This window comes from Janthinobacterium sp. GW458P (genome assembly GCF_002127585.1).
Taxonomy (GTDB): domain Bacteria; phylum Pseudomonadota; class Gammaproteobacteria; order Burkholderiales; family Burkholderiaceae_D; genus Janthinobacterium.
On record NZ_NEGZ01000010.1, the window covers coordinates 57,672 to 111,966 of the forward strand.

The 54,295-nt window shown below is 61.4% G+C and carries 49 protein-coding genes and 2 riboswitches (1 of these 51 running past the window's edge); of the genes, 14 read left to right on the forward strand and 35 right to left on the reverse strand.

Annotated elements, in window-relative coordinates; genetic code table 11:
- The 6 genes from CBW50_RS09020 to ppsA form a co-directional block, all read right to left on the reverse strand.
- Positions 1-537, reverse strand: partial view of an IS1595 family transposase gene (locus tag CBW50_RS09020; RefSeq protein ID WP_086145219.1) — the 5' portion only. The gene continues 432 nt to the left of window position 1, outside the view; the window shows 537 of its 969 coding nt (coding positions 1-537); the start codon lies at positions 535-537; the stop codon falls past the left edge of the window.
- Between the two features lie 340 nt (positions 538-877).
- Positions 878-1,186 carry an H-NS family nucleoid-associated regulatory protein gene (locus tag CBW50_RS09025; protein ID WP_076569808.1) on the reverse strand — a complete coding sequence of 103 codons (309 nt, stop codon included), beginning with the start codon at positions 1,184-1,186 and terminating at the stop codon, positions 878-880.
- Positions 1,187-1,813: 627 nt separating this feature from the next.
- Positions 1,814-2,758: an SPFH domain-containing protein gene (locus CBW50_RS09030; RefSeq protein ID WP_086145220.1), complete on the reverse strand. Its 945-nt coding sequence runs from the start codon at positions 2,756-2,758 to the stop codon at positions 1,814-1,816.
- 15 nt (positions 2,759-2,773) lie between these two features.
- Positions 2,774-3,190, reverse strand: a complete 417-nt coding sequence (locus CBW50_RS09035; protein WP_086145261.1) for an NfeD family protein — start codon at positions 3,188-3,190, stop codon at positions 2,774-2,776.
- Positions 3,191-3,504: 314 nt separating this feature from the next.
- Entirely contained in the window at positions 3,505-4,002 is a 498-nt protein-coding gene (locus CBW50_RS09040) for a Dps family protein (RefSeq protein ID WP_086145221.1), read from the reverse strand.
- A gap of 169 nt (positions 4,003-4,171) precedes the next feature.
- Positions 4,172-6,601: a phosphoenolpyruvate synthase gene (gene ppsA, locus CBW50_RS09045; protein ID WP_086145222.1), complete on the reverse strand. Its 2,430-nt coding sequence runs from the start codon at positions 6,599-6,601 to the stop codon at positions 4,172-4,174.
- Positions 6,602-6,753: 152 nt separating this feature from the next.
- On the opposite strand from ppsA, the gene CBW50_RS09050 reads away from it, so the two are divergent.
- Positions 6,754-7,602, forward strand: a complete 849-nt coding sequence (locus tag CBW50_RS09050) for a pyruvate, water dikinase regulatory protein (RefSeq protein WP_086145223.1) — start codon at positions 6,754-6,756, stop codon at positions 7,600-7,602.
- Between the two features lie 52 nt (positions 7,603-7,654).
- Here the strand turns inward: CBW50_RS09050 and CBW50_RS09055 are convergent, their stop codons facing one another.
- From CBW50_RS09055 to rpsB, 16 genes are all read right to left on the reverse strand, one after another.
- Positions 7,655-8,437: an RNA methyltransferase gene (locus CBW50_RS09055; RefSeq protein ID WP_086145224.1), complete on the reverse strand. Its 783-nt coding sequence runs from the start codon at positions 8,435-8,437 to the stop codon at positions 7,655-7,657.
- Positions 8,434-9,072 carry a ribonuclease HII gene (gene rnhB / locus CBW50_RS09060; RefSeq protein ID WP_086145225.1) on the reverse strand — a complete coding sequence of 213 codons (639 nt, stop codon included), beginning with the start codon at positions 9,070-9,072 and terminating at the stop codon, positions 8,434-8,436. The genes CBW50_RS09055 and rnhB overlap by 4 nt, the downstream gene beginning before the upstream one ends.
- A gap of 44 nt (positions 9,073-9,116) precedes the next feature.
- Entirely contained in the window at positions 9,117-10,292 is a 1,176-nt protein-coding gene (gene lpxB, locus CBW50_RS09065; RefSeq protein WP_086145226.1) for a lipid-A-disaccharide synthase, read from the reverse strand.
- Positions 10,276-11,067 carry an acyl-ACP--UDP-N-acetylglucosamine O-acyltransferase gene (lpxA, locus tag CBW50_RS09070; RefSeq protein ID WP_086145227.1) on the reverse strand — a complete coding sequence of 264 codons (792 nt, stop codon included), beginning with the start codon at positions 11,065-11,067 and terminating at the stop codon, positions 10,276-10,278. Before lpxA ends, lpxB begins: the two co-directional genes overlap by 17 nt.
- Positions 11,067-11,549 carry a 3-hydroxyacyl-ACP dehydratase FabZ gene (fabZ, locus tag CBW50_RS09075; protein ID WP_086145228.1) on the reverse strand — a complete coding sequence of 161 codons (483 nt, stop codon included), beginning with the start codon at positions 11,547-11,549 and terminating at the stop codon, positions 11,067-11,069. Before fabZ ends, lpxA begins: the two co-directional genes overlap by 1 nt.
- Complete coding sequence (lpxD, locus tag CBW50_RS09080; protein ID WP_086145229.1) at positions 11,546-12,601, reverse strand: UDP-3-O-(3-hydroxymyristoyl)glucosamine N-acyltransferase; 1,056 nt, start codon at positions 12,599-12,601, stop codon at positions 11,546-11,548. The genes fabZ and lpxD overlap by 4 nt, the downstream gene beginning before the upstream one ends.
- A gap of 151 nt (positions 12,602-12,752) precedes the next feature.
- On the reverse strand, positions 12,753-13,271 hold the full coding sequence (locus CBW50_RS09085; RefSeq protein ID WP_076569785.1) for an OmpH family outer membrane protein: 519 nt from the start codon (positions 13,269-13,271) through the stop codon (positions 12,753-12,755).
- A 51-nt stretch (positions 13,272-13,322) separates the two neighbouring features.
- Positions 13,323-15,659 carry an outer membrane protein assembly factor BamA gene (gene bamA / locus CBW50_RS09090; protein WP_086145230.1) on the reverse strand — a complete coding sequence of 779 codons (2,337 nt, stop codon included), beginning with the start codon at positions 15,657-15,659 and terminating at the stop codon, positions 13,323-13,325.
- 82 nt (positions 15,660-15,741) lie between these two features.
- Positions 15,742-17,103 (reverse strand): RIP metalloprotease RseP, encoded by a 1,362-nt coding sequence (gene rseP / locus CBW50_RS09095; RefSeq protein ID WP_086145231.1) that lies wholly within the window; start codon positions 17,101-17,103, stop codon positions 15,742-15,744.
- On the reverse strand, positions 17,100-18,284 hold the full coding sequence (gene ispC, locus CBW50_RS09100) for a 1-deoxy-D-xylulose-5-phosphate reductoisomerase (protein WP_086145232.1): 1,185 nt from the start codon (positions 18,282-18,284) through the stop codon (positions 17,100-17,102). The genes rseP and ispC overlap by 4 nt, the downstream gene beginning before the upstream one ends.
- A gap of 10 nt (positions 18,285-18,294) precedes the next feature.
- Positions 18,295-19,128, reverse strand: coding sequence for a phosphatidate cytidylyltransferase (locus CBW50_RS09105; protein ID WP_086145233.1), 834 nt, complete (start codon positions 19,126-19,128; stop codon positions 18,295-18,297).
- Positions 19,128-19,895 carry a polyprenyl diphosphate synthase gene (gene uppS / locus CBW50_RS09110; protein ID WP_086145234.1) on the reverse strand — a complete coding sequence of 256 codons (768 nt, stop codon included), beginning with the start codon at positions 19,893-19,895 and terminating at the stop codon, positions 19,128-19,130. Before uppS ends, CBW50_RS09105 begins: the two co-directional genes overlap by 1 nt.
- Positions 19,896-19,994: 99 nt before the next feature.
- Positions 19,995-20,555 carry a ribosome recycling factor gene (frr, locus tag CBW50_RS09115; protein WP_076569771.1) on the reverse strand — a complete coding sequence of 187 codons (561 nt, stop codon included), beginning with the start codon at positions 20,553-20,555 and terminating at the stop codon, positions 19,995-19,997.
- Between the two features lie 176 nt (positions 20,556-20,731).
- The gene (gene pyrH / locus CBW50_RS09120; RefSeq protein WP_076569768.1) at positions 20,732-21,448 is read right to left on the reverse strand and encodes a UMP kinase; all 717 of its coding nucleotides are present in this window, start codon (positions 21,446-21,448) and stop codon (positions 20,732-20,734) included.
- Between the two features lie 148 nt (positions 21,449-21,596).
- Positions 21,597-22,508 carry a translation elongation factor Ts gene (gene tsf, locus CBW50_RS09125; protein WP_086145235.1) on the reverse strand — a complete coding sequence of 304 codons (912 nt, stop codon included), beginning with the start codon at positions 22,506-22,508 and terminating at the stop codon, positions 21,597-21,599.
- A 158-nt stretch (positions 22,509-22,666) separates the two neighbouring features.
- A complete protein-coding gene (gene rpsB / locus CBW50_RS09130; RefSeq protein ID WP_086145236.1) occupies positions 22,667-23,419 on the reverse strand; it encodes a 30S ribosomal protein S2 in 753 nt (250 codons plus the stop codon).
- Between the two features lie 390 nt (positions 23,420-23,809).
- Here rpsB and map point away from each other — a divergent pair, with 390 nt between their 5' ends.
- From map to CBW50_RS09150, 4 genes are all read left to right on the forward strand, one after another.
- Positions 23,810-24,622, forward strand: a complete 813-nt coding sequence (map, locus tag CBW50_RS09135; RefSeq protein WP_086145262.1) for a type I methionyl aminopeptidase — start codon at positions 23,810-23,812, stop codon at positions 24,620-24,622.
- Positions 24,623-24,657: 35 nt separating this feature from the next.
- Complete coding sequence (locus tag CBW50_RS09140) at positions 24,658-27,225, forward strand: [protein-PII] uridylyltransferase (RefSeq protein WP_086145237.1); 2,568 nt, start codon at positions 24,658-24,660, stop codon at positions 27,223-27,225.
- A gap of 47 nt (positions 27,226-27,272) precedes the next feature.
- The gene (locus CBW50_RS09145) at positions 27,273-28,022 is read left to right on the forward strand and encodes a pseudouridine synthase (protein ID WP_086145238.1); all 750 of its coding nucleotides are present in this window, start codon (positions 27,273-27,275) and stop codon (positions 28,020-28,022) included.
- A gap of 130 nt (positions 28,023-28,152) precedes the next feature.
- Positions 28,153-28,917, forward strand: a complete 765-nt coding sequence (locus CBW50_RS09150; protein WP_086145239.1) for a PilZ domain-containing protein — start codon at positions 28,153-28,155, stop codon at positions 28,915-28,917.
- A 135-nt stretch (positions 28,918-29,052) separates the two neighbouring features.
- On the opposite strand, the gene def is transcribed toward CBW50_RS09150, so the two are convergent.
- The 7 genes from def to CBW50_RS09185 form a co-directional block, all read right to left on the reverse strand.
- Positions 29,053-29,589 carry a peptide deformylase gene (gene def, locus CBW50_RS09155; RefSeq protein ID WP_086145240.1) on the reverse strand — a complete coding sequence of 179 codons (537 nt, stop codon included), beginning with the start codon at positions 29,587-29,589 and terminating at the stop codon, positions 29,053-29,055.
- Complete coding sequence (gene galU / locus CBW50_RS09160; protein WP_086145241.1) at positions 29,586-30,479, reverse strand: UTP--glucose-1-phosphate uridylyltransferase GalU; 894 nt, start codon at positions 30,477-30,479, stop codon at positions 29,586-29,588. The genes def and galU overlap by 4 nt, the downstream gene beginning before the upstream one ends.
- Before the next feature lie 25 nt (positions 30,480-30,504).
- Positions 30,505-32,856 carry an NAD-dependent DNA ligase LigA gene (gene ligA / locus CBW50_RS09165; protein WP_086145242.1) on the reverse strand — a complete coding sequence of 784 codons (2,352 nt, stop codon included), beginning with the start codon at positions 32,854-32,856 and terminating at the stop codon, positions 30,505-30,507.
- A 14-nt stretch (positions 32,857-32,870) separates the two neighbouring features.
- A complete protein-coding gene (locus tag CBW50_RS09170) occupies positions 32,871-34,046 on the reverse strand; it encodes a cell division protein ZipA C-terminal FtsZ-binding domain-containing protein (RefSeq protein ID WP_086145243.1) in 1,176 nt (391 codons plus the stop codon).
- Positions 34,043-37,570 carry a chromosome segregation protein SMC gene (gene smc / locus CBW50_RS09175; protein ID WP_086145244.1) on the reverse strand — a complete coding sequence of 1,176 codons (3,528 nt, stop codon included), beginning with the start codon at positions 37,568-37,570 and terminating at the stop codon, positions 34,043-34,045. The genes CBW50_RS09170 and smc overlap by 4 nt, the downstream gene beginning before the upstream one ends.
- A gap of 190 nt (positions 37,571-37,760) precedes the next feature.
- Positions 37,761-38,396, reverse strand: coding sequence for a phosphatase PAP2 family protein (locus CBW50_RS09180; protein ID WP_226935578.1), 636 nt, complete (start codon positions 38,394-38,396; stop codon positions 37,761-37,763).
- A gap of 162 nt (positions 38,397-38,558) precedes the next feature.
- Positions 38,559-39,131, reverse strand: coding sequence for an ATP-dependent Clp protease proteolytic subunit (locus CBW50_RS09185; RefSeq protein WP_226935576.1), 573 nt, complete (start codon positions 39,129-39,131; stop codon positions 38,559-38,561).
- Between the two features lie 169 nt (positions 39,132-39,300).
- Positions 39,301-39,387: riboswitch (glycine riboswitch) on the forward strand.
- 28 nt (positions 39,388-39,415) lie between these two features.
- Positions 39,416-39,522, forward strand: a riboswitch (glycine riboswitch).
- 73 nt (positions 39,523-39,595) lie between these two features.
- Between CBW50_RS09185 and gcvT the strand changes: the two genes are divergently transcribed.
- From gcvT to gcvP, 3 genes are all read left to right on the forward strand, one after another.
- Positions 39,596-40,717: a glycine cleavage system aminomethyltransferase GcvT gene (gene gcvT, locus CBW50_RS09190; RefSeq protein WP_086145247.1), complete on the forward strand. Its 1,122-nt coding sequence runs from the start codon at positions 39,596-39,598 to the stop codon at positions 40,715-40,717.
- Between the two features lie 71 nt (positions 40,718-40,788).
- Positions 40,789-41,169 carry a glycine cleavage system protein GcvH gene (gene gcvH, locus CBW50_RS09195; RefSeq protein ID WP_086145248.1) on the forward strand — a complete coding sequence of 127 codons (381 nt, stop codon included), beginning with the start codon at positions 40,789-40,791 and terminating at the stop codon, positions 41,167-41,169.
- Positions 41,170-41,287: 118 nt separating this feature from the next.
- Entirely contained in the window at positions 41,288-44,188 is a 2,901-nt protein-coding gene (gcvP, locus tag CBW50_RS09200) for an aminomethyl-transferring glycine dehydrogenase (protein WP_086145249.1), read from the forward strand.
- A 244-nt stretch (positions 44,189-44,432) separates the two neighbouring features.
- Here gcvP and CBW50_RS29315 read toward each other — a convergent pair whose 3' ends face one another.
- Positions 44,433-44,591, reverse strand: coding sequence for a hypothetical protein (locus CBW50_RS29315; protein WP_157792492.1), 159 nt, complete (start codon positions 44,589-44,591; stop codon positions 44,433-44,435).
- Between the two features lie 163 nt (positions 44,592-44,754).
- Between CBW50_RS29315 and CBW50_RS09205 the strand changes: the two genes are divergently transcribed.
- Both CBW50_RS09205 and CBW50_RS09210 read left to right on the forward strand, forming a co-directional pair.
- The gene (locus tag CBW50_RS09205; RefSeq protein WP_086145250.1) at positions 44,755-45,972 is read left to right on the forward strand and encodes a Bcr/CflA family efflux MFS transporter; all 1,218 of its coding nucleotides are present in this window, start codon (positions 44,755-44,757) and stop codon (positions 45,970-45,972) included.
- 22 nt (positions 45,973-45,994) lie between these two features.
- Entirely contained in the window at positions 45,995-46,597 is a 603-nt protein-coding gene (locus CBW50_RS09210) for a TetR/AcrR family transcriptional regulator (RefSeq protein ID WP_086145251.1), read from the forward strand.
- A gap of 691 nt (positions 46,598-47,288) precedes the next feature.
- Here CBW50_RS09210 and CBW50_RS09215 read toward each other — a convergent pair.
- Both CBW50_RS09215 and CBW50_RS09220 read right to left on the reverse strand, forming a co-directional pair.
- Complete coding sequence (locus tag CBW50_RS09215) at positions 47,289-47,645, reverse strand: hypothetical protein (protein WP_139842452.1); 357 nt, start codon at positions 47,643-47,645, stop codon at positions 47,289-47,291.
- A gap of 301 nt (positions 47,646-47,946) precedes the next feature.
- Positions 47,947-48,231, reverse strand: a complete 285-nt coding sequence (locus CBW50_RS09220; protein ID WP_086145253.1) for a hypothetical protein — start codon at positions 48,229-48,231, stop codon at positions 47,947-47,949.
- 136 nt (positions 48,232-48,367) lie between these two features.
- On the opposite strand from CBW50_RS09220, the gene CBW50_RS30315 reads away from it, so the two are divergent.
- Positions 48,368-48,511 carry an EspF repeat-containing protein gene (locus CBW50_RS30315; RefSeq protein WP_367301823.1) on the forward strand — a complete coding sequence of 48 codons (144 nt, stop codon included), beginning with the start codon at positions 48,368-48,370 and terminating at the stop codon, positions 48,509-48,511.
- Between the two features lie 112 nt (positions 48,512-48,623).
- On the opposite strand, the gene CBW50_RS28755 is transcribed toward CBW50_RS30315, so the two are convergent.
- Positions 48,624-48,977 carry a hypothetical protein gene (locus CBW50_RS28755; protein WP_139842453.1) on the reverse strand — a complete coding sequence of 118 codons (354 nt, stop codon included), beginning with the start codon at positions 48,975-48,977 and terminating at the stop codon, positions 48,624-48,626.
- A gap of 554 nt (positions 48,978-49,531) precedes the next feature.
- Here CBW50_RS28755 and mgtA point away from each other — a divergent pair.
- Genes mgtA through CBW50_RS09235 form a run of 3 tightly spaced genes read left to right on the forward strand, consistent with a single transcriptional unit; the run spans position 49,532 to position 53,142 of the window.
- A complete protein-coding gene (gene mgtA / locus CBW50_RS09225; protein ID WP_086145254.1) occupies positions 49,532-52,216 on the forward strand; it encodes a magnesium-translocating P-type ATPase in 2,685 nt (894 codons plus the stop codon).
- A gap of 36 nt (positions 52,217-52,252) precedes the next feature.
- The gene (locus tag CBW50_RS09230) at positions 52,253-52,594 is read left to right on the forward strand and encodes a DUF6677 family protein (protein WP_086145255.1); all 342 of its coding nucleotides are present in this window, start codon (positions 52,253-52,255) and stop codon (positions 52,592-52,594) included.
- Positions 52,591-53,142 (forward strand): ribonuclease HI family protein, encoded by a 552-nt coding sequence (locus CBW50_RS09235; protein ID WP_086145256.1) that lies wholly within the window; start codon positions 52,591-52,593, stop codon positions 53,140-53,142. The genes CBW50_RS09230 and CBW50_RS09235 overlap by 4 nt, the downstream gene beginning before the upstream one ends.
- Before the next feature lie 40 nt (positions 53,143-53,182).
- Here the strand turns inward: CBW50_RS09235 and CBW50_RS30170 are convergent, their stop codons facing one another.
- Positions 53,183-53,431 carry a hypothetical protein gene (locus tag CBW50_RS30170; protein WP_172404719.1) on the reverse strand — a complete coding sequence of 83 codons (249 nt, stop codon included), beginning with the start codon at positions 53,429-53,431 and terminating at the stop codon, positions 53,183-53,185.
- A partial coding sequence (locus CBW50_RS09245; RefSeq protein WP_253251915.1) for a methyl-accepting chemotaxis protein occupies positions 53,383-54,295 on the reverse strand: 913 nt, incomplete at its 5' end. The genes CBW50_RS30170 and CBW50_RS09245, both read right to left, overlap by 49 nt.

Below are 54,295 nucleotides of genomic sequence, written 5' to 3' on the forward strand. Positions count from 1 at the left end.
ACCACGCTGGCGGGCACGGCCGCCACGGCGACGGGCCGGACGTGCCAGATACCGCGCGCCCTTTTCCGATTCCAGCACGTACAGCTCATCGGCCTCGACGATGCCGTGCAGACGATGCGGCCGGTCCGTTTTTGCCAACGATAAAAACCGGTGGTGCCAGCGGAAGGCGGTATTGCGGTGCACACCCAGTTGGCTGGCTGCCCGGCGCACGGAATCGGATGCAAGCAGGCAATCGGCGTAATCGAGCCACCGCGATTTATGGCGCAGGCGGGCCAGCGGCGTGCCGGTTAGCGCATTGAATGTGCGCCCGCACGGCACGCAGCGGTAGCGCTGCAATCCGTGTGCGTGGCCATGGCGGTGAGCATGGCAGCTGTTGCAATCCGGACAGTGCAGACGCTGCCGGGCCACGCTTTCGACCAGTGCCACGGCGGCGTCCTGCCGGGCGGCCCCGCGCAGCAGGACGATGCCCTCCAGGCGCTGGCGACGGTTCAGTGCGGCGAACTGGGCGATGAAGATTTTCCACTGGGCTGGCTGCATGGAAGGCTCCCGTTTGGCTGAGATAGACAGTCAGACAACCGGGCCAGAGAAAAAATCCGGGACTTCCCATACTTAATGGGGACAGAGCCCCACTATTTTGCCGATTGCAGACAGCAAGCGGAAAATCCACAAACAGTGCGATGAAAACGAAACAGAGAAGGGAAAAGAAAAAACAGGAGAAAGGCTGGTATTGTTGAAAATACCACAAAATAAACAGCAGATGAATCAGGCTGACCGCAAGGGCAAAGAGCCATAAACCAAGAAAGTTCCGGATGCTTGCATGCTGCCTTGTACTACACCTGTACTACCACACAGGACAAGCATCCGAATGAACGGTGAATTACACCTTCAGCAGATCACGCGACTTGCCCGAATCGGTCCACTCTTTGACCCATTTCGGCTGACGGCCACGGCCAGTCCATTGCTGTGTCGGATCATCGGGATTGCGATAGCGCACAGCGACGGTACCGGTTTTAGCGCGTATGCCTGTACCAACCAGATCTTTTACGGAAACACCGACGCTCTGAGCGATTGCGAGGATTTGTTCACGGGCTTTGGACAGGTCATCTTGCTCGCGCTTTTTCATTTGCTTCTTGATGTCGTCCTGCAGCGTACGCAGTTCGGACAGGGATAAGCTGGACAGATCCATGATATTTCCTTTGTGTGAGTTGAAAAATATAACTGAACAGTTAAATTCTATCCAATTGTAACGCGGCTGAGGCAATTTTTCTTGAGATTTGAATGTTTTTTTGCACTTCTTTTATCAAAAAACCCAGTTTCACATGGCCATGGGCCGGTACAGTCCCCAAAAAACGCTGCAACTGCCGCGACGGCAAGCCCGCCAGCAGGGACCAGGAGAAGATTCAATTTGGCGCCCTGTGTCATTTATTTTGCAGCACTTTTTGTTTCATTGCAATTTATTGCCATAATAATGGCAATTCACGAAAAGCATGGGAGCAATACCATCCTTCCCTTTTCTCGGTAATTCATTGAAATCGAATGTCTATCAGCACACATTCAGCTCATCACATGCCGCCGCATGTACATCGGCGCCTACTATAATCGAAAACATAAACCAGTGCTGCACGCCAGGCATAATATGCAAACATGCGGAGCATACCACGGCATAAAATAACGAAACCTGTATATGTCAAATGAGCCGCATTTTCCGACACGCTCCGCTGCCTATCGCACCATACAAATGCAAACCGCCCGCTATCGGGCGGGCGGCACTTGCTGCGTCACTTACTACTGAATAACTAGTCAGGTCTGGCCCTCAGGGAATGGCCACCCCGCTTTTCGGCTTCTGGCTTTTCACCACCTGCATCGCCGTCGCAATCAAGCCGCTCATATCGCCCAGATTGGCCGGCACGATAATCGAATTATTCGTTTTAGCCAATTGTGCAAATGCACCAACATACTGCTCGGCAACCTTCAGATTAACGGCATCTTCACCGCCCGGCTCGCGAATCGCCGCCCCTACCTGGCGCAACGCTTCGGCACTGGCCTGCGCCAGGGCCACGATGGCGGTGGCCTGCCCCTCGGCGCGATTGATGGACGCCTGCTTCTCGCCCTCCGAACGGGCGATGTTCGCTTCACGTTCGCCGCTGGCAATATTGATCTGCTCCTGCTTGCGTCCTTCCGACGCGGCGATCAGCGCGCGCTTTTCCCGTTCGGCAGTGATTTGCGCCTGCATCGCATGCAGGATTTCCTTTGGCGGCGTCAAATCCTTGATTTCATAGCGCAATACCTTGACGCCCCAATTGGCGGCAGACTCATCAATGGCATTCACGATGGCGGTATTGATATGGTCGCGCTCTTCAAATGTCTTGTCGAGCTCCATTTTACCGATAACGGAACGCAAGGTAGTTTGCGCCAGCTGCGTAATGGCGGCGATATAATTCGACGAGCCATACGAGGCGCGCATGGCGTCGGTAATCTGGAAATACAGAATCCCGTCGACCTGCAATTGCGTATTGTCGCGCGTAATGCACACCTGTGGCGGCACATCAAGCGGGATTTCCTTCAGCACATGCTTGTAAGCAATACGGTCGACGAATGGCACGACGATATTCAGGCCGGGGCCCAATACGGCGTGGAATTTTCCCAGGCGCTCGACTACCCAGGCATGCTGCTGCGGCACCACATTGACCGTCTTGAAGACAAATACCAATGCCAGCAATAACAAGATCAGCGACACGCTTCCGATGTTTACTTCCATAATCTACTCTCCAGGTTATCCAACAATCAAACGGCTGCCGCGCACGGCACGTATGGTGTAATGACCGGCCTGCGTATCACTGCCGGGTATCAATTCCACATCCCACAAGGCACCGCGATACGTGACACGCGCCACGCCATCGACCCAATGCGCCACGGCCACGCGTTGCCCGATATCGAGATTCACATTCGGATCCTGGGCCGCATCGCGCCGCGCCGCCTTGCCGAAACGGCTGCGCCGCAATAACAGGGTCGCAGCCACGCCGACAATGGCCGCCGTCATGGCCTGCCAACTGCCATTACCGCCCGCCAGCGCCACCAATCCGCCCGCGCCGACACCGATGGCGATCATCAGCAGATAAAACGTGCCCGTGAACAATTCCAGGATCAGTACCACGCCTGCCGCCACAAACCAGCCCACCCATTCAGCCATGATGCCTCCGTCCATTTGAATCCGAAAATAAAAAACCCCGCAGCCTATATAAGCGACGGGGTTTAATGCGAAATACCAGCTGATATTATTCTTGCCAGACACCTATATACAAGCAGTCTAACGCAATTCCGGATGACGTCAATAGCCGGGGGCGAATTAGCCCGCTGGCCCGGCACGTTTCACACCTGACAAAACCGTAGCGAGCGGATGTGATTTGTGGCTGAGAAGCGGAACTGTGCGAAGTACGGGGCCGCCGAGGCAGTGAGCATCGGCGGCGGCAAATCGCGACGCGCAGTAGGTACTGGCAGGTGCTCTTACTCTTCCAGCAGGCTGCGCAACATCCACGCTGTCTTTTCATGCAAATCCAGGCGCTGCGTGATCAGGTCGGCCGTTGGCTGGTCGTTGGCCTTTTCCAGCAGCGGGAACAAACGGCGCGCCGTGCGTGCAGTTGCCTCTTGCGCCGACACCAGATGGCTGACCATTTCCAGGGCTGGCGGCACGCCGTCGATTTCCTTGATCGAGGCCAGCTTGACGAATTCCTTGTACGTGCCCGGTGCCGGATAGCCAAGGGCGCGGATGCGCTCGGCGATCAGATCCAGCGCGCCCCATTGCTCCGTGTACTGCGTCATGAACATCAGGTGCAGGGTGTTGAACATCGGCCCCTTCACGTTCCAGTGGAAATTGTGGGTCATCAGGTACAAGGTGTAGCTGTCAGCCAGCAGGCCGGACAGGCCTTCCGCGATCTTCGCACGGTCCGCTTCGGAAATGCCGATGTCGATCTTTGCAGCTTTGGTCGGTTTCTTGCTTGCCATATGAACTCCCGTCAATGTGTTGGTGGAATCATTTTAGCTGATCTTGCGCTATCTCATCATTCAGCCGCGTGCGCCGCCCGCCAGGGACTTGACACCGAGGATGGCACATAAAAAAACCCGCTGCCAGGTGAGTGGCAGCGGGTTTTCAGAGGGCAATAATGATAGATGCTTACGCTTTCAGCGCAGCCAGCTTTTGCCAGGTATCGATCACCGAGTCAGGATTCAAGGACATCGATTCGATGCCCTGCTCCATCAGCCAGACGGCAAAGTCGGGATGGTCGGAAGGACCCTGGCCGCAAATGCCGATGTACTTGCCGCGTGCCAGGCAAGCCTTGATGGCCAGGGCCAGCAGCGCTTTCACGGCAGGATCGCGCTCGTCGAAGTCGGCGGCCAGCAATTCCATGCCGGAATCGCGGTCCAGGCCCAGGGTCAGCTGGGTCAGATCGTTCGAACCGATCGAGAAGCCGTCGAAATGGTCGAGGAACTGGTCGGCCAGGATGGCGTTCGATGGCACTTCGCACATCATGATGACGCGCAAGCCGTTCTCGCCCCGCTTCAGGCCGTTTTTCGCCAGCAGGTCGATGACTTTCTCGGCCTGGCCCAGGGTGCGCACGAATGGCACCATGATTTCCACGTTTGTCAGGCCCATGTCATTGCGCACGCGTTTCATCGCCTCGCATTCCATGTTGAACGCTTCGGAGAAGTCGGCCGACAGGTAGCGCGCCGCGCCGCGGAAGCCCAGCATCGGGTTTTCCTCGTCCGGCTCGTAGCGCGAACCGCCGATCAGCTTCTTGTACTCGTTCGACTTGAAGTCGGACAGGCGCACGATGACTTTCTTCGGCCAGAACGCGGCGGCGATGGTGGCGATGCCTTCGGCCAGCTTGTCGATATAGAACGCTTTCGGCGATGCGTGACCTCGCGCCACGGATTCCACGGCCTTTTTCAGGTCGGCGTCGATGTTCGGGTATTCGAGGATCGCGCGCGGATGCACACCAATATTGTTATTGATGATGAATTCCAGGCGCGCCAGACCCACGCCGGCGTTCGGCACGGACTGGAAGTCGAACGCCAGTTGCGGATTGCCCACATTGAGCATGATCTTGGTGTCGAGCTTCGGCAATTCGCCGCGCGACACTTCCGACACTTCCGTTTCCAGCAGACCGTCGTAGATCTTGCCTTCGTCGCCTTCCGAGCAGACGACGGTAACAAACGTGCCATCTTTCAGCACGTCGGTCGCGTCGCCGCAGCCGACGACGGCAGGCACGCCGAGTTCACGGGCAATAATTGCTGCGTGGCAAGTACGGCCGCCGCGATTGGTGACGATGGCCGAAGCGCGCTTCATGACCGGTTCCCAGTTCGGGTCCGTCATGTCGGCAACGAGTACGTCGCCTGGCTGCACGCGCTCCATGTCGGCCGGGTCGTGAATCACGCGCACGGGGCCGGCGCCGATCTTCTGGCCGATGGCGCGGCCGGACGTCAGCACGGTGCCGGTGCTCTTCAGCTTGAAGCGTTCCTGCACGTCGGTCGCCTTTTGCTGCGACTTGACGGTCTCGGGACGCGCCTGCAGGATGTACAGCTTGCCGTCGCGGCCATCCTTGCCCCACTCGATGTCCATCGGACGGCCATAGTGGTTTTCGATGATGACGGCGTATTTCGCCAGTTCCACCACTTCGCTGTCGTTCAGCGAGTAGCGGTTGCGCATTTCGACAGGCACGTCGACGGTTTTCACGGAACGGCCGGCTTTCGCTTCGTTCGTGAATTCCATCTTCAGCAGTTTGGAGCCGATATTGCGGCGGATCACAGGCGACTTGCCTTTTTCCAGCATCGGCTTGTGCACATAGAATTCGTCGGGGTTGACGGCGCCCTGCACCACGGTTTCACCGAGGCCATAGCTGGAAGTGACGAACACCACGTCCTTGAAGCCCGATTCCGTATCGATGGTAAACATCACGCCGGCGGCGCCCAGGTCGGAACGCACCATGCGCTGCACGCCGGCCGACAAGGCCACTTCAGCGTGCGTAAAACCCTTGTGTACGCGGTAGGAAATGGCGCGGTCGTTGTACAGCGACGCGAATACCTGTTTCATCGCTTCGAGCACGTTGTCGATGCCGACCACGTTCAGGAAAGTTTCTTGCTGGCCAGCAAAAGATGCGTCCGGCAAGTCTTCCGCCGTCGCCGAGGAACGCACGGCAAACGACATTTCGGTATCGGAGTCGGCCACCAGCTTGGCGTAGAACTGGTCGATTTCAGCCGCCAGGCGGGGCTGGAACGGGGTTTCCACGATCCATTGACGGATCTCGGCACCGGCTTGCGCCAGCGCGCGCACATCGTCGATGTCCAGGCCTTCCAGGCGCTGGGCAATGCGCTCGGCCAGCGGCAGGCCGCCGTTGGCGCTATACGACAGGAAGTCGCGGAATGCCTGTGCCGTGGTGGCGAAGCCACCGGGCACGCGCACGCCAGCTTCGGCCAGCTGGCTGATCATTTCGCCCAGGGAGGCGTTCTTGCCGCCGACGGATTCGACATCCGTCATGCGCAAATGCTCGAACGAGGCGACGTACACCGCGTCCTTGTCTTTCTCCTGCGATACTGCGTTGGTCATAATGACACCCTTACTGATGATAGAAATCTTTACGCGAGGCGCACAGACAGTCTTCTTGTTATTCTTGGCGTCGTGCAGCACAATCATACCGTTACAGCCATTTTACCTTGTGCGGCGCAAATTGACGACGCACAATCTTGATCCGAAAACCCATGACACAAGAACCACGCCCCCCTCTGCCCGCCGCGGCCCGCACCGTTTTCTTCGTTTCTGACGGTACCGGCATCACCGCCGAGACGTTCGGCCATTCGGTGCTGACGCAGTTCGACCTGCGCTTCCGCCAGATTCGCCTGCCCTTTATCGACACCATGGACAAGGCGTACGAGGCGGCGCGCAAGATCAACGAAGCGTTTGCCACCGACGGCCAGCGTCCCATCATCTTCTCCACCCTGGTGAAAAACGACCTGTCGGCCGTGATCCGCAAGTCCAGCGGCATGCACATGGACCTGATCCAGACCTTCGTCGCCCCGCTGGAGCAGGAGCTGGGCGTGATGTCCACCCACACCATCGGCCGCTCGCACAACATCGTCGACAGCGAGGAATACAAGAACCGCATCGAGGCGATCAATTATTCGCTGGCCCATGACGATGGGCAGTCACACAAGAACCTGTCATCGGCCGATGTCATTCTGGTGGGTGTTTCCCGCTCTGGCAAGACCCCGACCAGCCTGTACCTGGCCATGCAGTACGGCATCAAAGCGGCCAATTACCCGCTGATTCCCGAGGATTTCGAGCGTGAAAAGCTGCCGACGGCACTGAACGAATTTAAGAATAAAATTTTCGGATTAAGCATTACGCCCGAACGTTTGTCGGAAATACGCAACGAAAGACGTGCTGGAAGCAAGTATGCGGCCATTGAAAATTGCCGCTATGAGGTCAACGAAGCGGAGAAAATGATGAAACGCGAGGGTATCCGCTGGCTGTCGTCGACCACCAAGTCGATCGAGGAAATCTCCACGACGATCCTGCAGGAGATCAAACCGAACCGCCGCGAATACTGAATCAGGCAGCCGGACAAAAAACGGGGCCCTTGAGGCCCCGTTGCATTTCCTGCTACTGGTTCTGGCGCACCTGCTCGAAGAAGCAGACGGCGGCGCAGGCGGCCACGTTCAGCGATTCGATCTGGCCAAGATGGGGAATGACCACCTGGTGCGTCGCCATCGACAGCAAATCGTCGGCCACGCCCTGCCCTTCGTGGCCGAACAGCCAGGCAACTGGCTGGCGCAGGTCGACGTCGTACAAGCGCTGCGTGGCGTAGCCGCTGGTGGCGAGGGTCGCCACCTTGGCGCCGGCGACCAGTGCGGCCAGGTCGACGTTTTCAAAGATATCGAGCACGAAGTGCGCGCCCATCGCTGCGCGCAGCACCTTGGGCGACCAGCAGAAGGCCGTGCCGGCGCTGCAGTACACCTGCGTGATGCCGGCGGCCGCCGCGCTGCGCAGGATGGAGCCCACGTTGCCCGGGTCTTGCAGGTTATCGAGCAGCACGGCCGACACGCTCAGCGGCTGCGTGACGGCCCGCTCCGGCGTCTCGATGAGGAACATCACGCCCACGCCGTGCTCCACTTGGCTGACGGCGTTGTACAGCGCGTCGGGCAAGCCCAGTACGTGCGCGCGCTGCGCTTCGAGCTGGCCGACGATGTCCGCCACCTCCGCATTCTGCAGGGCGCTTTCGCTGACGATGCATTGTTCCGGCATGCCGCGCAGCTGCAGGTAGGACTGGCACAGATGCACGCCGTCGAGCAGGGTGCGGCCCGACTTGCGGCGCGCCTGCGAACTGCCCGCCAGTTTCAGCAAATCCTTGTATTGCGCATTGTCGCGCGAAGTGATCGTCTTCATGCCACCACCTCCTGCGCGCCGAACAGCGCAATGACGTTGCGCACGGGCGCGAACGAACGGCGGTGCACGGGCGAGGCGCCGTGCAGGTGTAGCCGCTCCAGGTGCAATTTGGTGCCATAGCCCTTGTGCTGGTCAAAGCAGTACTCGGGATAGGCCGCGTGCAGGTGCACCAGGGCCGCGTCGCGCGCCGTCTTGGCCAGGATCGAGGCCGCGGAAATCGAATCGACCTTGTCGTCGCCGCCGACGATGGCCATGCCGCGTATTGGCATCACGGGGCAGCGGTTGCCGTCGATCAGCGCCAGGGTCGGCACGGTAGACAAAGCCTCGACGGCGCGGCGCATGGCCAGCATCGACGCCTGCAGGATGTTCAGGCGGTCGATTTCCTCTTCCGACGCTTCGGCGATGGCCCAGGCCAGGGCCTTGGCCTTGATCTGCGGCGCCAGCAGGTCGCGTTTGGCTTCAGTAAGCTTTTTCGAGTCGCGCAAGCCGTCGATGGGCTGATTCGGGTCGAGGATCACGGCGGCGGCGAAGACCGGGCCGGCCAGCGGACCGCGTCCTGCCTCGTCGACGCCGCAGATGATTTCATCGAGCGAGAATGGCAAGTCGTCAAACAGGCCGGGATAGATATTTTTCACGTTGAATCTTTGGTTGGTACTGCGGTTGAAGCGGTGATCGGGAATTACTTGCCATTGGCGGCGATGACCTGCATGACGGCGTTGGCGCTCTCTCGCGCGCTGTCGCGCAGCAGGCTGTGGTGCATGTCCGCGAAGCGCTGCACCAGGCGCAGGCGGCCCGGCACGTCGCTCAGCTGCCGCCACATGGCCTCGGCCAGCGCTTCGGGACTGGCCGCGTTCTGCAGCAGTTCGGGCACCAGGTAGTCGCGCGCCAGGATGTTCGGCAAACCAATCCACGGCTGGTAGCCCATGTGGCGCATGATTTCCCACGAAGCGCGCATCATTTTGTAGGCGATGACCATGGGCTTCTTGTACAGCGCCACCTCCAGCGACGCCGTGCCGGACGCCACCAGTACTGCATCGGCGGCGCAGATGGCAGTGTGCGAGCCGCCATCGGTGAGCACGATTTCGACATCCTGCAAGCCCGCCTCACGGATGAGTTGCAAAAAGTACTGGCGCTGCTTTTCGCCGGCCATCGGTGCGACGAAGCGCAGCGAGCGGTCGCGCGCCAGCAGCAGCTTGCAGGCGGCCACGAACGCCACCGTATTGTATTTGAGTTCGCCCATGCGGCTGCCCGGCATCAGGGTCACCACGTTGGCGTCTTCGGGCAAGCCCAGGACACGGCGCGCGGCCGCTTCGTCGGGCTGCAGGGGGATCATCTCGGCCAGCGGATGGCCGACATAGGTAACGGGCACGCCTGCCTTGCGGTAGATCTCTTCCTCGAACGGGAAGATCACCAGCATGTGCGAGACGGCCTTGATGATTTTCTTGATGCGCCCGCCGCGCCAGGCCCAGATCTGCGGCCCGATGTAGTGCACGGTGGGGATGCCGCCTTCCTTCAGCTGCTGCTCGAGTCCCAGGTTAAAGCCCGGGTAGTCGGCGCCGATGAAGACGGCGGGACGCTCCGCCAGCAGCTGGTCGCGCAGCGCATTCTGGATGCCCTTGATTTCGCGGTAGCGGGGAATGATCTCGAACAGGCCGCGCACGGTCAATTTGTCGAGCGGCCAGTCCGACACGAAGCCCTGCCTGGCCATGTGCTCGCCGCCGATGCCGTGGAAGCGAGCGCCGGGCAGCTGCGGCACGAGGCCGGACAGCAGCCGGCTGGCCAGCAGGTCGCCCGACACCTCGCCGGCGACGATGGCGACCGACAGGCCGCTGGAATGGTCAGCGGACGATGCCACGCGACGCCACGCCCAAAAATTCGCGCATGGCGCGAATGTGTTCCGCCACCTCGGGCGACGATGCCGCTTCTTCTTCGAACAGGGCCGCCTTGGATTCTTCCAGGGTCAGTCCCGAGCGATAGATGAGTTTATACGCGGCGCGGATGCCGTTGATCTGCTCGCGCGTAAAGCCGCGGCGTTTCAGGCCTTCGATATTGACGCCATGGGCCTGCGCCGGATTGCCGTTCAGGAGCACGAACGGCGGCACGTCCTGCGTCAGGCTGGTGCTCATGCCGACAAAGGCATGCGCGCCGATCTTGCAGAACTGGTGCACATTGGCGAAACCGCTCATGATGACCCAGTCGCCGATTTCCACGTGGCCCGCCAGCTGGGCGTTGTTCGAAAAGATGGTGTTGTTGCCCACCAGGCAGTCGTGCGCCAGGTGCACATACGCCGAAATCCAGTTGTCATTGCCCAGGCGCGTCACACCGCCGCCTTGCACGGTTCCCGTGTTGAAGGTGCAAAACTCCCGGATGGTGTTGCGGTCGCCAATTTCCAGGCGCGTGGCCTCGCCAGACCATTTTTTATCCTGCGGCTGCGCGCCGATGGAGGAAAACTGGAACAGGTGGTTGTCCGCGCCTATCGTCGTATGGCCGTCGATCACCACATGCGGGCCGACCCTGGTGCCGGCGCCGATGCGCACGTGCGGGCCGATGATGGAGTACGGGCCCACCTCGACCGAGCTGTCCAGCTCGGCCTTCGGATCGATGACTGCCGTCGAGTGGATGGCCGCCATTACTGCCCCGCTGGCTGGCTCGCATCCTGCGCGCTGCGGATCGTGCACATCAGTTCACCTTCTACGGCCAGCTTGCCGTCGACCGTACCGACGGCCTTGTATTTCCAGATGCCGCGCGAGACGCGCAGGATTTCCACGTCCATCTTCAACTGGTCGCCCGGTTCGACAGGACGCTTGAAGCGCGCATTGTCGATGCCGACAAAGTAGACCACCGAGTTCTCGTCCGGCTTCACGCCCATCGACAGGAACGACAGCAGCGCCGCCGTTTGCGCCAGCGCTTCGATCATCAGCACGCCGGGCATGACCGGCTTGTGCGGGAAATGGCCCTGGAAGAACTCTTCGTTGACCGTCACATTCTTGATGGCGGTGATGGTTTTGTTCGCCTCCCAGTCCAGCACGCGGTCGACCAGCAGCAGCGGGTAGCGGTGCGGCAGCAGCGATTTGATGGCGAGGATGTCGAGGGTCTTGTTTTCAGTAGTCATTTTTCGTCTTGCGTGGTCAGTGTTTTAATTGTTTTTTCAAGCGCGCGGATTTTTTCGCGCATGCTTGACAGGTTGCGCACGATGGCGGCGCTCTTTTCCCAGTCGGCGTTCTTGGCCAGCGGGTAGAAACCCGTGTACTGGCCCGGCTCCGCGATCGAGCGCGAGACCATGCTGCCGGAACCGACATGGACGCGGTCGGCAATCGTCAGGTGGCCCAGCACCATGGCGGCGCCGCCAAAGGTGCAGTACTTGCCGATGACGGCGCTGCCCGCCACGCCGACGCAGCCGGCCATCGCCGTATGCGCGCCGATGTGGCAGTTGTGGCCGATCTGGATCTGGTTATCCAGCTTGACACCATCTTCGATGATGGTGTCGGCCAATGCGCCACGGTCGATGGTGGTATTGGCGCCGATATCGACATCGTCGCCGATCACCACCCTGCCCGTCTGCGGAATCTTGATATACACGCCGCCCTCGTTGGCGAAGCCGAATCCGTCGGTGCCGATCACGGCGCCCGAATGGATGATGCCGCGCTGGCCGATCATGCAGCGCGCATGGAAGGTCACGTTGGCGAACAACTGCGTGCCGGCGCCGATGACGGCGTCGCGGCCCACCACGCAGCCAGGACCGATCACGCAGCCGGCGCCGATCACGGCGCCCGCCTCGATCACCGCATGGGCGCCGATGGACGCGCTGGCATCGACCTGCGCGCCGGCGTCGACAAAGGCGCTCGGATGGATGCCCAGCGGCGCCCTGATTTCATGCAGGTCGGCGAAATACTGCGCCGCGCGCGCGAAATACACATAGGGATTCGGTGTGACGATGCGCGCGCCCGCATACTCGGCGCCGATCAGCGCATCGTCGGCCGGCGTGAGGATCAGCGCAGCGGCGCCGCTCTGGGCCGCCTGTGCGCGGAACTTGCTATTGCTGAGAAAGCTGATGTGCGAAGCGCCGGCGTCAGCCAGCGGAGCGATCCCTGAAACTTCCAGGTTGGGCTCGCCCGCCAATTGTCCGCCGAAGCGTTCGACCAATTCTCCTAGTCGAGTGCCCATCTATGAAACCCTTATAAAAACGCCTGCCACTGCCTACTGCGCGGCGCGATTTGCGGTCTCCGATGCTCACTGTGCATGCGCACAGCTCCGCTTCTCAACCACAACTCACATCCGCTCGCTACGGCACTGCCAGGCGTAAAACCTATTACAATTACTTGTCCAGCGCCTTCAGCACCTTGTCGGTGATGTCGATGCGCGGGCTGGCCCACAGGGCTTCCTGCAGCACGATGTCATATCCCTCGATATGGGCCATCTGCTGGATGATGGTGTTGGCCTTTTCCGCGATGGCGCTGCGCTCTTCGTTCGTGCGCTGACTCAGGTCTTCGCGGAACTCGCGCTGGCGGCGCTGCAATTCCTTGTCCAGCTCAAAAAACTCGCGCTGGCGCTTGGCCCGCTCAGCCTCGCTCAGGGTTGGCATGTCCTTTTCCAGGGCCTCGTTGGCCACCTTGAAGCGGGCGGCCAGTTCCTGCATGGCCTTTTCACGCGTGCGGAATTCCTCCGCCAGCTTGGCGCTGGCCAGCTTGGCCAGCCTCGATTCGTTATAAATACGTTCGCTGCTGATCCAGGCGATCTTCGACTCCTGAGCCTGCGCCTGCACCGGCAACAGCGAACTCCAGCACAATGCGATCATGGCAAGGGACTTGGGCAGGGTAGCGGATGCGGTGTTCATGATACTCCATGGTCAAAAAGTAAAAGCTCGCGCCTGGTTCCAGCGGGCCGGTTAGAAACCGGTGCCCATCTGGAACTGGAAGCGCTCCAGGCGGTCCGTCGGCTTGGCGTTCAGCGGTTTGGCATAACTCAGTTTGAGCGGGCCCACCGGCGAAATCCAGCTGATCCCCAGGCCAGCAGAATAGCGCAATTGCGAAATACGCATTTTTTCGCCTTCCTGGTAGACCTGACCGCCATCGAGGAAACCGAACCAGCGCAGGCTGCGGTCATTGCCCGAACCGGGGAATGGCATCTGCAGTTCCGCGTTGCCGATCAGGCGCGACGCGCCGCCCAGGGCATCGTTGGTGCTCGGTTCGACCGCGCCCAGCGAGGAACTCAGGTAGCCGCGCACCGAACCGATGCCGCCGCCGTAGAAGTTCTTGAAGACCGGGTACACGTGTTTGCCGATGCCATGGCCGTAGTCGATCTCGCCCTTCAGCGCCAGGGTGACCTTGCTGAACAACGGACGGAAATACTGGTGCTCATAGATGGCACGGAAGTACTTCTGGTCGCCGATCAGGTCAGCCTCCAGGTTGACGCGCTGGTAGCGGCCGATCGATGGCGTCAGGGCGCTGTCACGGCTGTCGCGCTGCCATGCGGCCGTCAGCGGAATGGAATTGGTGGTAGCCGAACCGATGCCGTCGGACGGGCCGCCATTGTCGATCACGTACTGCTTGAAGCGGATCGGGCTGGTGATATCGGTCTCGATGCGCGAACGCTCGGCGCCAATACCGAAGAAGACGGTGTCGACTTCCGAGAACGGCACGCCGAAACTCACGCGGCCGCCGGTCTGCTTGATCTTGTAGCTGCCGATGTTCAGCGCCGGCGGTTCCGTCGTACGCAGGTAGACTTCGAAGCTGCGCGAAATGCCGTCGTCCGTGAAGTACGGATTGGTTTGCGAAAACGCAATGGTGCGGCTGTAATGGCTGGTATTGAGCTCGATACCCACCGTATTGCCGCTACCGGCGAAGTTGGCCTGCGAAATCGAGGCCGACAATGTGAATTTTTCCGATTGCGAGAACGCGCCGCCGATCAGGAAGTTACCTGTCGGTTTTTCCACCACCGTCACGTTGACGTCGACCTGGTCGGTCGTGCCCTGCGCTTCCGGCGTGTCGATGGTCACGTCCTTGAAATAGCCGAGGCGGTCGACGCGGTCGCGCGACAGCTTGATCTTGTTGCTGTCATACCAGGACGATTCGAACTGACGGAATTCGCGACGGATGACTTCATCGCGTGTAGTGGTGTTGCCGGCGATATTCATGTGGCGCACGTAGACGCGCTTGCCCGGATCGATGAAGAAGGTAAACCCCACTTCGTGCTTTTCGCGGTTGATCTCGGGATTGGCGTTGACGTTGGCAAACGCATAGCCGAACGTGGCCAGGCGGTCCTGAATGCGCTTGTTCGTGGCCGTCAGGCGCGCGCCCGAATAGATCTCGCCTTCGCGCATCAGGTTCAGGGCCTTCAGCTCTTCTTCGCGGCCGAACATCTCGCCTTCGAACTTGGTGCCGGAAACCTTGTACTTCTCGCCTTCGGTGATGTTGATCGTCAGGTAAATGTCTTTTTTATCAGGCGTGATCGACACCTGGGTCGAGTCGACCTGCATCTCGATGTAGCCGCGGTCCAGGTAGTAGGACTTGAGCGATTCGATATCGCCCGTCAGCTTGGTCTTCGAATACTGGTCGGCCTTGGTGTACCAGCTGAACCAGCCGCCCGTATTCAGGGCCAGCTGCTCGCGCAGCTCCTTGTCCGTGAAGGCCTTGTTGCCGACGATGTTGATCTGCTTGATGCGGGCCACGTCGCCCTCGTCGACGGCGAACACCACGTTGACGCGGTTGCGCTCGATCGGCGTGACGGTGGTGGTGATCTTCACGCCGTACAGGCCATGCGACAGGTACTGGCGCTTGAGTTCCTGTTCCGCGCGGTCGACGGACGCCTTATCGAAAATCTTCGCTTCACCGACGCCGATTTCCTTCAACGCCTTGACCAGCACGTCCTTTTCAAATTCCTTGGTACCGGTAAACTCCACGCTGGCGATGGCCGGGCGCTCCTCGACCAGCACCACCAGGACGTCGCCATCGGCTTCCAGGCGCACATCCTTGAACATGCCCGTCGCATACAGGGCCTTGATGGCGGCAACGCTCTTCTCGTCGGAGAACGTCTCGCCGACCCGCACCGGCAGGTAGGCAAAGACGGTGCCTGCTTCGGTACGCTGGATCCCTTCGACCCGGATGTCCTTGACAGTGAACGGCTGGACGGCCAGCGCGTGGCCGGAACAGAAGGCCATGACGGCAGCGCCGATCAGGCTGCGGCGAAAGGAAGGCAAGGCAAAACGAGCAGAATGTAATTTCATTGGGGTTATTCAATGGTAAATCAATGGACAACATACACAAAAGATTGCTTGTGCGACTCATTCAAAGGCATCAACCATCGCCTTAATTGATCAGCCGCAATACGTCATTAAAGACGGCAAGCACCATCAAGGTCAGCAACAGACCGATCCCCAGGCGCTGGGCAACCTCGCCTACGCGTTCCGGCACGGGGCGTCCGGTCAAAACTTCCAGCGAATAATACAGCAAATGCCCGCCATCCAGAACAGGAATGGGTAGCAAATTCATCACGCCCAGACTGATACTGATGAAGGCGATGAAGCTCAGGTAGCTTACCAGGCCGATGCGCGCCGTCTGGCCCGCGTAGTCGGCGATGGTAATGGGTCCCGTCACATTCTTCAGCGAAACCTGGCCGGTGATCATTTTACCCAGCATTTTCAGGCTCATGGCACTGGTGTCCCAGACCTTGACTGCAGCCTTGCCGACAGCGGAAAACGGTCCGGACGCCACAACGATCATATCCGGCACCTGCCCCAGCTTTGCCTGGATCTTACCAACTGTTACAGCTCCCCCTGCACTGCTGGCCTGGACGGCGTCCGGCGTGATGGACAGGGTCAGGCCTTGCCCATTACGCAACAGTTGCAACTGCAAGGTCTGGCCCGGCGCCCGGCTCAGGGTATCGATGATGGCGCCCACGTCGTGCATGGACTTGCCGTCGATGGCCAGGATCTGGTCGTTCTTCTGCAGGCCGGCGCGCGCGGCGGCGCCACCGGGCACGATTTCCATCATGGTGGGCGCGGAACGGGCCAGGGTCAGGCCCAGCTTGCCCAGCACATCGCCTTCCAGGTCCGTTTCCGTCAGGCTATCCGTCGGCAAGCTGGCCTGTTGCGCGCCGCGGTCGGGGCGGCGCACGTCGATGCGGGCCGGCTGCTTGTCGAGCGCGGCCTGGATCAGTTGCCAGCGCAGCTCGGACCAGCTGGCCACGGGCTTGCCGTTCACGGCATCGACGGTGTCGCCGCTGCGCAGGCCGGCCATATAGGCAGCGGTCTGTTCGGCAACGGGACCGAGCTTGCTGGACGGCTCTTCGATGCCGTACATGAACAGGCCCGCATACAGCACGATGGCGACGAGGAAATTGGCCAGCGGGCCAGCGGCTACGATGGCGATGCGGCGCCACACGCTCTGGCGCGTGAATTCACGGCGCAATTCGCTTTCCGGCAAGTCACTGAGGTCCTGGGCGCGGCTGTCGAGCATGCTTACATAGCCGCCCAGCGGCAGCGCGGAAATCGCCCATTCCGTTTGATCCTTGCCAAACTTGCGCGAATACACCACTTTGCCCATGCCGATGGAGAAACGCAGCACCTTCACGCCGCACCAGCGCGCCACCAGATAGTGGCCCAGCTCGTGCAGGGTGATCAGCGACCCGAGCGCGACGATAAACGCCAGCAAGGTGGTAATGAGCGTCATGCGGCCAGCCTGCCGGCGATGTACGTCTGTGCCGCCACACGGGCCAGGCGGTCCTGCTCCATCACCGCTTCGATGCTGGAGGCGGCGCCGTGCGGCACCGCCTCGATCACGTGGGCGATGACCTGATCGATCTGGCGGAAGCCGATCTGCGCGTCAAGAAACGCCTGCACGGCCACCTCATTGGCCGCGTTCAGCAGGGCCGGTGCCGTGCCGCCCGCGCGCAAGGCGTCAAACGCCAGCGCCAGGCAGGGGAAACGGCGGAAATCGGGACGTTCGAACTGCAAGGTGGCCACTTGCGCCAGGTCAAGCTGCGCCACGCCGGAGGCGATACGCTGAGGGTACGCCAGCGCATGCGCGATCGGCGTGCGCATGTCCGGATTGCCCAGTTGGGCCAGCACGGAACCGTCGATGTAAGACACCATCGAATGGATCACGCTTTGCGGGTGGATCAGCACCTCGATCTGCTCGGCCGGGGCGCCGAACAGCCAGTGCGCCTCGATCACTTCCAGCCCCTTGTTCATCATCGTGGCCGAATCGACGGAAATCTTGCGCCCCATGGCCCAGGTCGGATGCTTGCATGCCTGGTCCGGCGTCACCTGGTCGAGCGTTTCGACGTCGCGCGTAAGGAAGGGACCGCCGGAAGCCGTCAGCACGACCTTCGCCACGCCGGCGGCGCCAGGTGCGCGGCCATAGCCATGCGGCAGGCACTGGAAGATGGCATTGTGCTCGCTGTCGATCGGCAGCAGCACGGCGCCATTGTCGTGCACGGCGTCCATGAACAGCTGGCCGGACATGACCAGCGCCTCTTTATTGGCCAGCAGCACTTTCTTGCCGGCGCGCGCCGCCGCCAGGGTGGGCGCCAGGCCGGCCGCGCCGACGATGGCCGCCATCACGCCTGTCACTTGCGGGGCGCTGGCGATGGCGCACAGGGCCTCCACGCCATACGCGACTTCGGTGGACACGCCCAGCCCGCGCAGCAAGCGCGTCAGCTCAAGGGCGGCGGCGGCCGTGGCGACGACGGCGCGCTGTGGCCGAAATTGCAGGCACTGGGCGGCCAGTTCGGCCACGCGGCTGTGGGCGCTCAGCGCATACACGCTGTACTGTTCAGGATGACGCGCGAGCACGTCCAGCGTAGACACGCCGATCGAGCCGGTGGCGCCAAGGATGGTGATGTATTGCATGGAAATTTCCTTAAAGCCAACTGGCCACGAGGGCGGCAAATGGCAGGACCGGGATCAACGCATCGATACGGTCGAGTACGCCACCGTGGCCGGGCAGCAGCTTGCTGCTGTCCTTGATGCCCGCGCGGCGCTTCAATTGGGATTCGAACAGGTCGCCCACGATGCTGGCGGCGACGAGCACCAGCAACACCAGCAAGGTCACCAGCGACCCGCGGCGCAATTGCAGCTGCACGGCAAAGGTATCCTGCAGCACCGGCAGCGATGGCGCGGCCACGATGGTGATGGCGGCAATGACCAGTACGGCGATGCCGCCGCCGATGGCGCCCTCCCAGGATTTACCTGGGGAAATACTTGGCGCCAGCTTGCGCTTGCCGAAGGCCTTGCCCGAGAAATAGGCGCCGATGTCGGCGATCCAGACCAGGGCCATCACGGACAGCAGATACAGGGGGCTATGCAGGAACAGGGCAATGATGGCGACGAAGCAGCCGACGATGGTCACCGGGTACACCAGGCTGAGCAAGGTATTGCCCAGGCCTTCCGTCGGTGGCAAGCCCGTCGCCAGCGACGGCACGAAGCGGATCAGCCAGATGGCCACGCACAGGGCGAACCAGAAATTGAGCTGCGCCATGCCATTGCCGACAAAAAAAGTATACGCGAAGGCGGCGGTCCAGACGGCAGCGATCAGCAGCGCCTGGCGATTTTTGAAGATACGGAAGCTTTCCCAGACGGCGGCGCCGAAGAACGCCGTGACGATCACGGCGAAAGCGGGAAAATAATTCAGATACAGAACCGGCAGCAAGACCGCCAACAAGACCAGGGCGGTGATTATCCGTGTTTTCAGCATCAGTTTGTCTTTTCAGTTAATTGCGCGCTGGTACGGCCAAAACGCCGTTCGCGCTGCTGGTAAGACGCGATTGCCGCGTCGAGGCTGTCGACATTGAAGTCGGGCCAGAAAGTCTCGGTGAAAAACAGCTCAGTGTACGCCAGTTGCCACAACAGGAAATTGGAAATGCGCTGCTCGCCGCCCGTGCGGATGAACAGGTCGGGCTCAGGCGCGTAGGCCATGGCCAGGTGGGGCGCCAGTTGCTCTTCGGTGTAAGCATGGCCGGCAGGCTGGCCGTTGGCGGCAGCCTCGGCGCTCATTTTATTGACAGCCTGCATGATGTCCCAGCGGCCGCCATAGTTGGCGCAGATGGTCACCGTCAGGCGCGTATTGCCTGCCGTCTTGCGTTCGGCATCGGCGATCAGGGCTTGCAACTGTTCATTAAAGCGCGACAAATCGCCCACCACCTTCAGGCGGATGTCATTGGCGTGCATCTTGGCCACTTCGCGTTCCAGCATGGTGACGAACAGGCGCATCAGCATCGACACCTCTTCTTCGGGGCGGCGCCAGTTTTCCGAGCTGAAGGCAAACAGGGTCAGGTACTCGACACCGCGTTCGAGACACGTCTCGACGACACCGCGCACGGCGTCGGCGCCCTTGACGTGGCCGGCCACGCGGGGCAGGAAACGTTTGGTTGCCCAGCGGCCATTGCCATCCATAATGATTGCCACATGGCGCGGCACCGTGCCCACCTCGGGTACTGCCGTTGTCGAACTCGAATAGATCATGAAAACACTAATGCCAAAAATAAAAGATAACTATTATGCGCCAAATAGCGCTGCCCGGAAAAGCCATGCTTTTCCGGGCAGCGTCAAGGGGGCAGAAAACTAGACCGTCAGCACTTCTTTTTCTTTGTCGACCACCATCTTGTCGATGTCGGCGATAAACTTGTCCGTCAGCTTCTGCACTTCTTCCGACGAGCGGCGCTCGTCGTCCTCGGAACAGGCTTTTTCCTTGACCAGTTTTTTCAGCGACTCGTTCGCATCGCGGCGAATGTTACGCACAGCAATCTTCGCGTCTTCCGCTTCGCTCTTGACCAGCTTGACCATTTCCTTGCGACGCTCTTCCGTCAGCGGCGGCGTCGGTACGCGGATCAGGTCGCCCTGTGCCGACGGGTTCAGACCCAGGTCGGCGTCGCGGATGGCTTTCTCGATGGTGCTGGCCATCTTCTTTTCGTACGGCTGCACGCCGATGGTGCGCGCGTCGATCAGGGTCACGTTGGCCACCTGGGTCAGCGCCGTCGGCGAACCGTAGTACTCGACCATCACGTGGTCCAGGATACCCGTATGGGCACGGCCGGTACGCACCTTGGCCAGATCGGCCTTCAGTGTTTCCAGCGACTTCGCCATGCGTTCCTGGGCATTCTTTTTAACGTCAGCTAAGGACATGCTGCTCTCCTGTGGTAGCGCCTGCCAAAACCTGCTGCGCGTCGGCACAGGCGGCTTGCGATGCTCACCGTACTTCGGTACGGTTGCGCGTCTCGGCCACCTCTTCCTTCCGCTCGCGACGGTTTTGTCAGGCGTTGTTAATGTTAATGAATCTTGAAATTACTACTAATACTAATTTAGACGTGAACCAAAGTACCTTCGTCTTCACCGAGAATCACACGCATCAGCGCGCCGGGCTTGGTGATCGAAAACACTTTAATTGGCAGTTTCTGGTCGCGGCACAGGGCGAATGCGGTGGCGTCCATCACTTGCAGGTGCTTGGCGATGGCGTCGTCGAAGGTAATCGTGTGGAACAGGGTGGCGTTCGGATCCTTCTTCGGATCGGCCGTGTAGACGCCGTCGACCTTGGTGGCCTTCAGGACGATCTCGGCGCTGATCTCGGAACCGCGCAGGGCGGCTGCCGTGTCGGTGGTGAAGAATGGATTGCCGGTACCGGCGGCGAAAACCACCACTTTACCTTCTTCCAGGTATTGCAGGGCTTTCGGACGGACGTAAGGCTCGACCACTTGCTCGATGCCGATGGCCGACATGACGCGCGCGGTGATGCCGACATGGCGCATGGCATCGGCCAGGGCCAGGGCGTTCATCACGGTGGCAAGCATGCCCATGTAGTCGGCGGTGGCACGGTCCATGCCTTGCGCGCCAGGCGCAACGCCGCGGAAGATATTGCCGCCGCCAATCACGATTGCCAGTTCCACACCCAACTTTGCCACCTCGGCCACATCGGCCACCATGCGCTCGATCGTGGCGCGGTTGATGCCGTAGGGATCATCACCCATCAGGGCTTCGCCGGACAACTTGAGGAGGACGCGCTTGTAGGCTGGTTTTGACATGAGCTGGGGCTCCATAAATGAGGTTATTCGAGTATGACATGGCGCAGCGCCTTGCAGCGCCGGATAGGCGGGAGGAAGCTGCCCATGCCGCCGCCCGGCACGACAGGTGCGGGCGGGCCAAAAAAACGGGCCTCTCGGCCCGCTTTACTTACGCTCCCTGGGAGGCAGCCATCTGTGCTGCAACTTCTGCTGCGAAGTCGTCTTGCTTCTTCTCAATGCCCTCGCCTACTACGTACATGGCGAAACCCTTGACGCTGGTGTTAGCCGCCTTCAGCATTTGCTCAACCGACAGCTTGTCGTTTTTCACGAAAGCCTGGTTCAGCAGGGACACTTCCTTCAGGTATTTCTGTACGGAACCTTCCAGGCGCTTGGCCAGGATTTCCGGCGATTGGGCTGGCTTGCCTTCGGCGGCCGCTTTGGCTGCGTCTTCTTCAGCTTTCAGTTGTGCAACCGAACGCTCTTTTTCGATCAGTTCCGCTGGAACTTGTTCCGACGACAGCGACACTGGCTTCATGGCAGCGATGTGCATGGCCACGTCCTTGCCTACTTGCTCATCGGCGCCGTCGAACTCGACGATCACGCCAATGCGCGAGCCGTGCAGGTACGAAGCCAGCTTGGCGCTGGTTTCGAAACGCTGGAAGCGGCGGATGGTCATGTTTTCGCCGATTTTGCCGATCAGGGCAGCGCGCACGTCTTCCAGGGTCTTGCCGTCGAGTGGCAGGGCCAGCAGGGCAGCTACGTCAGCCGGGTTGTGTTCCGCTACCAGACGGGCAGCGTTATTGGCCAGTGCCAGGAAATCGTCGTTTTTTGCAACGAAGTCGGTTTCCGAGTTCACTTCGACCAGGGCGCCTACGCCGTTGGCGATGTAGGTTGCCACGACGCCTTCAGCGGTGATGCGTGCCGATGCTTTCGATGCCTTGCCGCCCAGTTTGACGCGCAGGATCTCTTCCGCACGCGCCATGTCGCCATCGGCTTCGGTCAGTGCTTTTTTGCATTCCATCATTGGTGCGTCGGTTTTGCCGCGCAATTCGCCTACCATCGCTGCTGTAATCGCTGCCATGTGTTTCTCCTGATTCGGTGAGTCGATAGTCGCGGCCGGGCATGCATGCCTCGCCAGCGGTCACTATCGTTTTTTTGTTAAAAAAAAGGGGGAGCTGCTGCCACCCCTTTTCCCTTACTGCTGTGCTTACAAACGGCTATCCTGCGACAGCCTGGCCATTAAGCCTGTTCGTTAACTTCGACGAATTCGTCGCCAGCGGCTGCTTTAACCATTTCAACAACTTCGTTACCGGCAGCTGCACGGCCTTCGATGATTGCATCAGCAACACCGCGAGCGTACAACATGATGGCTTTCGAGGAGTCATCGTTACCTGGGATCACGAAGTTCACGCCTTCTGGGGAGTGGTTGGTATCGACAACGCCGATGACCGGGATACCCAGCTTGGCCGCTTCGGTGATCGCGCCCTTGTGGTAGCCGACGTCCACAACGAAGATTGCGTCAGGAACGCCGCCCATGTCCTTGATGCCGCCGATCGATTTTTGCAGCTTGATCATTTCGCGGGAGAACATCAGCGCTTCTTTTTTCGACAGCTTCTCGATCGAACCGTCTTCGACCATCGCTTCCATGTCCTTCAGGCGCTTGATCGAGGTTTTGATCGTCTTGAAGTTGGTCAGCATGCCGCCCAACCAACGTTGATCAACGAAAGGCACGCCAGCGCGCTGTGCTTCAGCAGCGATGATTTCGCGAGCTTGGCGCTTGGTGCCAACCATCAGGATGGTGCCACGGTTTGCAGCCAGTTGACGCACGTGCTTCATTGCGTCCTGGTACATCGCCATGGTTTTTTCCAGGTTGATGATGTGGATCTTGTTGCGATGGCCGAAGATGAACGGTGCCATTTTTGGATTCCAAAAACGGGTTTGGTGACCAAAGTGGACACCGGCTTCCAGCATTTCGCGCATTGTTACGGACATTATTAACTCCAGGGTTGGGTCTGGAATCCGATCAGTCACCATACAGGCACCCTTGTCGACCGGATTCGCGTGTTTATATAAATTAAAGACACTGTTTTACTACATTGCTTAAAAGAGAATTCAAGCAACCCGGGATTCTACACTGAAATGCCCATTGCATCAAGTCCGCAGCACAAATCGCGCGCATGGGGCAAGCCGGCATTGCACCACGCTGGTGCAAGCCGTGCCCATTAAGTGGTTTGCCGCAGAAATCGCCGGCCTGCCCCAGGATGGAGGCGGCGGATACAGGGCGCCTCGTTTATAATTTCGGCATATTTGCAGACTTTTCCTCATACGCTGAGATTCGTCTGTGCTTTTCACTTGAATATCTTGCAGATTGCGAATTACATCATGTCCACCATCCGTATCAATTCCGCCGCCGACATCGAAGGCATGCGCGTAGCCGGCAAGCTCGGCGCTGAAGTGCTCGACTACATCACGCCCTTCGTCAAGGCGGGCGTCACGACGGGCGAACTGGACCGCCTGTGCCACGAATACATGGTCAACGTGCAGGGCACCATCCCTGCGCCGCTGAACTATTGCCCGCCGGGCTACACGCCTTACCCCAAGGCCATCTGCACCTCCGTCAACGACGTCATCTGCCACGGCATTCCGGGCGACAAGGTCCTGAAAAGCGGCGATTCCGTCAACCTCGACATCACCGTCATCAAGGATGGCTACCACGGCGACAACAGCCGCATGTTCCTCGTCGGCACGCCGACCATCCTGGCCAAGCGCCTGTCGGAAATCACCTATGAATGCATGTGGCTGGGAATCGACCAGATCAAGCCGGGCGCCCACCTGGGCGACATCGGCCATGCGATCCAGCAACATGCGGAAAAAGCCGGCTACAGCGTGGTGCGCGAATTCTGCGGCCACGGCATCGGCAAGGTCTTCCATGAAGAACCACAAGTGTTGCATTATGGCAAACCTGGCACCCTGGAGCGACTGGAAGCGGGCATGATCTTTACCGTGGAACCGATGATCAACGCGGGCCGCCGCGAAATCCGCGAAATGAATGACGGCTGGACCATCAAGACCAAGGACCGCAGCCTGTCGGCGCAGTGGGAACACACGGTGCTGGTGACGGAAACGGGCTATGAAGTGCTGACCGTGTCGCCCGGCATGCCGCCGCCACCGGCCTTGATCCTGAACAAGGCTTGATTCTTTAATTACACGCAACGCCACCCAGGGCCCAGATGAAAAAGCAAGTTCGGGAACAGCTGAAGCAGCAACTGAAAGCCGACCGCCAGGTCGTCATCGCCGCCTTCCACGCCGACGGCAAGCCTGAAAAACTGCTGCGCAGCCTGCGCCACAGCGTCGACGGCGTGCTGGCGCGCGCCTGGCAGGAAGCGGGACTGCCGCCCGGCACGGCCCTGGTGGGCGTGGGCGGCTACGGCCGCGGCGAACTGTTTCCGTATTCCGACGTCGACCTGCTGATCCTGCTGCAGCAGGCGCCCGATGCGGCCACGCAGGAAAAGCTCGAGGAACTGGTGCAGCTGCTGTGGGACCTGGGCCTGGAAATCGGCCACAGCATCCGCACCGTCGACGAATGCATGGTGGAATCGAAAGCCGACATCACTGTGCAGACGAGCCTGCTCGAAGCGCGCCTTGTCTGCGGCAACGCGGAGCTGTTCGCGCAATTGCAGCAACGCTATGACGCGGCGATGGACGCGCAGGCATTTTTCCAGGCAAAAACGGCGGAGATGCGCCAGCGCCACGCCAAGTATGAAGACACGGCCTTCAGCCTGGAGCCGAACTGCAAGGAAAGCCCGGGCGGCCTGCGCGACCTGCAGGTGATCCTGTGGGTGGCCAAGGCAGCCGGCCTGGCCAATTCCTGGCGCACCCTGGCCACGGGCGGCCTGATCACCCTGACGGAAGCGCGCCAGCTGATGGAAAAGGAGCGCGCCTTCAAGGATATCCGCGTGCGCCTGCACCTGCACGCAGGGCGGCGCGAAGACCGCCTCGTGTTCGACGTGCAGACGGCCATCGCCGAATCGCTGGGCTTGCAAGCGACGGGCAGCGGACCGCACATGCGCCGCGCCAGCGAATTCCTCATGCAACGCTATTACTGGGCCGCCAAGACCGTAACCCAGCTCAACACGATTTTGCTGCAAAACATCGAGGCGCGGCTGTTTCCGCAAGACGATGTGGCCGTGCCCATCAACGAGCGCTTCAATGAAGTCAATGGCTTGATCGATATCAGTACCGACGATACGTTTGAGCAATATCCTTCGGCCATGCTGGAAATTTTTGTCCTGATGACGGAGCGCCCGGCCCTGAAGGGCATGACGTCGCGCGCCACGCGGGCCCTGTGGCACGAGCGCTTCAAGATCGACGCGGCCTTCCGCCAGGACCCCGTCAACCGCACCCTCTTCCTGCGCATCATGCAGGCGCCCGTGGGCATCATCCACGCGCTGCGGCGCATGAACGAGATGAGCATCCTCGGGCGCTACCTGCCGAATTTCCGCCGCATCGTGGGACAGATGCAGCACGACCTGTTCCACGTGTACACGGTCGACCAGCATATTCTGATGGTGGTGCGCAACATGCGCCGCTTCACCATGAGCGAACATGCGCACGAATACCCGTTCTGCAGCCAGCTGATGGCCGATTTCTCGCAATCGTGGCTGCTGTACGTGGCCGCCCTGTTCCACGACATCGCCAAGGGCCGCGGCGGCGACCACTCGAAGCTGGGCGTGGCCGACGCCACCCAGTTCTGCCAGGACCACGGCCTGTCCGGCGAAGACACGGAACTCGTGGCTTTCTTGGTGGAAAATCACCTGACCATGTCGCAAGTGGCGCAAAAGCAGGACCTGTCCGACCCGGACGTTATCGCCGCCTTTGCGAAAGTGGTCAAGGACGAGCGCCACCTGACGGGGCTATACCTGCTGACAGTGGCCGACATCCGCGGCACCAGCCCGAAAGTGTGGAACGCCTGGAAGGGCAAGCTGCTGGAAGACCTGTACAAGATCACCCTGCGCGTGCTGGGCGGCGAGCCGCACACGGCCGACCGCGAACTGAAGAACCGCCAGCAGGAAGCGCTGGCCACCCTGCGCCTGTACGGGCTGCCGCCGGACGCCCATTTAAAGCTGTGGCAGCAGCTGGACGTGGCGTATTTCCTGCGCCACGACGCCTCCGACATCGCCTGGCAGACGCGCTCGCTGTACGACAAGCTCGACAGCAAGTTGCCGGTGGTAAAATGCCGGCTGGCGCCCATCGGCGAAGGCTTGCAGGTGGCCGTCTACATCCCCGACCAGCCGGACCTGTTCGCGCGCATCTGCAGCTATTTCGACCGCAAGAACTTCAGCATCCTCGACGCGAAGATCCATACGACGAAAAATGGCTATGCGCTCGACACCTTCCTCGTCACGGAACAGAACTTCGCCAAGAGCTACCGCGACATCATCAGCCTGATCGAGCATGAGCTGGGCGAGCTGCTGCAGTCGCAAGCGCCGCTGCCGCCGCCAGGCAAGGGCCGGCTGTCGCGCCTGTCGCGCACCTTCCCCTTCCAGCCGACCGTCGACTTGCGGCCCGATGAAAAGGGCCAGTATTACCTGCTGTCGGTGGCCGCCAACGACCGCACGGGCTTGCTGTACTCGATCGCCAACGTGCTGACCAAGTACCGCATCAACCTGCACACGGCCAAAATCATGACCCTGGGCGAACGGGTCGAAGACGTCTTCCTCGTCGACGGCCCCTCGCTCAACAACGCCCGCAACCAGATCTTGCTGGAAACCGATTTACTCGATGCGCTGAAGGTATGACCATTCCGCGCAGCGCCTCCCCTTATTGATTTAGTGAAACACAGACCATGACCGAAGAATTATTACGCTTGTCCAAACGCATGTCCGAACTGGGCCTGTGCTCGCGCCGCGAAGCCGACGAATGGATCGCGCGCGGCTGGGTCCGCGTAGATGGCAAAGTGGTGTCTGAGCTGGGCAGCAAGGTCTACCCCAGCCAGAAAGTCACCGTGGAACGCCAGGCGGCGGCCGAACAATCGAAGCGCGTTACCGTGCTCATCAACAAGCCCGTCGGCTACGTCAGCGGCCAGGCCGAAGACGGCTACACGCCCGCCGTGGCCCTGATCAAGGCGGAAAACCGCTGGGCGGAAGACCGCAGCCCGGAACAGTTCCACCCGACCCAGCTGCGCAGCCTGGTGGCCGCCGGCCGCCTGGACATCGATTCCGTCGGCTTGCTGGTCCTGACGCAGGATGGGCGCGTGGCCAAGCAGCTGATCGGCCACGATACCGATATCGACAAGGAATACCTGGTGCGCGTCAGCTACACCAAGGGCGGCACCCTGCCCGACAGCGACTTGAAAAAACTCAACCACGGTCTGTGGCTGGACGGCAAACCCTTGCTGCCTGCCAAGGTGCGCTGGCAGAATGAGGACCAGCTGAGTTTCACTTTGCGCGAAGGCAAGAAACGCCAGATCCGCCGCATGTGCGAAGCCGTCGGCCTGAAGGTGCTGGGTCTCAAGCGCGTGCGCATCGGCAAGGTCAAGCTGGGCGACCTGCCGACGGGCCAATGGCGCTACCTGAGCGCGGACGAGCAGTTTTAAGCTTGCCAGGATCTGTTTTCAGCAAGCAAGGAAAATAGTGCGGTAAAGGCAATTATTGTAATTTGTTTAGCAAATATTGCCCTGAACCTATACACTATTCCCCATTAGAAATTACAAGAGATACGCCGTCGTGAACGATCCCATTCCTAATCCCCTGCGCAAAGGTGCGCCCAGCCTGGCCGACGTGGCCGAGCCGATGGAGCCCGGCACCAAGCCGCACCACATGAGCGATCCGTGGGATATCGGTGAAACCCTGTGCAGCCTGGCTGATAACGGCGACGCCATTTCCATCTATCCCACCGACGGAGACGACGTCATCATGGCGCGCATCCTGTCCGTCGACGACGACTTGCCGCAATTCGTGCTGGAACTCAATGAAGGCGCCACCTTGCCCGAAGGCGGCGCCACCTTCGTGTCCTGGGTACAAAGCGCCAAGCTGCAATTCACCATCAACGGCGAATGGCAAGCCTATCCCGAGCGGCCCAACGTCTACCTGACGAACTTCCCCAGCCATTGCCTGGTGCTGGAGCGGCGCGAATCGACGCGCCTGGAAACGCCGCTGGGCGTGTACTACCTGGCTGCCTTCGTGCTCGAAGGCCGTCCGTACGAATTGCAGCTGTATGATTTCTCCGCCGGCGGCATCGGCATGCGTGCCCACCCGCGCGACACGGTAGGCCTGTACGTGGGCCGCAAGCTGTCGCGCGTGCGGCTGGAGCTGGGGCCGGACAAGGTCATGATCGCCGACCTGGAAATCCGTTTGTCGCGCACCTTCCGCTCCTTCCTGCTCGGTGAACAGGTACAGATCGGCTGCCGCTTCCTGAACCTGACGGACACGATGCGCGAAGAATTGAAAAACTTGCTCGACAACCTGGGCAGCAGCCGCAAGGTGCGTTAGTTTTGCAGATTTGCTTCAGGCATAAAAAATGGCCGCCCAGCTGATGCTGCGCGGCCATTTTTCTACTCATTCACTGCTACCGCCAGCAACATTTGGACTCTGACCCGCCGGGTCAGCCCCCAGGTGAAGCAGCAATTAATCGTCGTCGCTTGGATCCAAATCAGGAAACATGACGTCCGTATAGCCGAATTGCGTAAAATCAACAATACGCATCGGATACAGGATGCCGTGCAAATGGTCCACCTCATGCTGCACCACGCGCGCATGGAAACCGTCGCAGTCGCGGCTGATGGACTGGCCGAACTGGTCCACGCCTTCATAGTGCAGCTCGCTCCAGCGCGGCACGCTGCCGCGCAGGCCCGGCACGGACAGGCAGCCTTCAAAGCCCTCTTCCTTGCGTTCCGACAAGGGCGTCAGCACAGGATTGATCAGCACGGTTTCCGGCACTTGCGGCGCGTCGGGATAGCGCAGATTCTGCTTGAAGCCATAGATCACCAGCTGCAGGTTGACGCCGATCTGCGGCGCCGCCAGGCCCGCGCCGTTGGCGGCGTGCATGGTGTCGAACATGTCGGCGATCAGCGCGTGCAATTCGGGCGTGTCGAACTCGCGCACGGGTTCGGCCATGCGCAGCAGGCGCGGATCGCCCATCTTGAGAATGTCGCGTACGGTCATTTTGCGTCCAGCACAGATTGCAGTTGTTGCAGATAATCACGAAAGGCAGCGCCCGTTTCCGGATGCTTCATGCCCATCGCCGTCGTCGCCTTCAGGTAACCGAGCTTGGAGCCGCAGTCGTAGCGCTGTCCCTTGTAGCGGTAGGCCAGCACGCGCTCTTCGCGCATCAGGGCGGCGATGCCGTCCGTCAACTGGATTTCGCCGCCGGCGCCCGTGCCCAGGTTTTCCAGATGCGCAAAGATACGGCTGCTCAGCACATAGCGGCCCACCACGGCCAGGGTCGACGGCGCCATTTCCGGCGCCGGTTTTTCCACGATGGCCGAGACCAGCTCCAGGTCAGGCTGATAATGCTGGGCGCTGACGATGCCGTATTGCTTGGTTTCCGCGCGCGGCACGTCCTGCACCGCCAGCAGCGAGCAATTCTCGTACTGGAAGACGTCGGTCATCTGCGCCAGCACGGGACGCGCGCCCTCTTCCACATCCATGAAGTCGTCGGCCAGCAGCACGGCGAACGGCTCGTCGCCGATCACGGGGCGGGCGCACAGCACGGCGTGGCCCAGGCCCAGCGGTGCGGACTGGCGGATGTAGATGCAATTGATGTGCTTGGGGATGACGTTCTGCACCATTTCCAGCAACTGGCGCTTGCCGGCCGCCTCCAGTTCCGTTTCCAGCTCATAGGCCGTGTCGAAATGGTCCTCGATAGCGCGCTTGTTGCGGCCCGTGATGAAGATCATTTCCGTGATCCCCGCCGCCACGGCCTCTTCCACCGCGTACTGGATCAATGGCTTGTCGACGATGGGCAGCATTTCCTTCGGTTGCGCCTTGGTGGCGGGCAAGAAACGACTGCCCAGGCCGGCGACGGGAAAGACTGCTTTTTTGATTTTTTTCATGGGTCTATCTGTCATATTTTAATGATTAGTCTTGCGCGAGCAAGGCCAGCAAACCAGCCTCGTCGAGTATGGCCACGCCCAGTTCCTGGGCCTTGAGCAACTTGCTGCCGGCGTCCGATCCTGCCACCACATAGCCCGTCTTCTTCGACACGGAACCGCTGACCTTGCCGCCGGCCGCCTCGATCAGCTCCGCGGCCTCGTCGCGGCTCATATTGGGCAAGGTGCCCGTCAGGACAAAGGTCTTGCCGTCCAGTTTGCCGCCAGATGCTGGCTGTTCCGGCAATTGTGACAGTAATTCATTGCGCAGGGCGTCCAGTTGAGCAAGCAGCTTGACATTGCTCTCATCGGCCAGCCATTGGGCCAGCGATTCAGCCACGGCGGCGGGCAAGCCCGCGTGGAAACTGGCGCCTTGCGCCGCCAGGCTGGCCAGGGTCACGCCCCGCTCCACCAGCTGCTTGCTGCGCGGCTCCGTCAGCTTAGGGATGCCGATGGCCGCCAGCAGCCTGGTTTGCTCCAGCTGCGTGCGCAGCTTGGCGCTGGGCGCATGTTCGCCCTGCGGCGTGACGCCGGCATCCAGCAAGGCTTGCAGCGCCTGCTGATTCTTTGCCTCGGCAAAGAAATCGGCAATCGATTCCGCGACGGTGCCGCCGATGTCGGGCAGCACGCGCAGCAAGGCCGCCGGCGCCCGGCGCACATAGTCCAGGCTGCCGAGCCACTCGGCCAGGGTCTTGGCCGTCGACTCGCCCACGTGGCGGATGCCCAGCGCGAACAGGAAACGCTCGAGCGGCGGACGCTTGCTGGCCTCGATGCCTGCCAGCAGGTTTTCCGCCCACTTGGTGGGAATCTTGCCTTGTTGCACTGTTTCCGGCGTGGAACCATCGCGCTCGTCGGCGCGCAGCTTCATTTCCAGCAGTTTGTCCAGGGTCAAGCCGTACAGGTCGGCCAGGCCATGCACGTATTCGAGTTCGACCAGGGTATCGATATAACGTTCCCCCAATCCCTCGATATCCATCATGCGGCGGCCCGCGAAGTGGCGGAACGCTTCCTTGCGCTGGGCCGAGCAGAACAGGCCGCCGGAGCAGCGGGCGATGGCCTCGCCCTCTTCGCGCACCACGTGCGAGCCGCACACGGGACAGCTTTCCAGCATCCTGAACGGCAACGGGGCCGGTTCAGGGCGCTTATCCAGCACCACGGACAGCACTTCGGGAATCACATCGCCGGCGCGGCGCACGACGACGGTGTCGCCCACGCGCACATCCTTGCGCAGCACTTCATCCTCATTGTGCAAGGTGGCGTTGGTCACCGTCACGCCGCCGACGGACACGGGCGCCAGGCGCGCCACGGGCGTCATGGCGCCCGTGCGGCCCACCTGGATGTCGATGCCCAGCACCACGGTCAGCGCCTCTTCGGCGGGAAACTTGTGCGCCAGCGCAAAACGCGGTGCGCGCGAGACAAAACCCAGTTGCTGCTGGTCTTGCGTCGCATTGACTTTATAGACGACGCCGTCGATTTCATACGGCAAGGCCGGACGGCGCGCGCCGATATCGGCATAGTAGGCCAGCAAGCCCTGCGCGCCCTGCACCACCTTGCGCTCCTTCGACACGGGGATGCCCAAGGTCTCGTACCAGTCCAGCAAGGCCGAATGCGACACCGGCATGGCGGCGCCGTCGAGGGCGCCGATGCCATACGCATAGAAGCGCAGCTTGCGCTGCGCCGTAATGCGCGAATCGAGCTGGCGCAGGCTGCCGGCCGCCGCATTGCGGGGATTGGCGAATTCTTTCTGGCCAGCATCACGCTGGCGCTGGTTCAGGCGGGCAAAGTCGGCCTTGAACATCATCACTTCGCCGCGCACGTCCAGCAGCGCCGGCACATGCTTGCCGTGCAGGCGCAAAGGGATGCCGGCAATGGTACGGATATTTGCCGTCACGTCCTCGCCCGTGGCGCCGTCGCCGCGCGTGGCCGCCTGCATGAACAGGCCGTGTTCATAGCGCAGGTTGATGGCCAGGCCGTCGAATTTCACTTCGGCCGCATAAGCGACCTCTTCCCCGTCCAGTTCCAGGCCCTCGCGCACGCGGCGGTCGAAGTTGACGATATCGTCGTCGGTGAAACCATTGTTGAGCGACAACATCGGCACCGCGTGCGTGACTTGCTCGAATTGCGGCAGCGGCGCCGCGCCCACGCGCAAGGTGGGCGAATCCGGTTGCAGCAACTCGGGATGGGCCGCTTCCAGCGCCTGCAGCTCGGCAAACAGCTTGTCGTACTCGGCGTCGGGGATGGTGGGATTGTCGAGCACGTGGTAGGCGTGCAGATGCCGGTTCAGCTCGGCAGTGAGTGCCAGGACGCGCGCTTGCGCATCCTGGTTGGTCGGATCAGTCATTATTGCGGGATTCTTCAGCTAAATAAACGCAGCGCGCGGGTGGAACCGGCCGGAATGTCGGCCGCGTCCATTTCCTGGTAAAACTCTTGCACCTGGCCGGCGATCTCGGCCAGCGCCGCATCCGACAGGGCCTGGTTGTAGTCGTCGACGATGGTCGCGTCCAGGCGGCCCACCAGCGCGCGGGCGCAGGCCACCATGGCGCCAAAACCGTCGCGCGCGGGGGCCACACAAGGCACGTCCAGCAGCAAGGTCAAGCGGGGCGTCGTTTCCTCGGCCAGGGTAACGTTCGTCGACAGCGAGAACAGATGGCCGCCGTCGCCGTCCGGCATGACGAAGCGGCCGTCGGGACGCACGTCGAAGCCTTGTTTCTCCAGTGCAACGAGCAAGGTGGAAATGGCCCACGGCGCGCCGTTCGTGTGCAGGTTCACACCCAGCTGGGCGTCGTGGCCGGCGACGAAGCGGTGCAGATTGCGCGCTTCGGCCATCACTTCCATCATGTCGGGCACTTCCGGCTCGGCGCCGATGTCGTCGGCCACGCCGCGCAAGCGCGTGACCAGTTCCGAGTACTCGAGTTCATTCAAGGCCGTGCTGCGGCTGGCCAGCTGCACGCCCCCCTGCATCCTGGTGTAGACACCGCCATGCGTGATCGGTTCCCAGTCGCCATTCACGTGCAAGCCGATGAAGTGCACGGGCTTGTTGCCCACCAGGCGCAGGGTTTGCAATACGGGCAGGATCTTGTCGCCGCGCACGGGCGCTTCCAGCGACAAAGGCAACAGGCAATCGATCAGCGGGTCGACCAGGCTGGTCGCCTGCTCGCTGGCCGCGCTCACTTCTTGCACGGGTTCGGCAGCAGGCGCCACGGCGGGCGCAGGAGCCGGCTCGGCAGCGCCGGCCAGCGACGGCTCCGCATGCACGGGAGCATCGGGCACGGCGGTGGCCGGCGGCGCGCCGAACGACGGTTCCGCCTTGGCGGCGGGCGCCGCGTCGAAGCGCGGTTCCTGGCGCAAGACAGGTTCCTGGACATCCGCCACGGGGGCGTCGCCATCGCGCATCAGCACGTCATCATGGTCGGTGGAAAATGCGCGCTCCACGCTTTTCTTGGCCTTGTATTCCTGCCATTTGTTGTAGGAGAAAACACCGACGATAAACACGCCGCCGGCGCCGAACAAGGTAATTTGGAGATCTGTCATGCTGCTTGTGCCTCGGTAGCAAAATTTGCGGCGGACTCCATGTCCACCGCCACGATGCGCGATACGCCCTGCTCCTGCATCGTCACACCGATCAATTGATGGGCCATTTCCATCGCAATCTTGTTATGCGAAATGAAAAGGAATTGGGTCTGGTCGGACATGCGCTTGACCATGCGGCAGAAGCGTTCCGTGTTCGAATCGTCCAGCGGTGCATCGACTTCGTCGAGCAGGCAGAACGGCGCCGGATTCAGGCGGAACATGGAAAACACCAATGCCGTCGCGGTCAGCGCCTTCTCTCCACCGGACAACAGGTGGATGGTTGCATTTTTCTTGCCAGGCGGCTGCGCCATGACTTGTACACCGGAATCGAGAATCTCGTCGCCCGTCATGGTCAAGCGGGCCTGGCCGCCGCCGAACAAAATGGGGAACAGCTCGGAAAAGTGGTGGTTGACCTTGTCGAACGTGTCTTGCAGCAAGTCGCGCGTTTCCTTGTCGATCTTGTGGATCGCGTCTTCCAGCGTATTGATCGCTTCCGTCAGGTCGGCATTCTGGGCGTCGAGGAAATTCTTGCGCTCGGACGCCTGCGCCAGCTCGTCCAGCGCGGCCAGGTTGACGGCGCCCAGCGCCGTGATGGCGTTGGTCAGGCGCGTCACTTCGCCCTGCAGATACGATGGCCGCATGTCCGGGTGCAATTTTTCCGTCAGGACAGCCTCGTCGGCGCCCGACTCCAGCAATTGCTGGGCGAACTGCTCCTGGTTCAGGCGCGCGGCTTGCTCCTTGAGCTGCATTTCCATGATCTTGTCGCGCTGCGGCTGCAGGCTGCGTTCCGACTGCGTGCGCGCGTCTTCGGACAACCGCAGCTGCTGCGTGATCTGGTCCAGCTCATGGCGCGCATCGGCCAGCGCCCGTTCCTGCGTGGTGCGGCGCTCGAGCAGATCCTGCAGGCCGTCGGCGGCCGCGCCGCTTTCCAGGCTGGCCAGTTCCTGCTGGCCCGCTTCCAGGCTTTCCGTCACCTGCCGGGCCTGCGTACTGGCCGTGGCGATATTACGGCGCAATTCCTCGATCTTCGCGCGGTGGGCTTTTTCCGCGTATTCCGTATCCTTGGCGGCCCGCTCCAGGTCGCGCAAGGCTTCGCGCGCCTCGGCCAGACGCTGTTCCTTCTGCAGGAAATCCGTGTGGCCGTCTTCGTGCGCTTCCTGCAGGTTGCCCAGTTCCATGTCCAGCTGTTCGAATTTCTCTTCCGATTCGGCCTTGATCTGCTGCTGCTCGGCTTCCTGCGCGGCAATTTCCGCCAGGTCGGCGCCGATCTGCGTGCTGCGCTGGTTGAAGCGCGCTTCCACTTCCGACAGTTTCACCACGTCCAGTTGCAGAGTATGCACGGAAGACGTCAGCTGCTGTATGCGCAAGCGCAAGTCCGACAGGTTGCGCGTCAAATTCGCCACCGCCGCGTCGGCCCGCACGGAACGGGCGCGCGCCTCTTCGGCCAGCAATTGCTGGGCGCGCAGCTGCTTGCCGATATTGTCGATTTCCTGCTGGCGGCCCAGCATGCCCTCCTGCTCCGAATCGGCCGCATAGAAGCGCACGCTGGTGGCCGTGACCACATGGCCCGCGCGCGTGACGAAATAGCCGCCCGGCGGCAATTTACTGCGCTCGGCCAGCGCCTCGACCGCGTCTTCCACGGCATAGGCGTTGTACAGCCAGTCCTGCAGCAAGCCGCGCAAGCCCGGATCGTTGAGTTTAAGCAAATTCAGGAAAGGCTTCAGGCCCGCCACTTCCGGCACGGGCAGCGGCGCCACGGTGGACGGCGCATACAGGGCCAGCTTGGCCGGCGGCGCGTCCGCAAAGAAAGCCTTGGCCCAGTCGATGTTCGACAGTTGCAGGGCCGACGTGCGCTCGCGCAGGATCGATTCCATGGCCGCTTCCCAGCCCGCCTCGATCTGCAGCTTTTGCCACAGGCGGGGCAAGGTGTCGAGCTCGTGCTTTTTCAGCCAGGGCTGGACCTTGCCCTGGGTCTGCACGCGTTCCTGCAATTGTTTCAAAGCGGAAAGACGCGCTTCCAGCTGGGCGTTGGCGGCCGTTTCGGCATTGACCTGCGCCTGCGCCTCGGCCCGCTCCTGCTCCAGCTTCGGCTGCTGCTCCAGCGCTTCTTCCAGATAAAAACCCTGTTCTTCCAGCGCCTGCTGCTTTTCTTCCAGCTGCAATTTCAGGTTTTCCAGGTGGCTGCTGTCCGGCAGGCTCAGGCTGTTCTTTTCCTGCTGCAGGCGCTCGCGGCGCGTCAACAGGCTGGCCAGGATGTTGGAGGCATTGCGCTGGTGTGCCGATTCCAGTTCCAGCTGCTGCTGGGCTTGCATAATCCTGGCCCGCGATTCCGTGCTCCTGTTTTGCGCGGCGCGCCAGGCGGCGTCCAGCTCGGGCAATTGCTCGCCCTTCTGTTCGGCCATCATTTGCGATTGCTCAACCTTGGCGGCCAGCTCTTCAAGGTGGAATTCCGCCTCCTCGATCTGTTCCTGGTATTCGCCGCCCTGGCGGCTCCACTGGTCGCGCTGGGCCGTCAGGGTGGCCAGCTGGGCCTGCAGGCGCGCACGCGATTCGATGACGAACTTGATCTGCGCTTCCAGGCTGCCGATTTCCGCATTCGTCTGATACAGATGGCCTTGCGCCGTATGCAGGCGGTCGCCCACGGCAAAGTGCGCCTGGCGCATCTGCTCGAGGGTCAGCTCCACGTTGCGCAGCTTGGCCGTCTGTTCTTCCAGGTCCGTCTGCGCCTGTTCCACTTCGCGGAAATAGCGCGTCTGCTCGTTTTGCGCCTCGTTCTTGCGCAACAGCCACAGCAGTTTCTGCTTTTCTTCCTGGTCCGCCTGCAAGGCGTGGAAACGCGTGGCAACAGCGGCCTGCGCTTCCAGTTTTTCCAGGTTGGCATTGAGTTCGCGCAAGATATCTTCCACGCGCAGCAGGTTTTCGCGCGTGTCCTGCAAGCGGTTTTCCGTCTCGCGGCGGCGTTCCTTGTATTTCGACACGCCGGCTGCTTCTTCGAGGAAGACGCGCAATTCTTCGGGGCGCGATTCGATGATGCGCGAAATCATGCCCTGGCCGATGATGGCGTAGGCGCGCGGACCGAGGCCCGTGCCGAGGAAGATGTCCTGGATGTCGCGCCGGCGCACGGGCTGGCCGTTGATGTAATAGGTGGAGGTGCCGTCGCGCGTCAGCGTGCGCTTGACGGCGATCTCGGCGTACTGGCCCCACTGGCCGGACGCCTTGCCGTCGTTGTTGTCGAACACCAGTTCCACGGAAGCGCGTCCGGCGGGCTTGCGGTGCGTGGAGCCGTTGAAAATGACGTCCTGCATCGATTCGCCGCGCAATTCCGACGCTTTCGATTCGCCCAGCACCCAGCGCACGGCGTCGATGATGTTCGACTTGCCGCAGCCGTTAGGTCCGACCACGCCCACGAGCTGGCCTGGCACCTGGAAATTGGTGGGATCGACAAAAGACTTAAATCCCGACAACTTGATGGAAGAGAGACGCACGTGTTTTAGAGTTCCTGGCCTATGCTGGCCGTTGAGACGGGTGAACCCGGTTCATATTCAGTTGATGGTCACCGTGGTCACCATTGCGACGGCAGCCTGGCCGCTCGCCACGAAAAAGTGGTTCATCATACCATTTCCTGATGCTTTTCTGGCCAAAAAACAGCAGTGTCAGGCGCCAGCCGGCAGCGCTTCACCGGGCTGGCCGGCCATCCTGCGCCAGTTTCCAGTCGGCGCGGGAAAAAACACGCTCGTGGCCGGACAGCACCATGGCCAGTTTCTGCAGCCATCGCTCGGTCGGCATGGGCTCGGCCTTGAAGCTGAGCACCACCATCAGCGCCAGGCTGGCCAGCGCCAGCGCGTGGCTGACGGCGATATTGACGGCGCCGCGGGCATGCCACATGAAGCCCAGCGCCACCGCCAGGCCCAGCACACAGCCGCTGGCGGCTTCCGACACGCTGTGCGCATGCACGACCACGCGGGAAATGGCCACCAGCACGGCAAAGGCCACGCCGACGAGCACGCCGGCATGGCGCCAGCGGCCATCGGCCCGCTGCAGCAGGACGTACATCAGGACGGGAAACACGGCGCCGGCGCGCATGGCATGGCCGCTGAAGCCGGTGAAGTCGAGCGTGCTGCTGCCCACGCCCCAGCTCATGAAGGCGAGCTTCGACAGCACCACGAGGGCCAGGCCGCCGCCGTACCACAGGCTCCAGCTGAGCACCAGCTTCCACTGGCGCGACACCAGCAGCCACACGGCGATCGCCACCCCCGCCGGCCCCATGACGGCCATATCGGCCGCAAAAGAAATCCCATTCCACCAAGTCATCGTGCCTGCACTTATTTCATGATCAGCGTGCACTATGCCACGACTGGCCCCGCTTGCGCCCGGGTTTTCGTCAACGACGGGCAAGAATTACATTCCATTACAATTTTCATCTTTGAAATTGCCGCATGAAAACATTCTCGCGGCAGCCGCACGGGCGGCGCGTCAGATATTCGTCAGGCGCTTGCCCTTGGGCGGCGCAAAATCGCGGATCGAGGCGATCAGGCCCACCTCCAGCGCCTGGTCGGCCGTCAGGTGCAGGTCGGAATACGCGTGCACCTGCCACTGCTCGTCCGTCAGGCTGACGTGGCCGCGCAGGATGCGCTCCGTGCGCATGTCGTCGGCGCGCAAGCCTTCGACGATGATGCTCAGGGCATCGGGACGCGAACCGGGCGAGGCCGTGGCATGCGATTTGTGCACCATGAAGCGGGCCGTGTCGCTGGCGTGGCGCTGGCGCCCCGCCAGGAACAGGGTCACGGCGATGGAGGCCACGGCGCCCGCGTTATAGGTAATGATGTCGAGCGGCAACTTGCTGAGAAAATTGTACAGGCAGATGCCGTCGCTGACATAACCGCCGTTCGACTGGATCAAAATGTGCGCGGTGGTGAGCTTGTCTTCCGAGATGTCGGCGGCGGCATTGAAGACGCGCCGCACCATATCGCTGTTGACGTCGCCGGAGAGGGTGAAGTACCCATGCTGCTCGGTGTTGTTTTGCGTCTCGCTTTGTGTAGTATTCATGGCAGGCACCCGCAAGAAAGCCAGGATTTCATCATAGCGCATTCCTGCGCGGCCGGGCGCCCTTTTGCAGCGGAACAGCCCCCTTGCCAGCCCCGCAAACCGGGGCTTTTGCTGCAATTTGGCAACGTCTTTACAGATTGACAGAAACACCCTGCTGGCATATATTCCCTCCACTTGATCGGGAGAGGGCAATCCAGCGTTGCCGCCGAAGGGGCACTACCCAAAAACTCTCAGGCAAAAGGACCGATCAGGCGGACTGAAGCTGTTGCTTTGGCGACATGTTTCAGCTCAACTCTGGAGAGCGGCCGCGGCTTTACGCCGGCGGCCCACCGAAGGGGCGCACGGGGCAAGCCCCCGTAATCTCTCAGGTACAAAGGACAGGGGGGTCAGTGATCACGCCGGAAAGCCGTGTTGGGCTCTGTGTGTTCTGTTAACTTCCCCTTTACCTTCGTCCCGAGGATTCCATGACGCTCAAAGCGACCCCACTCAACAACGCCCACCGTGCCCTCGGCGCCCGCATGGTCGATTTCGGCGGCTGGGACATGCCCGTCAACTATGGCTCGCAAATCGAAGAGCACCACGCCGTGCGCGGCGACGCCGGCATGTTCGACGTGTCCCATATGTGCGTGGTCGATATCGAAGGCCCGAACGTGCGCGCCTTTTTGCGCGGCTTGCTGGCCAACAACGTTGACAAGCTGCAAGTGTCGGGCAAGGCGCTGTACTCGTGCATGTTGAATGCCGAAGGTACCGTCATCGATGACCTGATCGTCTACTTCTTCAACGAAAACTGGTTCCGCCTCGTCGTCAACGCGGGCACGGCTGAAAAAGACGTGGCCTGGATGCAGCAGCAAAATACAGCCGCCAACAGCGGCTTGACGATTACCGAGCGCCGCAGTGCCAACGATCCGATGGCCCTGGTGGCCGTGCAAGGCCCGAACGCGCGCGCCAAGGTGTGGCAAGTGCTGCCGGAAACACAAGCCGCGTCCGAAGCCATCAAGCCGTTCAACGTCGTCATCGTCAAGGACACGGCCTTCGGCGAAGTCATGCTGGCGCGCACCGGCTACACGGGCGAAGACGGTTTTGAAATCGGCGTATCGGCCACCCGGGTGGAAGCGCTGTGGAACGCCCTGATCGCCGCCGGTGTCAAGCCGGCCGGCCTGGGCGCGCGCGACACCCTGCGCCTGGAAGCGGGCATGAACCTGTACGGACAGGACATGGACGAGACCGTCAACCCGCTCGACGCGGGCCTGGCATGGACCATCGACCTGGTCAGCGAGCGCGACTTCATCGGCAAGGCCGCCCTGCTGGCGAAAGGCCAGAACGCGCAATTCGTCGGCCTGATCCTGCGCGAAAAAGGCGGCGTGCTGCGCGCCCATCAAAAAGTCATCATCGCCGGCAGCGACGCCACGGGCGAAATCACCAGCGGCACCTTCAGCCCGACCATGCAGGAAGCGATTGCCCTGGCGCGCGTGCCCAACGGCGTGGCAGTGGGCGACACCGTGCACGTGGAAATCCGCGGCAAGCAGCTGGCCGCTTCCGTCGTCAAGCTGCCTTTCGTGCGTAACGGTAAAATCCTGGCTGCGTAAGGTTTTATAGAGCCGCCCGCAAGACCGTACAACTATAATCAATAACGAACACTTACCATCTGGAGCCACACATGAACATTCCTGCAGACCTGAAGTACACCGCTTCCCACGAATGGGTACGCCTTGAAGGCGACGGCACCGTCACCGTCGGCATCACCGAGTACGCGCAGGACGCCCTGGGCGACATCGTCTTCGTCGAACTGCCAACCGTGGGCAACAGCTACGGCGCCGGCGACGACGCCGCCGTGGTGGAATCGGTCAAGGCCGCCAGTGACATCTACGCGCCGATCGCCGGCGAAATCGTGGCCGTCAACGACGCCGTGGTCAACTCGCCCGAGTCGATCAATGCCGACGCCTACGCCAACTGGCTGTTCAAGATCAAGCCAGCAGACGTGTCGGCCCTGGACGGCTTGCTCGACGCTGCCGCCTATGGCGCCACCACCAGCGCCTGATCGCGTTTGACTCACGGGCCGCAATTGCGGCCCGTTTGCATTTAATTTTGTAGCTATAACCCGCCGCCGCGCCCGCGCGCCGCATCCCGGTTTTTCAGTCTTTTTTGGCCTCTATATCATGACCCGCACCAGCCTGACCCAACTCGAAGCACGCGATGCCTTCATCGCCCGCCACATCGGCCCTTCCGCCACCGAACAGCAAGCCATGCTGGCGACCCTCGGCTATCCATCGCGCGCCGCGCTGATCGACGCCCTGGTGCCAAGCAACATCCGCAACAAGGGCGCCCTGCCCCTGGGCGCGTATTCGCAGCCGATGCCGGAACAGGAAGCGCTGTCGCGCCTGAAAGCCATCGCCGGCAAGAACCAGGTGCTCAAATCCCTGATCGGCCAAGGCTACTACAATACGTTTACCCCTGGTGTCGTTTTGCGCAACATCTTTGAAAATCCCGCCTGGTACACGGCGTACACGCCTTACCAGCCTGAGATTTCGCAAGGCCGCCTGGAAGCAATCCTGAACTTCCAGCAAGTGATCACCGACCTGACCGGCATGGGCATCTCGAACGCCTCGATGCTGGACGAAGGCACGGCCGCCGCCGAAGCGATGACCCTGATCCAGCGCGTGGGCAAGTCGAAGTCGAACGTGCTGTACGTCGCCAATGACGTGCTGCCGCAAACGCTGGAAGTGGTGCAGACGCGCGCCCAGCCGATCGGCATCGAAGTGCGCACCTTCGATCCGGCTGAAATCGAGTCGCTGGACGCCTGCTTCGGCGTGCTGCTGCAATACCCTGGCGTCAACGGTGTCGTGCGTGACTACCGCGCCGGCGTGGAAAAACTGCACGCGAATGGCGCCATGGTCATCGTCGCGGCCGATTTGCTGGCCCTGACCATGCTCACGCCGCCGGGCGAATGGGGCGCCGACGTCGTCGTCGGCAACAGCCAGCGCTTCGGCGTGCCGCTTGGTTTCGGCGGCCCGCACGCAGGCTACCTGTCCACGCGCGATGAATTCAAGCGCAATATGTCGGGCCGCCTGGTGGGCGTGACCGTCGATGCGCAGGGCAACAAGGCCTATCGCCTGGCCCTGCAAACGCGCGAACAGCATATCCGCCGCGAAAAAGCGACGTCGAACATCTGCACGGCGCAAGTGCTGCTGGCCGTGATGGCCTCGATGTACGCCGTCTATCACGGCCCTGCCGGCCTGCTGCAGATCGCCCAGCGCGTGCACCGCTTTACGGGCGTGCTGGCGGCCAACCTGAAGACCCTGGGCCACAAGGTCGTCAACGCCAGCTACTTCGACACCCTGACCGTCAACGTCGGCGATGCGGAAAAACTGCACGCGGCGGCCCTGAAGCACGGCGTCAACCTGCGCAAGATCGACGCCACCCACGTCGGCGTGTCGCTCGACGAAACCACCACGCGCGACGATATCGCGCTGCTGTGGAGCGTCTTCGCCGACGGCGTCGCCAACGCGCCTGCCGCGCCGGACCTCGATGCCGTTGAAGCAAATGTGACCAGCGCGCTGCCGGCCAACCTGGCGCGCGAGAGCGCCTACCTGACCCACCCCGTCTTCAACAGCTACCACTCGGAACACGAAATGCTGCGCTACCTGCGCAGCCTGGCCGACAAGGACCTGGCGCTGGACCGCACCATGATCCCGCTCGGCTCGTGCACCATGAAGCTGAACGCGACGAGCGAAATGATTCCCGTCACCTGGCCGGAATTTTCGAACATCCACCCGTTCGCACCTAGCGCGCAAACGGTCGGCTACCGCGAGATGATTTCGCAGCTGGAAGAGATGCTGTGCGCGCTGACAGGCTACGCGGCCGTCTCGCTGCAGCCGAACGCCGGCTCGCAGGGCGAATACGCGGGCCTGCTGGTGATCAAGGCGTATCACGAGTCGCGCGGCGAAGGCCACCGCAACATCTGTCTGATTCCCTCGTCGGCGCACGGCACCAATCCCGCATCGGCCAACATGGTCGGCATGCAGGTGGTCGTCACCAGCTGCGACGCCAACGGCAACGTGGACCTGGCCGACCTGAAGGCGAAAGCGGAAAAGCACAGCGCCAACCTGGCTTGCGTGATGGTCACCTACCCGTCCACCCACGGCGTGTTTGAAGAAGGCATCCAGGAACTGTGCGAGATCATCCACTCGCACGGCGGCCAGGTCTACATCGACGGCGCCAACATGAATGCGCTGGTCGGCGTGGCCGCTCCCGGCAGTTTTGGGGGCGACGTGTCGCACCTGAACCTGCATAAAACCTTCTGCATCCCGCACGGCGGCGGCGGACCGGGCGTGGGCCCGATCGGCGTGGGCGCCCACCTGGCGAAATTCCTGCCGAACCAGCGCTCGTCGGGCTACCAGCGCGACGCGGCGGGCATCGGCGCCGTCAGCGCCGCGCCATTCGGCTCGGCCAGCATCCTGCCGATTTCGTGGATGTACATCGCCATGATGGGCGCGGAAGGCTTGACGGCGGCGACCGAGACGGCGATCCTGGCGGCGAACTACATCGCGCGCCGCCTGGCGCCGCACTACCCGGTGCTGTACTCGGGCCACGACGGCCTGGTCGCGCACGAGTGCATCCTGGACCTGCGCCCGATCACGGACGCCACCGGCATCAGCAACGAAGACGTGGCCAAGCGTTTGATGGACTTCGGCTTCCATGCGCCGACCATGAGCTTCCCCGTGCCGGGCACCCTGATGATCGAGCCGACGGAAAGCGAATCGAAAGCGGAGATCGACCGCTTCATCGACGCCATGATCGCTATCCGCGCGGAAATCGCCAAGGTCGCCAGCGGCGAATTCGACCACGACGACAACCCGTTGAAGAACGCGCCGCACACGGCACAGGTATTGATGTCGGACAACTGGGAACGCAAGTACAGCCGCGAAATCGCCGCCTACCCCGTCGCTTCCCTGCGCCAGCGCAAGTACTGGCCGCCGGTCGGCCGCGCCGACAACGTGTACGGCGACCGCAACCTGTTCTGCGGCTGCGCACCGATCAGTTCGTACGAAGAGGAATGACGCCAGACCAAACCTACTGCGCGTGGCGCTTTGCGGCCGGCGATGCTCACCGGCTCGGCGCCCCCGTATAGAGTACGGTTGCGCTTCTTGGCCACAAGGGGGCGCCGAGCCCCACTGACGCTCGCTACGGTTTTGTCAGGTATCGAAACTCAGCAATCTAGAAATAAAATCCCGGCAAAAGCCGGGAGTATTAAATTAAAACAGAACGGCAGGCCGCAAGGTCTGCCGTTTTTTTGTGCGCGCGCTACAGCGCCAGCAGAACGGCGCCCGGCAAGCCCAGCACGGTACCCAGTATCGTCAGGCACACGACGTCGCGCCGCTCGCAGCGGCTGCGGTGCGAACTCCAGGCGGCAAACAGCAGCGCCACAGCCACGCCGCTGAGCGAGATTCCCACTTCCGTCATGTCCGCTCTCCTCGCGGATGCGGCGCACCCGTCATTGTCACGTCTCTCATCATTGTCATCCTTTGCCTTTATCGCGGTAGCTACCTATCGGTAGGTAGCCAGTGTACAATAAAAAAGACGGCGGTGTCCATGCCGCGTCTTTTGACGATATGAAGGAAATGCAATGCAGCAGCAAACCACCCTCCCCGCCGCCAGTCTCGCTCTGGCGGCGTCCCTGGCCCTGGTGGCCGTGCTCGGTCCGGCCGGCATCGACATGTACCTCGCCTCGATGCCCGCCATGGCGCGCGAGCTGCACACCTCGTATGCAAATGTGCAGCTGAGCCTGACCGTCTTCCTGCTGGCCCTGGGCGGCGGGCAGCTGCTGTTCGGCCCGCTGACGGACATGCTGGGCCGGCGCCGCCCGCTGTTGGCCGGCATCGCCGTCTACATCGCGGCGGCCGTGTGGGCGTCGCAGGCGGAACAATTACACACCCTGCTGCTGGCGCGCACGGCGCAGGGCCTGGGCGCGGCGCTGACCCTGGTCGTGGTGATGAGCATGGTGCGCGACGTGGCCGATGGCGTGCAGGCGGCGCGGCTGTTTGCCCTGTTGATGACCATCGTGGGGCTGGCACCCGTGCTGGCGCCCGCCGTGGGCGGCTTGCTTGACGCGCATTACGGCTGGCGCGCCGTGATGCTGGCCCTGGCCGCGCTGGGCGCCTTGACCCTGCTCAATAGCGCGCTGTTCCTGGCGGAGACCCTGCCCAGCGCCAAGCGGGTCTCGCCGCGCGGCATGCACCGCGCGTATGCGCGCATCGCGCTCGACCGCGCCTTCCTGCTGCCCGCACTGGCCCTGGCGGCCAGCTTTTTCTTCCTGTTCGCCTACATCGGCGGGGCCTCGCTCGTGTACCAGCGCGATTTCGGCCTGTCCGCCGGCAGTTTCGGCCTCGTCTTCGGCGCCACGGGCGTGGCCGTGCTGCTGGGCGCGATGGCCAGCGGGCGCCTCGTAAGCCGCCATGGCGTGGCGCGCCTGAGCGCGGCGGGCAGCCTGGCCATGCTGGGCGGCGCGGCACTGGCCCTGCTGGGCGCCTGGGCGGGCGCCGGCATCGCCGCCGCCGTGCCCGGTATGTTCGTGGCCCTGTTTGGCCTGGGCATGGCGGAAGCGGCACTGATGGCCATGGCCATGGGCTCGCAGCAGCGCGCGCTCGGTTCCACGGCGGCATTGCTGGGCGCCATACAGATGAGCTTGTCATCGCTGGCCACGCCGCTGGCGGCCAGCCTATCCGAGTCGGGGCCGCTGCCGTGGCTGCTGTTCTTGACCGCGGCCGGCCTGCTGGTATCATGGCTGACCCTGGCCACTGCGCGCATCCATCCGGTCCATGCCAGCAGCCTGGGAGCGCACTGACGCCTCACCCACTCTCACCCCAATGATGAAAAAACGCTCGGCTTCGGCCGATAACATCTGCGCCGTCGCCGTCGTGCACTTTTCGGAACACGGCTACGACGCTTCGTCCCTCAGCGACATCGCCGCGCAGGCGGGCATGCGCAAGGCGTCGCTGTATTCGCACTTCGCCGGCAAGGACGCCCTGTTTCTGGACGTGTTTGCCGACGCCTTGGCCGAAGAGCAAGCCTTCATGGATGCCTGCTTCGCCGACGAGACGGCGCTGGCGGCGCCCGGCGGCCAGCTGGCCGGTTCCCTGTACTGCGACCGCATGGCGCAGCGCTATGCCGACTCGGCCCATTTGCGCTTTTTGCTGCGCACGGCGTATTTGCCGCCCGCCCCCCTGCGCGTGGAAGTGGGCACGGGTTACGAAGCCTTGCTGGCGCAATTGCAGCGGCATTACGTGGCCAGCCTGGGCCGCTGCGCGCCCGCCCTGCCGCCGCAGCGCGTCGACCTGTATGCGCAAGCCTACCTGGGCATCGTCGACAGCCTGCACGTGGAGCTGATCTACGCGGGCGGCGCGGCGCTGCAGCAGCGCCATGCGGCCCTGTGGCACATCCTGTCTGATTCGCTGGCGATGGCGGCGTAATCGGCCTGATGCGGTATAGGCTGCAGCCACTCGCTGAACGGCGAACAGGTCTGACACGAGCCGCTATTGACTCGTCGGAAGCAGCGCTTTGAACCGTCCGATAGAGTACGACTTGCTGCCGGATCTTTCGCCTGCGACGTTCCGCCTGCGCCCCGGAGCGGACCTTGACCACTATTGCGTATCATCACGTATATGCCACGATTTTGTCTGAGGCGCATACGTTAGCATCGGGTTTTGCTCGCAATTTTCAGGAGAGATGTCCGCAGGAAGTTCTAAAGTCTCAGCCAAGTTTTCGACGAATGAAAGGACTTGCACATGCCGCAAGATCCCAGTAACTTCCTTCGGTGAGATATCGAGTTCTAACTGCCCGGGTATACAGAAGTGGCAGCAGATTACAACCGGGCCATCCAACAGAATCGATAACAAATGCGAACCTTCACGATTCTCCAGAACGCAGCGCGATCCTTGAAATGGCAGCGCAGTCCCATCAACGCTGTACGTGCATTCGTATTGCTTGAGCAGTAGGTCGAAGCGATCCCAGTGGACAGCGTCGGTATTCTGCACGTAGACGTCTCGAAGCGATCCATCTTGTTCCCATAGTCCTGCGATATCATCGCAGACTGGTCTCATGCTGCTGGTTTGTGGACTGGAGGGTAATTATTTTTGCATATCGGCTCTTGGCACCCTGGAATCACTCTGTAGATGCCATTGGGGCTTCGCGGAGTATGAACCTGCTCGCCATCTGGTTCCAGCTAGCAGCCCGCCCTTGAAGAAATAATAGCTGTCCATACTCATCCATATTTGACTCCCGGTCAGTCAAGCGTAGCCATTTTTCATAGAATACGTCAAAATCTTCCTGAGTCATTTGAGGTAAAAACCTATCGGAATAATCGAAGAGCACAAGGAACTCAGTATTAGACAGCAACGATATTGAGCGCAATGGTTCAATGCCGAGCAAACCCATCAGCAACGCCAATTCGTCGTCACTGGCGAGCGTAAGCGAGAAAAGCCCGGCACGGGCCGCCGCCGTCAATGCTTCAATCGACAAAGACGCTATAGCACTTGGTTCGTCTGACGATGCGAATATATAGCTTTGAATTCTCGCCTCCACTAAAATTGAGATGATATCTACGTTCAGAAGTCCGCCCTCTCCGGGCCGGCTGCCGTCATCGGTAGATTCCGCCCCGAAGCGCGAAATCCCTTTTCCGTCTATCGAGTAAGCGCTTTTGTTCTGTCGTCATTCCAATTTCCAATATATTACACAACTCGCGTTGATGCTCTTCCCCGAAGGGCCGCTTGTGGCCAGAGCGTATAAGCAGTTCAGCAGTGTCTAGTGCACTCGTGGCCCGTTAAACATCCAGGAGCATCATCACAGCCGACAATGCTAGCAACTGAAAAAAAGCGAGAAACAAAGCTCGCGGTATCGGCGGCATGAACTTCCATTGCAAGCTCTTTGTCGGTGAAATCAAAGCAGACCTATTGCTTCCCACGCAATAAAATAATGCCGATAGAGCCAAGGAAAAAATCCTTACATTAGCCGCTACAACTTCAGGAGCAAAGGCGCAGCCAAAGAAAATTGACGCGAAAAAAAATAAAGAAATGCGGGAAATTTTCTGTCCCAACTGAAGTTGCATTTGAGATTCCATAGTTTTTATCATTGATTTTAGTTACTCAAGTTTCGCTTCAAACGACTGCTCCTGGCCGCTTGCCATCGTTGGCAGGTCACGCCCTATGATGTTGAAAAACTCAGGTACGTAGACCATTAGATCAATATCCTGCCAGCCCAGCCCAGCCTGGCCTGTACCGCCGCCGGTGAACGATCACCGGCAGCCTGGCGGTCGGAGGCCTCTGGAAATCATTGCCGCTCGACTGTTTCAACACTATGGGCCGAAAGACGTCGGTTGCTGCCAATAGTGCTTGCCGTAAAACAGGCATCCACGGGATTCTACGCATGCGGAGCAGCAGCATCGCGGAAACTGGCAGGGAGCGAGAAGCTTTTGGCGAGGCGCGCTAGGCCAAAAATGGGTCAGGCATAGGCGTGCAGCACTAAAAAGCCGGCAAGCGGAACGACGGCAAACAGCACAACAACGCCAAGGCATCCTGATCTGGAGCCAGATCTGGAACCTGCAGGAGAAATACCGCCTTCACGCTCTCGTGGCGCCCTGCCATGCAGCCATTTAAGATGACAGGGCTGACAGAAGTAGGTGGTCTTGTTGTTGCGCCAGGCTTCGATGGTTCGATCGTTGTGGCGAGCAACCGTACCGCAACGCGCACATTCAAAATGGGTTTCTTTGGGCAGTTTTCTTGAAAAGTGCTTGCCGGCCAAGAACATGACAACAAGTCCGGCTATTACTGCCCCAAAAATCAATTCCATAGACATGTGGTTTTCTGTAATGCATAGCGTTTACCGTGGCTGTTTCCAGTCAACTAACATAGCCGAGCATAACGGATTGCCAAGCAGAAAGAATCACACATTGTCACAGCAAGGGGAATGGCCGCTCCGGCCCTCCCCGCACCGCGCATCAACCTTTCTTATTCGACATCTGTCGTTCGTATTTACCCACAGCCACATTACACTTTGGAAACCTAAGATTTCTTCAGTTGACACTGTTGCAGCACGTGCATAAGATGCCCCCATTATTCATTTACGGAGTCCCACGTGGGTACTTGTTCTAGTGACAGTAGCCGATCTTGTATCGGCGATTGCCTCGGCAGCTAAACAGCAAGCAACGCGGAACTCTCTTTCCTCCGTGCCTTGCTGAGCAAGGTGCGGTGTCTCGCGCGGCCAGTCCGGCTGCGCGCCTCTCCCCCCTCTTTCCGATCGCGACCGGCTACTGACCCGGATTGCCCGCCAGCACGATTGTGTCTTGGCGGCACGCAAGTCTTGCCTGCGGCTGCGCCGCCCGTCAACACCTCGTCGTGAAAGGAAGAGCAATGAATCTCTTCACCCGCTTATTCGAATCGTTCCTGCGCAAGCGCCATACGGCCGGCAACTTCCGCCGCCGCGCCATGCCGCTGGAAAACAGCACAGCCCGGCCTGTGCCCGACCACCTGGCGCGCCAGCTGCTGGCTGCCGCCCATGAAGACCTGGACAGCGCACTGAACCGCCTGCACACGCGCCTGGAAGGCTTGCGCGATGCCGAAGCGCAAGTGATCGGCGCGCAAACGGGGCCGAACGAGGTCGAGCACGAAAAACCGCTGGCCTGGTACCAGCACCTGTGGCTGTGCTACAAGAATCCGTTCAACCTGCTGCTCACCATGCTGGCCATCGTGTCCTACCTGACGGAAGACCCGAAGGCCACCATCGTCATCGGCACCATGGTGATTTTGTCGACCCTGCTGCGCTTCGTGCAGGAAGGCCGCTCGAACCGCGCCGCCGAACGCCTGAAAGCCATGGTCAGCAACACGGCCACCGTGCTGCGCAATGGCCAGCAGGCCGAATTGCCGATCCGGCAATTGGTGCAGGGCGACATCATCGTGCTGTCGGCCGGCGACATGATCCCCGCCGATTGCCGTCTGTTGTCCGCCAAAGACCTGTTCGTCAGCCAGGCCGCCATGACGGGTGAATCCTTGCCCGTGGAAAAAATGGCCGAACTGGCCGACGCCCATGGCAAAGACCCGATGGAGCTGGCCAATCTGCTGTTCATGGGCACCAACGTAATCTCGGGCGCGGCCACGGCGCTGGTCCTGGCCACGGGCAACCGCACCTACTTCGGCACCATCGCCACGCGCGTGACGGCCACCGAGCGCACGCCGACGGCGTTCGAGGCGGGCGTCAACAGCGTCAGCTGGCTCCTGATCCGTTTCGCCCTCGTGATGGCGCCGCTGGTGTTCCTCATCAATGGCTGGACCAAGGGCGACTGGATGGAAGCGTTCCTGTTCGCCCTGTCCGTCGCCGTGGGACTGACGCCGGAAATGCTGCCCATGATCGTCACCAGCACCCTGGCCAAGGGCGCCGTGAAACTGTCGAAAAAGAAAGTCGTCGTGAAACGCCTGGACGCCATCCAGAACTTCGGCGCCATGGACGTGCTGTGCACGGACAAGACGGGCACCTTGACGCAGGACAAGATCGTGCTGGAACGCCATACGGACGTGTTCGGCCAGCAATCCGATGAAGTGCTGCAATTCGCCTACCTGAACAGCCACTACCAGACGGGCCTGAAAAACCTGCTGGACCGCGCCGTGCTCGACCATGTGGAATTGCAGACGGAAATGCAGCTGGCCCGCGATTACGTGAAGGTCGATGAAATCCCGTTTGATTTCGTGCGCCGCCGCATGTCCGTCGTTGTTTCCGAAAAGAATGACCACCATGAACTGATCTGCAAGGGCGCCGTCGAGGAAATCCTCGCCGCCTGCAGCCAGCTGCGCCTGAACGGCGTCAACGTGCCGCTCGACGCCGCCCTGCTGGACAAGGTGCTGGAAACCACGCACGGCCTCAACGCGGAGGGGCTGAGAGTGGTGGCCGTGGCCGTCAAGGAAGTGCCGCCGCACAAAACCGTGTATGGCGTGGCCGATGAAACGGCGCTGACCCTGATCGGCTATGTGGCGTTTCTTGATCCGCCGAAGGAATCGACGGCGCCCGCCCTGCGCGCGCTGGCGGAACACGGCGTCACCGTGAAAGTATTGACGGGGGACAACCACCTGGTGACGGCGAAGATTTGCCGCGAAGTGGGCCTGGCCGTGCATGGCGTGCTGCAAGGCCCGCAGCTGGACGACATGGATGACGCCACCCTGGCCAGGGCGGCGGAAGACAATACCGTGTTTGCCAAGCTCAGCCCGCTGCACAAGGAGCGCCTGGTGCGCGCCCTGCGCGGCAATGGCCATATCGTCGGCTTCATGGGCGACGGCATCAACGACGCGCCCGCCCTGCGCGCGGCCGACATCGGCATTTCCGTCGATTCGGCCGTCGACATCGCCAAGGAAGCGGCCGACATCATCCTGCTGGAAAAAAGCCTGATGGTGCTGGAAGAAGGCGTGCTGGAGGGCCGGCGCACCTTCAGCAACATGCTCAAATACATCCGCATGACGGCCAGCTCGAACTTCGGCAATGTATTTTCCGTGCTGGTGGCCAGCGCCTTTTTGCCGTTCCTGCCCATGCTGCCGCTGCACTTGCTGGTGCAAAACCTGCTGTATGACGTGTCGCAGATCGCCATTCCGTTCGATAACGTCGACGCCGAGCTGATCCAGCAGCCGCTGAGCTGGAACCCGCGCGACATCGGCCGCTTCATGGTGTTTTTCGGCCCCATCAGCTCGATCTTCGACATCAGCACGTTTATCCTGATGTGGCGTGTGTTCGGCGCGAATACGCCTGAGCAGCAGACCCTGTTCCAGTCCGGCTGGTTCGTCGTGGGCTTGCTGACGCAGACGCTGATCGTGCACCTGATCCGCACGCCAAGGCTGCCCTTCATCGACAGCATCGCTTCCGTGCCCCTGCTGGTGGCGACCACCGCCATCATGGCCGTGGGCGTGTTCCTGCCGATGGGTCCGTTTGCCACCTACTTCAAGCTGCAAGCCTTGCCGTTGGGATATTTCCCCTGGCTGCTGGGCATCCTCGTCTGCTACACCGTGCTGACGACGTTCATGAAACGCGTGTATCTGCGCAAATTCGGCTGGCAATAGTATGATGAAACGCTCTTTCCCCTACAAAAGGCACGCATGAGCGGCTCCCATCTTTCCAAACGTCATCTCGCCCTGCTGCTGTCGGCCCTCGTCTTTCCCGGCAGCGGGCATTTTGTCTTGCGGCGCAAGGCCCGCGGCTGCCTCTTCCTCGTGCCGGCCCTGGTCGCGCTGGCGATCGTATTGCGCCAGATCATGGCACGATTGGACCAGGTAATGGCACAGATCGACAGCGGCGCCCTGCCCCTGGACGTGCAGCTGATCATGGAAAAAGTGGAGGCGCTCTCCGCCAATGACGGCCCCGCCATGACAGTGGCCGTTTGTGTGCTGGCGGCGTGCTGGATCGGCAGCCTGATCGACACCTTGCTGATCCAGCCATGACGGCGGAAGCGCAGGCGCGCAAACTGCGCAAGGAAGCGAAGATGCAGGCGCGCCGCGCCCAGCTGGCGCTCAAGCGACAGGACCATGGCGGGCCGCTGGCCTGGCGCGGCTGGTTCGACGGTTCCGCCCACCCGAACCCTGGCAAGCTGGGCATAGGCGCACTGCTGCTGGGGCCGAACGGCGAGCGCATCGAAGTGAGCGAGGCGGCCGGCCATGGCAGCAGCAGCGACGCGGAATACGCGGCCCTGACGGCCGTGCTGCAGGCGGCACTCAAGGTGCGCCCGCCGCCCGTGCAACTGCTGCTGTTCGGCGACAGCCAGGTAGTGATCAATGACGTGCTGGGTACGACGCCGGTCGGCGCCAAGGGACTGGAAGTACAAAGGGCCACCGTCGTGGCCCTGCTGGAACAATTCACGGATGTGAGCTTGCGCTGGCTGCCGCGCCACAGGAATGGCGAGGCGGACCGGCTGTCGCAGCTGGCGATTGATCGGGAGTCAGACCCGCCGGGGGCATGCGCCCCAATGGGGCACATGCCGATCACGAAATGACTGACCCCAGCGGTTACGGGTAAGCAACGAGGTAAGCAACTTAAGCGGCGGCGCGGCCGATCCGCAAGGCTTCTTGCGGCTCTTTCGCCACCGCACGTTGCTTGCCCTTCAAGCCGCTGACGCTGGCCTGCTGGCCCGTCAATTTGAATACGCTGACCACTTGCGCCAGGTTGTGCGCCTGGTGCTGCATCGATTCGGCGGCCGCCGCCGATTCTTCCACCAGCGCCGCATTTTGTTGCGTCACGGCATCCATCTGGCCGATGGCGCGGTTGATCTCGTCGATGCCCACGCTTTGCACACGCTGACCACTTGCGCCAGGTTGTGCGCCTGGTGCTGCATCGATTCGGCGGCCGCCGCCGATTCTTCCACCAGCGCCGCATTTTGTTGCGTCACGGCATCCATCTGGCCGATGGCGCGGTTGATCTCGTCGATGCCCACGCTTTGCTCGCTGCTGGCGGCCGTGATTTCCGTGATGATGTCGGTGACGCGCTGCACGCTGGCGACGATGTCATTCATGGTCGAACCGGCCTGCGCCACCAGCATGCTGCCCGCGTTGACTTGCTCCACGGACGCGCCGATCAGGGTCTTGATCTCTTTCGCCGCCGACGCCGAGCGCTGCGCCAGGTTGCGCACTTCCGACGCCACGACGGCAAAGCCGCGGCCCTGCTCGCCGGCACGGGCCGCTTCCACGGCCGCGTTCAGGGCCAGGATGTTCGTCTGGAAGGCGATGCCGTCGATGACGGAAATGATGTCGACGATCTTGTTCGACGAGGCATTGATCGATTCCATCGTGCCCACCACCTGCGCCACCACTGCGCCGCCCTTGACGGCCACTTGCGCCGCCGAGGCCGCCAACTGGTTGGCCTGGCGCGCATTGTCCGCGTTCTGTTTCACGGTGGAAGTGAGCTCTTCCATCGACGACGCCGTTTCCTCCAGGGAACCGGCCTGCTCTTCCGTGCGGGAAGACAGGTCCTGGTTGCCGGCGGCAATCTGCGTCGACGAGGTGGCGATGCTGTCCGTGCCGCTGCGCACTTCGCCCACGATGTTGAGCAGGCTCGCGTTCATGTCCTTCAGGGCCAGCAGAAGTTGCCCGGTTTCATCCTTGGCGCTGGCGTCGATCTGCGCCGTCAGGTCGCCGTCGGCCACCTTGCGG

Excerpts from the sequence above, each read along its gene's own strand:
- CBW50_RS29315 (WP_157792492.1), bottom strand. The coding sequence starts at position 44,591 with ATGACGGAAGTGGGAATCTCGCTCAGCGGCGTGGCTGTGGCGCTGCTG.
- CBW50_RS28755 (WP_139842453.1), bottom strand. The coding sequence starts at position 48,977 with ATGTCTATGGAATTGATTTTTGGGGCAGTAATAGCCGGACTTGTTGTC.
- ppsA (WP_086145222.1), bottom strand. The coding sequence starts at position 6,601 with ATGACCAACGCAGTATCGCAGGAGAAAGACAAGGACGCGGTGTACGTC.
- gcvP (WP_086145249.1), top strand. The coding sequence starts at position 41,288 with ATGACCCGCACCAGCCTGACCCAACTCGAAGCACGCGATGCCTTCATC.
- CBW50_RS09185 (WP_226935576.1), bottom strand. The coding sequence starts at position 39,131 with ATGAATACTACACAAAGCGAGACGCAAAACAACACCGAGCAGCATGGG.
- map (WP_086145262.1), top strand. The coding sequence starts at position 23,810 with ATGTCCACCATCCGTATCAATTCCGCCGCCGACATCGAAGGCATGCGC.
- CBW50_RS09170 (WP_086145243.1), bottom strand. The coding sequence starts at position 34,046 with ATGACAGATCTCCAAATTACCTTGTTCGGCGCCGGCGGCGTGTTTATC.
- ispC (WP_086145232.1), bottom strand. The coding sequence starts at position 18,284 with ATGCAATACATCACCATCCTTGGCGCCACCGGCTCGATCGGCGTGTCT.
- mgtA (WP_086145254.1), top strand. The coding sequence starts at position 49,532 with ATGAATCTCTTCACCCGCTTATTCGAATCGTTCCTGCGCAAGCGCCAT.
- CBW50_RS09140 (WP_086145237.1), top strand. The coding sequence starts at position 24,658 with ATGAAAAAGCAAGTTCGGGAACAGCTGAAGCAGCAACTGAAAGCCGAC.
- CBW50_RS09220 (WP_086145253.1), bottom strand. The coding sequence starts at position 48,231 with ATGCAACTTCAGTTGGGACAGAAAATTTCCCGCATTTCTTTATTTTTT.
- frr (WP_076569771.1), bottom strand. The coding sequence starts at position 20,555 with ATGTCCTTAGCTGACGTTAAAAAGAATGCCCAGGAACGCATGGCGAAG.
- CBW50_RS09145 (WP_086145238.1), top strand. The coding sequence starts at position 27,273 with ATGACCGAAGAATTATTACGCTTGTCCAAACGCATGTCCGAACTGGGC.
- gcvH (WP_086145248.1), top strand. The coding sequence starts at position 40,789 with ATGAACATTCCTGCAGACCTGAAGTACACCGCTTCCCACGAATGGGTA.
- rpsB (WP_086145236.1), bottom strand. The coding sequence starts at position 23,419 with ATGTCCGTAACAATGCGCGAAATGCTGGAAGCCGGTGTCCACTTTGGT.
- CBW50_RS09030 (WP_086145220.1), bottom strand. The coding sequence starts at position 2,758 with ATGGAAGTAAACATCGGAAGCGTGTCGCTGATCTTGTTATTGCTGGCA.
- galU (WP_086145241.1), bottom strand. The coding sequence starts at position 30,479 with ATGAAAAAAATCAAAAAAGCAGTCTTTCCCGTCGCCGGCCTGGGCAGT.
- CBW50_RS09230 (WP_086145255.1), top strand. The coding sequence starts at position 52,253 with ATGAGCGGCTCCCATCTTTCCAAACGTCATCTCGCCCTGCTGCTGTCG.
- pyrH (WP_076569768.1), bottom strand. The coding sequence starts at position 21,448 with ATGTCAAAACCAGCCTACAAGCGCGTCCTCCTCAAGTTGTCCGGCGAA.
- CBW50_RS09205 (WP_086145250.1), top strand. The coding sequence starts at position 44,755 with ATGCAGCAGCAAACCACCCTCCCCGCCGCCAGTCTCGCTCTGGCGGCG.
- gcvT (WP_086145247.1), top strand. The coding sequence starts at position 39,596 with ATGACGCTCAAAGCGACCCCACTCAACAACGCCCACCGTGCCCTCGGC.
- CBW50_RS09050 (WP_086145223.1), top strand. The coding sequence starts at position 6,754 with ATGACACAAGAACCACGCCCCCCTCTGCCCGCCGCGGCCCGCACCGTT.
- CBW50_RS09085 (WP_076569785.1), bottom strand. The coding sequence starts at position 13,271 with ATGAACACCGCATCCGCTACCCTGCCCAAGTCCCTTGCCATGATCGCA.
- CBW50_RS09180 (WP_226935578.1), bottom strand. The coding sequence starts at position 38,396 with ATGACTTGGTGGAATGGGATTTCTTTTGCGGCCGATATGGCCGTCATG.
- lpxD (WP_086145229.1), bottom strand. The coding sequence starts at position 12,601 with ATGGGCACTCGACTAGGAGAATTGGTCGAACGCTTCGGCGGACAATTG.
- tsf (WP_086145235.1), bottom strand. The coding sequence starts at position 22,508 with ATGGCAGCGATTACAGCAGCGATGGTAGGCGAATTGCGCGGCAAAACC.
- CBW50_RS09210 (WP_086145251.1), top strand. The coding sequence starts at position 45,995 with ATGATGAAAAAACGCTCGGCTTCGGCCGATAACATCTGCGCCGTCGCC.
- lpxA (WP_086145227.1), bottom strand. The coding sequence starts at position 11,067 with ATGGCGGCCATCCACTCGACGGCAGTCATCGATCCGAAGGCCGAGCTG.
- rseP (WP_086145231.1), bottom strand. The coding sequence starts at position 17,103 with ATGACGCTCATTACCACCTTGCTGGCGTTTATCGTCGCGCTCGGGTCG.
- fabZ (WP_086145228.1), bottom strand. The coding sequence starts at position 11,549 with ATGACTACTGAAAACAAGACCCTCGACATCCTCGCCATCAAATCGCTG.
- CBW50_RS09055 (WP_086145224.1), bottom strand. The coding sequence starts at position 8,437 with ATGAAGACGATCACTTCGCGCGACAATGCGCAATACAAGGATTTGCTG.
- CBW50_RS09235 (WP_086145256.1), top strand. The coding sequence starts at position 52,591 with ATGACGGCGGAAGCGCAGGCGCGCAAACTGCGCAAGGAAGCGAAGATG.
- uppS (WP_086145234.1), bottom strand. The coding sequence starts at position 19,895 with ATGATCTATTCGAGTTCGACAACGGCAGTACCCGAGGTGGGCACGGTG.
- CBW50_RS09105 (WP_086145233.1), bottom strand. The coding sequence starts at position 19,128 with ATGCTGAAAACACGGATAATCACCGCCCTGGTCTTGTTGGCGGTCTTG.
- ligA (WP_086145242.1), bottom strand. The coding sequence starts at position 32,856 with ATGACTGATCCGACCAACCAGGATGCGCAAGCGCGCGTCCTGGCACTC.
- CBW50_RS09025 (WP_076569808.1), bottom strand. The coding sequence starts at position 1,186 with ATGGATCTGTCCAGCTTATCCCTGTCCGAACTGCGTACGCTGCAGGAC.
- def (WP_086145240.1), bottom strand. The coding sequence starts at position 29,589 with ATGACCGTACGCGACATTCTCAAGATGGGCGATCCGCGCCTGCTGCGC.
- CBW50_RS09040 (WP_086145221.1), bottom strand. The coding sequence starts at position 4,002 with ATGGCAAGCAAGAAACCGACCAAAGCTGCAAAGATCGACATCGGCATT.
- CBW50_RS09035 (WP_086145261.1), bottom strand. The coding sequence starts at position 3,190 with ATGGCTGAATGGGTGGGCTGGTTTGTGGCGGCAGGCGTGGTACTGATC.
- bamA (WP_086145230.1), bottom strand. The coding sequence starts at position 15,659 with ATGAAATTACATTCTGCTCGTTTTGCCTTGCCTTCCTTTCGCCGCAGC.